Origin of the sequence: Pseudomonas sp. R-28-1W-6 (assembly GCF_009799925.1) — a bacterium.
Lineage (GTDB): Bacteria > Pseudomonadota > Gammaproteobacteria > Pseudomonadales > Pseudomonadaceae > Aquipseudomonas.
On the sequence record NZ_WELK01000004.1, the window covers coordinates 336,234 to 392,038 of the forward strand.

A 55,805-nucleotide genomic window follows, 5' to 3' on the forward strand; every position below is an offset into this window, starting at 1 on the left:
CTATGCTTGAGCCCATTCAGTGTGGAGGTGAAGCATGGCAAAGGTGGCGTTTATCGGGCTGGGCGTGATGGGCTTCCCCATGGCCGGGCATCTGGCGCGGGCAGGGCATGAGGTCTGCGTGTACAACCGCTCGCCGGCCAAGGCCGAGCTGTGGCTTACCGAGTTCGCCGGCCAGTCGGCGCCGACCCCGCGCGAGGCGGCGCAGGGGGCCGAGTTGGTAATGAGCTGCGTGGGCAACGACGATGACCTGCGCAGCGTGCTGCTCGGGGCCGATGGCGCCTTCGCCGGCATGGCGCCGGGCAGCGTGCTGGTCGACCACACCACGGCTTCGGCCAATGTCGCCCGCGAACTGGCGGTGCTGGCGGCCGAGCGTGAGCTGGGCTTTCTCGATGCGCCGGTCTCCGGCGGCCAGGCCGGCGCGCAGAACGGCGCGCTGACGGTGATGGTCGGCGGTGAGGCGGTGTTCTACGAGCGTGCGGCGCCGGTGATCGACAGCTACGCCAAGATGGTCAAGCTGATGGGGCCGGTCGGCAGCGGCCAGCTGACCAAGATGGTCAACCAGATCTGCATCGGTGGCCTGGTCCAGGGGCTGGCCGAAGCCCTGCACTTCGCCCAGTGCGCCGGCCTCGACGGGCATGCGGCGATGGAGGTGATCAGCAAGGGCGCAGCGCAATCCTGGCAGCTGGAAAACCGCCACCAGAGCATGCTGGCGGGCAAGTTCGACTTCGGTTTCGCCGTCGACTGGATGCGCAAGGACCTGTCGATCCTGCTGGACGAGGCGCGGCGCAATGGCGCGCAACTGCCGGTGACCGCCCTGGTCGACCAGTTCTACGCCGATGTCCAGGCCCTGGGCGGCGGGCGCTGGGACACCTCCAGCCTGTTGGCGCGGCTCAAGCAGGCGCCGAGAAGCTGATCGGGAACGGAAGATGAAGTCCGCCGCGCCGAGCAGGCACAGGCCGGCCCGCAGCGGGTCGAGTTTCCATCGGCGGGCAAGCCTGATCAGCCGATAGCGCTGCCGCTGGCGGCGCGATGTCTGCTGTGTTTTTCGGGCGCCGGGGATAAAATTGACCCACTGTCGTATTGATCCGTCCGCTGTGGGTTTATTGCCATGAAATGCCGTGCTGGCTGCGGTGCCTGCTGTATCGCCCCCTCCATCAGTTCGCCGATTCCCGGTATGCCGCAGGGCAAGGCGGCGGGCGAGCGCTGTATCCATCTGACGCTCGACCACCTGTGCGCGATCTTCGCCCGGCCGGATCGGCCGGCGGTGTGTGCCGCCTTTGCCGCCGACCCGGCGGTGTGCGGCGCCAGTCGCGAAGAGGCCATTCGCCTGCTCGGCTGGTGGGAGCAGGCCACCGCCTCGTGATTTTTCGCCGGTCGGCGCCCTTGCCGGCCAGCTCGTCTGTACTAAGGAGCACTGATGCTTGGATTAACCCGTGTGGCTGCGCTGTGCGGCCTGGCTGTGCTGGCGCTGGCTGGTGTGGCGCAGGCCGAGGACTGGCAGCTGGCCAAGGAGGCGGACGGTATCCGCATCTACCTGAGCGCGGTCGAGGGCTCCCGGTACAAGGCCTATCGCGGGGTGACCACCATCAAGAGCGATGTCGCCACCTTGCGCGGCCTGCAGGAGGATGTTCAGGGTTCCTGCCCGTGGATCCATGCCTGTGCCGAGCAGAGCCTGCTCAAGCACCAGGGCCGGGAGAGCTGGGTCTATACCCGATTCGACATGCCGTGGCCGGTAACCGCGCGTGACTCGATCCTGCATGTGGTCACGGAAGAGGGCGCCGATGGCAGCCTGACGCGCAAGCTCGAAGGCCTGCCGCAGTACCTGCCGGTGGCCAAGGACCATGTGCGGGTGGACAGCCTGCAGGGCTTCTGGCGTTTCGTGCCGAAGGGTGTCGGCGAGGTCGAGGTGACCTATCAGGTGCATACCGAGCCCGGCGGCAGCGTGCCTTCCTGGCTGGCCAACAGTTTCGTGGTGGATGCGCCGTTCAATACCCTGAATGGCCTGCGCAGCCTGGCGGAAAAGCGCTGAGTCAATCAATCCGGAAATAAAAAAGGCTGCCCGAGGGCAGCCTTTTTTTCGCGCGCAACTGTTACTTGCGTTCGTCCAGGGCGACGAAGTCGCGCTGCGGGTAGCCGGTGTACAGCTGGCGCGGGCGGCCGATCTTGTACGGGCTGGAGAGCATTTCCTTCCAGTGCGAGATCCAGCCGACGGTACGCGCCAGGGCGAAGATCACGGTGAACATGCTGGTCGGAATGCCGATGGCTTTGAGGATGATCCCCGAGTAGAAGTCGACGTTCGGGTACAGGTTGCGTTCCTTGAAGTACGGATCGGTCAGGGCGATCTCTTCCAGGCGCATGGCCAGTTCCAGTTGCGGGTCGTTCTTGATGCCCAGCTCAGCCAGCACTTCGTCGCAGGTCTTCTTCATCACGGTGGCGCGCGGGTCACGGTTCTTGTACACGCGGTGACCGAAGCCCATCAGCTTGAACGGATCGTTCTTGTCCTTGGCCTTGGCGATGAACTTGTCGATGTTCTCGACGCTGCCGATCTCGTCCAGCATGCTCAGCACGGCTTCGTTGGCGCCGCCGTGGGCCGGGCCCCAGAGAGCGGCGATACCGGCGGCGATGCAGGCGAACGGGTTGGCACCCGAGGAGCCGGCCAGGCGCACGGTGGAAGTGGAGGCGTTCTGCTCATGGTCGGCGTGCAGGACGAAGATGCGGTCCATTGCTTTGGCCAGCACCGGGCTGATCGGTTTGATCTCGCACGGGGTGTTGAACATCATGTGCAGGAAGTTTTCCGCGTAGTTCAGGTCGTTACGCGGGTACATCATCGGCTGGCCCATGGAGTACTTGTAGGCCATGGCGGCGATGGTCGGCATCTTGGCGACCAGGCGCATGGCCGAGACTTCACGGTGGTGCTGGTCGTTGATGTCCAGGGAGTCGTGGTAGAAGGCGGAGAGGGCGCCGACTACGCCACACATGATGGCCATCGGGTGGGCATCGCGGCGGAAGCCGTTGAGGAAGCTCTTCAGCTGCTCGTGCACCATGGTGTGGTTCTTGATGGTGCTGACGAACTTGGCCTTTTCCTCTGCGGTCGGCAGTTCGCCGTTCAGCAGCAGGTAGCAGGTTTCCAGGTAGTCGGACTTCTCGGCCAGCTGCTCGATGGGGTAGCCGCGGTGCAGCAGAATGCCGGCGTCGCCGTCGATGTAGGTGATCTTCGACTCGCAAGAGGCGGTCGACATAAAGCCAGGATCAAATGTGAAGCGACCCGTGGCGGTTAAGCCCCGTACGTCAACTACATCGGGACCAACGGTGCCGGTCAGAACGGGCAGCTCTACGGGGGCATTGCCCTCGATGATCAACTGCGCTTTTTTGTCAGCCATGTGCGGCCTCCTGTTTATGCTTGAAATCATCAGACAGCCCCCCACGCAGGGCCCGCAACACTATAGAGACATAAATTCGAATGTCAATTTGGCCTAAGCCAGATGGCAGACGGCTTCCAGCCGTGTTTCGAGTGCTCGGAAGTGCTGCTAATACGTCATTTATTAAGGCTGCGCAATCCGCTTTTAGCGAGGGTCTTTACGTTGTCATTAGTTACCTAACTGTCTATACTCTGCGACCGGCCGTCAGGGGCTTTAGGGCCTGCGTTTTGGCGGCTGGCACTCCCTTGGTGAGGGGTACCTGACCAGTGCACTTCCCGACAACTTGCCCTGTTTGTTAGGGGCCTCTAGTGTGAAAAAAGCCGTGAATAGCCAACGACCTGTAAACCTAGATCTCAGGACCATCAAACTCCCGATCACCGCTTATACGTCCATTCTGCACCGCATTTCCGGTGTCATCCTCTTCGTCGGTCTTGCCGTGCTGCTGTATGCACTCGACAAGTCGCTGGCCTCCGAGGAAGGCTTTGCAGAAGTCAAGGCGTGTCTGACCAGTCCGCTGGCCAAGCTGATTGTCTGGGGTTTGCTGTCCGCTCTGCTGTATCACCTGGTGGCCGGTGTACGCCATCTGATCATGGACATGGGTGTCGGCGAGTCGCTGGAAGGCGGCAAGCTGGGCTCCAAAATCGTCATCGTCGTCTCCGTGGTGGTGATCCTGCTGGCAGGGGTGTGGATATGGTAACCAACGTAACGAACTTCTCCCGTTCGGGCCTCTATGACTGGATGGCTCAGCGTGTGTCCGCGGTCGTGCTCGCGGCTTACTTCCTGTTTCTGATCGGCTTCCTCGTGGTGAATCCGGGCCTTGGCTATGCCGAATGGCACGGCCTGTTTGCCCATACTGCGATGCGCATCTTCAGCTTGCTGGCCCTGGTGGCCCTCGGCGTGCACGCCTGGGTCGGCATGTGGACCATTTCCACCGACTACCTGACGCCGATGGCGCTGGGCCGGTGGGCGACTGTCGTGCGTTTCCTCTTCCAGGCGTTCTGCGGCATTGCCATGTTCGCGTTCTTCGTCTGGGGCGTGCAGATTCTCTGGGGTGTCTGATCAATGGCTATTCGTACTCTTTCTTATGACGCCATCATCGTTGGTGGTGGCGGCGCCGGCATGCGTGCCGCACTGCAGTTGGCCCAAGGCGGCCACAAGACTGCCGTAGTAACCAAGGTCTTCCCGACCCGTTCGCACACCGTTTCCGCCCAGGGCGGCATCACCTGTGCCATCGCGTCCAACGACCCGAACGACGATTGGCGCTGGCACATGTACGACACCGTCAAGGGCTCCGACTACATCGGTGACCAGGACGCGATCGAATACATGTGTTCCGTCGGCCCGGAGGCCGTGTTCGAACTCGAGCACATGGGCCTGCCGTTCTCCCGTACCGAACAGGGCCGCATCTATCAGCGTCCGTTCGGTGGCCAGTCCAAGGACTTCGGCAAGGGTGGCCAGGCTGCCCGTACCTGCGCCGCCGCCGACCGTACCGGTCACGCGCTGCTGCACACCCTGTACCAAGCCAACCTGAAAGCCGGCACCTCGTTCCTCAACGAGTGGTACGCCGTGGATCTGGTGAAGAACCAGGACGGCGCCGTAGTCGGCATCATCGCCATCTGCATCGAGACTGGCGAAACCGTCTACATCCGCTCCAAGGCCGTGGTTCTGGCCACCGGCGGTGCCGGTCGCATCTACTCGTCGACCACCAACGCCCTGATCAACACCGGTGACGGCGTGGGCATGGCCCTGCGTGCCGGGGTGCCGGTGCAGGACATCGAGATGTGGCAGTTCCACCCGACCGGTATTGCCGGTGCCGGCGTGCTGGTGACCGAAGGTTGCCGTGGCGAAGGTGGCTACCTGATCAACAAGCACGGCGAGCGCTTCATGGAGCGCTATGCGCCCAACGCCAAAGACCTGGCCGGCCGCGACGTAGTCGCCCGCTCCATGGTCAAGGAAGTCATCGCCGGCAACGGCTGTGGCCCGGATGGTGACCACGTGCTGCTGAAGCTCGACCACCTCGGCGAAGACGTGCTGCACAGCCGTCTGCCCGGCATCTGCGAACTGTCGAAGACCTTCGCCCATGTCGACCCGGTGGTTGCTCCGGTACCTGTGATTCCGACCTGCCACTACATGATGGGTGGCGTGGCCACCAACATCCATGGCCAGGCCATGACCCAGGATGCCAGCGGCAATGACGTGATCATCGAAGGCCTGTTCGCCGTGGGCGAAGTGGCTTGTGTATCGGTACACGGCGCCAACCGTCTGGGCGGCAACTCGCTGCTCGACCTGGTGGTATTCGGCCGTGCGGCTGGTCTGCACCTGGAAAAAGCCCTGAAAGAAGGCATCGAAGTTCGCGGCGCCAGCGAGACCGACATCGAGCAGTCGCTCAAGCGTCTGTCCGGCGTCAACGAGCGCAGCAGCGGCGAAGACGTGGCTCCGCTGCGTAAGGAACTGCAAGCCTGCATGCAGAACTACTTCGGTGTGTTCCGTACCGGCGAATACATGAAGAAGGGCATTGCCCAACTGGCCGACCTGCGTGAGCGCATCGCGACCGTCAAGATCGCGGACAAGAGCCAGGCATTCAACACTGCGCGTATCGAAGCACTGGAACTGCAAAACCTTCTCGAAGTGGCCGAGGCTACTGCGATCGCTGCGGACACTCGTACCGAGTCCCGTGGCGCGCATGCCCGCGAAGACTTCGAAGATCGCGATGACACCAACTGGCTGTGCCACTCCCTGTACTTCCCAGGCGAGAAGCGTGTGGCCAAGCGGGCTGTCAACTTCGCGCCGAAGACTGTTCCGGCGTTTGAACCCAAGATCCGTACTTACTAAGGGTGGCCGATATGTCGTTAGCCAAAACTTTGCAAGTCAGCGTTTACCGCTACAACCCGGAGAAAGACGCCGCACCGTTCATGCAGGAATTCACCGTCGAAATCGACGGTAAAGACCTGATGGTGCTGGACGTGCTGGCCCTGATCAAGGAGCAGGACGAAGGCTTCTCCTACCGTCGCTCGTGCCGCGAAGGCGTGTGCGGTTCCGACGGCATGAACATCAGCGGCAAGAACGGCCTGGCCTGCATCACCCCGATCTCCACCGTGGTGAAGAACAACAAGCTGGTGATCCGTCCGCTGCCGGGTCTTCCGGTCATTCGTGACCTGGTCGTCGATATGAGCATCTTCTACAAGCAATACGAGAAGGTGCAGCCTTTCCTGCAGAACGACACGCCTGCCCCGGCGATCGAGCGTCTGCAGTCGCCGGAAGAGCGCGAGAAACTGGACGGTCTGTACGAGTGCATCCTGTGCGCGTGCTGCTCCACCAGCTGCCCGTCCTTCTGGTGGAACCCGGACAAGTTCCTCGGTCCCGCTGCACTGCTGCAGGCCTACCGTTTCCTGGCCGACAGCCGTGATACCAAGACCGCAGAGCGTCTGGCCTCGCTGGACGATCCGTTCAGCGTGTTCCGTTGCCGCGGCATCATGAACTGCGTGAACGTTTGCCCGAAAGGTCTCAACCCGACCAAGGCAATCGGCCACGTACGCAACATGCTGCTGCAAAGCGGTACCTGATTCAGTTTTACCCGTGACACCTGCGGCGCCGGGGTAACTCCGGTGCCGCAGTAAACCAGAACCGCCAGCTCACAAAGCCACGGTTCTTACTTGAAAAGAAATTGACGACCAGCAGGGGCATCCGGGCTGGTGCCCGGACTATCTGCGGGATCCGTAGTGGCTTACCCGTCGCTGCTTCAGGACTTCAAGTCACAATTACGGCCTCCACGCCGGTGGTGTCCCCTTACCGAGGGTGACCAAGCATGCAAGAAAGCGTGATGCAGCGCATGTGGGACAGTGCCCACCTATCCGGTGGTAACGCTGCCTATGTGGAAGAGCTCTATGAGCTCTACCTGCACGATCCCAACGCTGTGCCAGAAGAGTGGCGCACCTATTTCCAGAAATTGCCGACTGACGGCAATGCCGCCACCGACGTTTCGCACTCGACAGTCCGCGATCATTTCGTGCTGCTGGCCAAGAACCAGCGTCGCGCCCAACCGGTGTCCGCCGGTAGCGTGAGCAGCGAGCACGAGAAGAAGCAGGTTGAAGTCCTGCGTCTGATTCAGGCATACCGCATGCGTGGCCATCAGGCTGCGACGCTCGACCCGCTGGGTCTGTGGAAGCGTCCGGCTCCGGCTGACCTGGCGATCAACCACTATGGTCTGACCAACTCCGACCTCGATACCACTTTCCGCACCGGTGAGCTTTACATCGGCAAGGAAGAGGCGACTCTACGGGAAATCTTTGAGGCGCTGCAGCAGACATATTGCCGCACCATTGGCGCCGAGTTCACCCATATCGTCGATTCCGAGCAGCGCAAGTGGTTCCAGCAGCGCCTGGAAAGCGTGCGCGGCCGTCCGGCATTCTCCGTGGAAGTGCAGGGTCACCTGCTTGAGCGCCTGACCGCTGCCGAAGGCCTGGAAAAATACCTGGGCACCAAGTACCCGGGCACCAAGCGTTTCGGCCTGGAAGGCGGCGAGAGCCTGATTCCGCTGCTGGACGAGATCATTCAGCGCTCCGGCTCCTACGGCACCAAGGAAATCGTCATCGGCATGGCCCACCGCGGCCGTCTCAACGTGCTGGTCAACACCTTCGGCAAGAACCCGCGCGACCTGTTCGACGAGTTCGAAGGCAAGAAGGTCGATGGCCTGTCCTCCGGTGACGTGAAGTACCACCAGGGTTTCTCCTCCAACGTCATGACCCCGGGCGGCGAAGTCCACCTGGCGCTGGCGTTCAACCCTTCGCACCTGGAGATCGTCTCCCCGGTGGTCGAGGGTTCGGTGCGTGCCCGCCAGGATCGCCGCAGCGACCCGAACGGCGACAGCGTACTGCCGATTTCCATCCACGGTGACGCGGCATTCGCCGGTCAGGGCGTGGTCATGGAAACCTTCCAGATGTCGCAGACCCGCGGCTACAAGACTGGCGGCACCATCCACCTGGTGATCAACAACCAGGTCGGCTTCACCACCAGCCGTCCGGAAGACTCGCGCTCCACCGAGTACTGCACCGATGTGGCGAAGATGATCCAGGCGCCGATCTTCCATGTGAATGGCGATGATCCGGAAGCCGTGCTGTTCGTCACCCAGCTGGCCGTCGACTACCGCATGCAGTTCAAGCGTGACGTGGTCATCGACCTGGTCTGCTACCGTCGTCGCGGCCACAACGAGGCCGACGAGCCGAGTGGCACCCAGCCGCTGATGTACCAGCAGATCGCCAAGCAGCGCACCACCCGTGAGCTGTATGCCGACAGCCTGATCCAGGCCGCGCGTCTGGATGCCGAGCGGGTGCAGGCCAAGATCGACGAGTACCGCAATGCTTTGGACAACGGCCAGCACGTGGTCAAGAGCCTGGTCAAGGAACCGAACAAGGAACTGTTCGTCGATTGGCGTCCGTACCTGGGTCATGCCTGGACCGCTCGTCACGACACCCGTTGCGAGCTGAAGACCCTGCAGGATCTGGCCGGCAAGCTGCTGCACCTGCCGGAAGGCCTGGTCCTGCAACGCCAGGTGGCCAAGGTGCTGGAAGACCGGGTCAAGATGACCGCCGGTGCCATGCCGATCAACTGGGGCTACGCCGAGAACCTGGCCTACGCCACCTTGCTGCATGAAGGTCACCCGGTGCGCATCACCGGTCAGGACGTCGGCCGCGGCACCTTCTCGCACCGCCACGCGGCGCTGCACAACCAGAAGGACGCGACCACCTACCTGCCGCTGCAGAACCTGTTCGAAGGTCAGCCGCGCTTCCAGCTGTACGACTCCTTCCTCTCGGAAGAAGCGGTGCTGGCCTTCGAATACGGCTACTCGACCACCGTGCCCAACGCGCTGGTGATCTGGGAAGCCCAGTTCGGCGACTTCGCCAACGGTGCCCAGGTGGTATTCGACCAGTTCATCTCCAGTGGCGAGCACAAGTGGGGCCGTCTGTGCGGTCTGACCATGCTGCTGCCGCACGGTTATGAAGGGCAGGGCCCGGAGCACAGCTCCGCGCGTCTGGAGCGTTACCTGCAACTGTGCGCCGAGCACAACATGCAGGTGGCGGTGCCGACCACCCCGGCGCAGATCTACCATCTGCTGCGTCGCCAGGTGATCCGTCCGCTGCGCAAGCCATTGGTCGTATTGACGCCCAAGTCCCTGTTGCGGCATCCATTGGCGATCTCGACCCTGGAAGAGCTGGCCGACGGTTCGTTCCAGACCGTGATCCCCGAGGTCGATCCGATCGATCCGAAGAAAGTCGAACGCCTGATCCTGTGCAGCGGCAAGGTCTACTACGACCTGCTGGCCAAGCGGCGTGCCGAAGGTCGCGAAGACATCGCCATCGTGCGCATCGAGCAGCTCTATCCGTTCCCGGAAGAGGACCTGACCGAAGCCCTGGCGCCGTACAAGTACCTCAAGCACATCGTCTGGTGTCAGGAAGAGCCGATGAACCAGGGCGCCTGGTATTGCAGCCAGCACCACATGCGTCGCGTCGCATCCGCGCACAAGAAGGCCCTGTTCCTCGAGTACGCCGGTCGCGACGCTTCCGCAGCCCCGGCTTGTGGCTACGCTTCGATGCACGCCGAGCAGCAGGAAAAACTGCTGCAGGACGCTTTTAACGTTTAACGCCGTCGCGTACGAGGGGCTGCACGGGCAGCCCCTCATCGATGAAACCGAATTAAGGAAACACACAGAATGGCTATCGAGATCAAAGCCCCAACCTTCCCGGAGTCGGTTGCCGACGGCACCGTTGCCACCTGGCACAAGAAGCCGGGCGACGCCGTCAAGCGTGATGAGCTGATCGTCGACATCGAAACCGACAAGGTGGTGATGGAAGTCCTCGCCGAAGCCGACGGCGTGCTCGCCGAAATCGTCAAGAACGAAGGCGACACCGTGCTGTCCGGCGAACTGCTGGGCACGCTGGGTGCCGCTGGCGCCGCCGTTGCAGCCGCTCCGGCTGCTGCCCCGGTTGCCGCCGCCGCCGCTGCCGCCGCTCCGGCCGCCGCCGAGGATTACGCGATCCTGTCGCCAGCCGCACGCAAGATCGCCGAAGAAGGTGGTATCGATCCGAACAGCATCGCCGGCACCGGCAAGGGCGGTCGCGTGACCAAGGAAGACGCCGTGGCTGCCGTCGCCGCCAAGAAAGCCGCCCCGGCAGTTGCTGCCAAGCCGGCCGCTCCGGCTGGCGATGCGCCGGTGTTCGCCGTTGGCGACCGCGTCGAGAAGCGCGTGCCGATGACCCGCCTGCGTGCCAAGGTCGCCGAGCGCCTAGTCGAGGCCCAGTCCACCATGGCCATGCTGACCACCTTCAACGAAGTGGACATGCACGAAGTCATGGCCCTGCGTTCGAAGTACAAGGACCTGTTCGAGAAGACCCACAACGGCGTGCGCCTGGGCTTCATGTCGTTCTTCGTCAAGGCTGCCGTCGAGGCGCTGAAGCGCTTCCCGGCGGTCAACGCCTCGATCGACGGCAACGACATCGTCTACCACGGCTACCAGGACATCGGCGTGGCCGTATCCAGCGACCGTGGCCTGGTGGTACCGGTCCTGCGCAACGCCGAGCTGATGAGCCTGGCCGAAGTCGAGAACGGCATCGCCACCTTCGGTAAGAAGGCGCGCGACGGCAAGCTGTCGATCGAAGAGATGACCGGCGGCACCTTCACCATCACCAACGGTGGTACCTTCGGTTCGATGATGTCGACCCCGATCGTCAACCCGCCGCAAGCCGCCATCCTCGGCATGCACAACATCATTCAGCGTCCGGTGGCGATCAACGGTCAGGTGGTCATCCGCCCGATGATGTACCTGGCACTGTCCTACGATCACCGTCTGATCGACGGCAAGGAAGCGGTCAGCTTCCTGGTGACCATCAAGAACCTGCTGGAAGACCCGGCTCGTCTGCTGCTGGACATCTGATCCCTGCGCACGCGGCGGTCCTCACAAGGGACCGCCCGGTTTTATCCGAGAAGGAATGAGTTATGACCCAGAAATTCGACGTGGTAGTGATTGGCGCTGGCCCAGGGGGCTACGTGGCCGCCATCAAGGCCGCGCAGCTTGGTCTGAAGACCGCCTGCATCGAGAAGTATCAGGACAAGGACGGCAAGGTCGCGCTCGGCGGCACCTGCCTGAACGTCGGCTGCATTCCGTCCAAGGCGCTGCTGGACAGCTCCTACAAGTACCACGAGGCCCACGAGGGCTTCAAAGTCCATGGCATCGAAGCCAAGGGCGTGACCATCGACGTGCCGGCCATGGTCGCGCGCAAGAACACCATCATCAAGAACCTGACCGGCGGCGTCGCCGGCCTGTTCAAGTCCAACGGCGTCACCCTGCTGGAAGGCCACGGCAAGCTGCTGGCCGGCAAGAAGGTTGAAGTCACCGGTACCGACGGCTCCGTGCAGATCGTCGAAGCCGAGAACGTGATCCTCGCCTCCGGTTCGCGTCCGGTCGACATCCCGCCGGCCCCGGTCGACCAGGATGTGATCGTCGACTCCACCGGCGCCCTGGAATTCCAGGCCGTGCCGAAGAAGCTGGGCGTGATCGGCGCCGGCGTGATCGGCCTGGAACTGGGCTCGGTCTGGGCCCGCCTGGGCGCCGAAGTCACCGTGCTGGAGGCCATGGACAAGTTCCTCGCCGCCGCCGACGAGCAGATCTCCAAGGAAGCCCTGAAAATCCTCGGCAAGCAGGGTCTGGACATCCGCCTGGGTGCCCGCGTGACCGGCAGCGAAGTGAAGAAGAAGCAGGTGACTGTGACCTTCACCGACGCCAACGGCGAGCAGAAGCTGACCTTCGACAAGCTGATCGTCGCGGTCGGCCGTCGCCCGGTCACCACCAACCTGCTGGCCGCCGACAGCGGCGTGACCCTCGACGAGCGCGGCTTCATCTTCGTCGACGACTACTGCGCCACCAGCGTACCGGGCGTCTACGCCATCGGTGACGTGGTGCGCGGCGCGATGCTGGCGCACAAGGCCTCGGAAGAGGGCGTGATGGTCGCCGAGCGCATCAAGGGCCACAAGGCGCAGATGAACTACGACCTGGTGCCGTCAGTGATCTACACCCACCCGGAAATCGCCTGGGTCGGCAAGACCGAGCAGCAACTGAAAGGCGAGGGCGTTGAAATCAACGTCGGTACCTTCCCGTTCGCCGCTAGCGGTCGCGCCATGGCCGCCAACGACACCGCCGGTCTGGTCAAGGTCATCGCCGATGCCAAGACCGACCGCGTGCTGGGCGTGCATGTGATCGGCCCAAGCGCTGCCGAACTGGTGCAGCAGGGCGCGATCGGCATGGAGTTCGGCACCAGCGCCGAAGACCTCGGCATGATGGTGTTCTCGCACCCGACCCTGTCCGAAGCCCTGCACGAAGCGGCCTTGGCGGTGAATGGCCATGCCATCCACATCGCCAACCGCAAGAAGCGCTAAGCGACGTTAGACAATGCAACGCCTGGCCTCGGTCGGGCGTTCAATCGCAGGAAAACCAAGGCGGGCGGCCCGCGGCAGACCTACACGGCCTGGCGCAGGAATGTCCGCCTGGACTGCTAACCAGAGCAGTCAAAGGTGGCGCGGCGCCTTCGAGCGCAGCGTCGAATGCGCAATACCTAAACGAAGAACGGTAGATAAGCATGAATCTTCACGAGTATCAGGGTAAGCAGCTGTTCGCTGAGTACGGCCTGCCGGTTTCCACTGGCTTCGCCGTGGACACCCCGGAAGACGCGGCTGCGGCCTGCGACAAGATCGGTGGCAGCGAGTGGGTTGTCAAAGCCCAGGTGCACGCCGGTGGCCGCGGTAAAGCGGGCGGCGTCAAGCTGGTCAAGAACAAGGAAGACGCCAAGGCGTTTGCCGCCCAGTGGCTGGGCAAGCGTCTGGTGACCTACCAGACTGACGCCAATGGCCAGCCGGTCAGCAAGATCCTGGTCGAGTCGTGCACCGACATCGACAAGGAGCTGTACCTCGGCGCAGTCGTCGACCGTTCCAGCCGCCGCATCGTGTTCATGGCTTCCACCGAAGGTGGCGTGGACATCGAGAAAGTCGCCCACGACACTCCCGAGAAGATCCTCAAGGCCACCATCGACCCGCTGGTTGGCGCGCAGCCCTACCAGGGCCGCGAGCTGGCTTTCCAGCTGGGCCTGAAGGGCGACCAGATCAAGCAGTTCACCCACATCTTCGTCGGCCTGGCCAAGCTGTTCCAGGACTACGACCTGGCACTGCTGGAAGTGAACCCGCTGGTGATCAAGAAAGACGGCAACCTGCACTGCCTGGACGCCAAGATCAACATCGACAGCAACGCCATGTACCGCCAGCCCAAGCTGCGCGCCATGCATGACCCGTCGCAGGACGATCCGCGCGAAGCCCACGCGGCCAAGTTCGAACTGAACTACGTCGCCCTGGAAGGCAACATCGGCTGCATGGTCAACGGTGCCGGCCTGGCCATGGGGACCATGGACATCGTCAACCTGCACGGCGGTAAACCGGCCAACTTCCTCGACGTAGGTGGCGGCGCGACCAAAGAGCGCGTGACCGAAGCGTTCAAGATCATCCTGTCCGACAGCAACGTCGCGGCCGTACTGGTCAACATCTTCGGCGGCATCGTGCGTTGCGACATGATTGCCGAAGGCATCATCGGCGCCGTGAAGGAAGTCGGCGTGAAGATTCCGGTCGTGGTTCGTCTGGAAGGCAACAACGCTGAACTGGGCGCCAAGGTCCTGGCCGAAAGCGGCCTGAACATCATCGCGGCAACCAGCCTGACCGACGCTGCCGAGCAAGTCGTCAAAGCTGCGGAGGGCAAGTAATGAGCGTCCTGATCAATAAAGACACCAAAGTCATCTGCCAGGGCTTCACCGGCTCGCAGGGCACTTTCCACTCCGAACAAGCCATCGCCTACGGCACCAAGATGGTTGGCGGCGTGACTCCGGGCAAGGGCGGTACCACTCACCTGGGCCTGCCGGTGTTCAACACCGTCAAGGAAGCCGTAGAAGCCACCGGCGCCACCGCATCGGTGATCTACGTTCCGGCTCCGTTCTGCAAGGACTCGATCCTGGAAGCAGCCTTCGGCGGCATCAAGCTGATCGTCTGCATCACCGAAGGCATCGCGACCATCGACATGCTGGAAGCCAAGGTCAAGTGCGACGAGCTGGGCGTGACCCTGATCGGCCCGAACTGCCCGGGCGTGATCACTCCCGGCGAGTGCAAGATCGGCATCATGCCCGGTCACATCCACCTGCCAGGCAAGGTCGGCATCGTGTCGCGTTCCGGCACCCTGACCTATGAAGCCGTGAAGCAGACCACTGACGCCGGTTTCGGTCAGTCCACCTGCGTGGGCATCGGCGGTGACCCGATCCCGGGCTCCAACTTCATCGACATCCTGAAGCTGTTCCAGGAAGACCCGAAGACCGAGGCTATCGTGATGATCGGCGAGATCGGCGGTTCGGCTGAAGAAGAAGCCGCTGCCTACATCAAGGCCAACGTGACCAAGCCGGTGGTGTCCTACATCGCTGGCGTCACCGCGCCGCCCGGCAAGCGCATGGGCCACGCCGGCGCCATCATCTCCGGTGGCAAGGGCACTGCGGACGAGAAGTTCGCCGCCCTGCAGGACGCCGGTGTGAAAACCGTGCGTTCGCTGGCCGACATCGGCAAGGCCCTGGCCGAGCTGACCGGTTGGGAAGTCAAGAAGGCCTGAGGCTGACTTGATCGGAAAAAGGCCACCTTCGGGTGGCCTTTTTCTTTTCTGCCTATGCAGTCAGGAAATTGTGTCGAGGCGACAAAATGTTGCGTCCGATCGACAGCTCGACCGCTGCCCACCGCGTGGCCTGGGGAAAATCGTTAGGCTAGCAACTATATGCCTGACAAGGCCCCACAAGGGCTGCTCGCGGGCTCCGGTGATTGGCCTTGAAGCGGGTCGATGACGTTTCCCAATCCAGGGGAAACCTGCTGTTTTCCGATGAATTCCTGCCAGTGGTACGCCCTCCTATGACTCGTTTGAAAAGCCTTGACCTCATGGCCCTCGGCTTCATGACCTTCGCCCTGTTCCTCGGCGCCGGCAACATCATCTTCCCGCCCAGCGCCGGCATGGCCGCCGGGGAAAGCGTGTGGTCCGCCGCCATCGGCTTCCTGATCACCGGGGTCGGCTTGCCGCTGCTCACCGTGGTCGCCCTGGCCCGCGTCGGTGGCGGCATGCAGGCGCTCACCGCGCCGCTCGGGCGCAAGGCCGGCACCGCGCTGGCGGTGGCCGTGTACCTGGCCATCGGCCCGCTGTTCGCCACCCCGCGTACCGCGGTGGTGTCGTTCGAGATGGGCGTAGCGCCGTTCACCGGCAATGATGGCGCGCCGCTGCTGATCTACACCCTGGCGTATTTCGCCGCCGTGCTGTTCCTCGCGCTGAATCCGGGCAAGCTGGTCGACAGCATCGGCAAGTTCATCACCCCGGTGCTGCTGGCCGGCCTCCTGGTGCTCGGCGGTGCGGCGCTGCTGGCGCCGGCCGGCGCGATCGGCGAGACCAGCGAGAGCTACCGGGCCATGCCGTTCGTGCAGGGCTTCCTGCAGGGCTACCTGACCATGGATACCCTCGGCGCGCTGGTGTTCGGCATCGTCATCGCCACCGCCATTCGTGGTCGCGGGGTCAGCGACAGCCGCCTGGTGACGCGCTACTCGGTGATCGCCGGGCTGATTGCCGCGGCCGGGCTGTCGCTGGTCTACCTGTCGCTGTTCTACCTTGGCGCCACCAGCCAGGGCATCGCCGGCGATGCGCAGAATGGCGTGCAGATCCTCACCGCCTATGTGCAGTACACCTTCGGCACACCGGGCAGCCTGCTGCTGGCCCTGGTGATCACCCTGGCCTGCCTGACCACCGCGGTGGGCCTGCTGACCGCCTGCGGCGAATACTTCAGCGAGCTGCTGCCGGTGTCCTACCGCAAGGTGGTGCTGGCCTTCGGCCTGTTCAGCCTGCTGGTGTCCAACCAGGGCCTGACCCAGCTGATCAGCGTGTCGGTGCCGGTGCTGGTCGGTCTGTATCCGCTGGCCATCGTGCTGGTCGGCCTGAGCCTGCTTGGCCGCTTCTGGTGCGCGGCGCCGCGGGTGTTCGTCCCGGTGATGCTGGTGACCTTGCTGTTCGGCCTGGCCGATGCCTTTAACGCCGCCGGTTTCAAGGCCCTGGTGCCGCAGTTCCTCGGCCATCTGCCGCTGGCGGCGCAAGGGCTGGGCTGGGTGGTACCGGTGGCGGTGACCCTGTTGCTTGCCGCGGTGGCGGATCGGTTGCGCGGTGAGGCGCAACCGGAAGCCTGCTGACCCCTCTGCGACGCGCCTTCTGGCGCGTCGCTGCTATTCTTTGGCACTTGTGCCGCCCATCTGCGCCCGATCACCGATTGCTGCCTGGGTGGCACTGCCGGACAATCCCGTCATGTCTTCCGTGCAGCCCGCCACCATGTCGCAATCCGTGTTCTTCGCCCACGCCAACGGCTTTCCCTCGGCCACCTACGGCAAGCTGTTCGCCGCCCTGGCTCCCGACTACCGGGTGCAGCACCTGGAGCAGCACGCTCATGACCCGCGCTTCCCGGTGGACGACAACTGGCAGAACCTGGTCGATGAGCTGATCGCGCACCTTGAAGCCCAGCAAGAACCGGTCTGGGGTGTCGGCCATTCCCTCGGCGGGGTGCTCCACTACCATGCCGCGCTGCGCCGGCCCGAGCTGTATCGCGGCGTGGTGATGCTCGACTCGCCCTTGCTGACCCGTGTCGACCAACTGGTGATCCGCGCGGCCAAGCGTTTCGGCTTTATCGACCGGATCACCCCAGCGGGGAGAACCGTGGGCCGCCGCGAGGCGTTCGAGGATGTCGCCGAGGCGCGCCGCTACTTCGCCGGCAAGAGCCTGTTCAGCCGCTTCGATCCGCAATGCCTGGATGACTATGTGCAGCACGGCCTGCGCCCCGACGACAACGGCCTGCGCCTGCGCTTCGACCCGGCCACCGAGATCAGCATCTACCGCAGCGTGCCGCACACCAGCCCGGGCCGCCCGCAGCAGTTGCAGGTGCCGCTGGCCTTGGTGCGCGGCCGGCAGAGCAGGGTGGTGCTGGCGCACCACGCGCGCCTGGTCAACCGGGTGCCCAAGGGCGAATACCACAACCTGCCGGGTGGGCACATGTTCCCCCTGGAGCGCCCGCAGGACACCGCGCGCCTGCTGCGCGAACTGTTCGCTCGCTGGCAGGGCCAGGACATGGAGCGCAGCGCATGAGCTTCAGCGTCGAGGAAACCCGCTTCAGCCTGCCGCACGTGGAACTGGCCGCGCACCTGTTCGGCCCCGAGGACGGCATCCCGGTAATCGCCCTGCATGGCTGGCTGGACAACGCCATGACCTATGCGCGCCTGGCGCCCAAGCTGCAGGGGCTGCGCATCGTCGCCCTGGACTTCGCCGGCCACGGCCACTCCGGGCATTACGCGGCCAACTCCAGCTACAGCATGTGGGAGTACCTGGAGGACGTGCTGCTGGTGGCCGAGCAGCTTGGCTGGCAGCGCTTCAGCCTGATGGGCCATTCCCTCGGCGGCATCATCTCGACCCTGCTGGCCGCCGCCGTGCCGGAGCGCGTCGAGCGCCTGGCGCTGATCGACGGCCTGATTCCCTTCACCGGCGAGGCCGATGGCGCGGCCAAGCGCCTGGGCGATGCATTGCGCGCGCGCCTGGCCGTGCGCGACAAGCGCAAGCCGGTGTACCCGAATCAGGAGCGTGCGGTGCAGGCGCGCATGCAGGGCGTGGTCGCGGTCAGTCGCGAGGCGGCCGAGCTGCTCGCCCAGCGGGGCCTGGAGCCGGTGCAGGGCGGCTACACCTGGCGCACCGATATCCGCCTGACCCTGCCGTCGGTGATGCGCCTGACCTTCGCCCATGTCGAGCAGTTCGTGGGCAGCGTGCAGTGCCCGGTCAGCCTGGTGCTGGCCGAAGGCGGGCAGATGGCGGTCGAACCGCGGATCGCCCAGCTGCTCGCGGGGCGGCATTTCGAGGTGCACACCTTGCCGGGCGGGCACCACCTGCATCTCAACGACGAGGCCGGCGCCCAGCAGGTTGCAGACTGTTTCAATCGATTCTTCGCGCACGCTTGACTTGCCCCTGACAACTGCCGAGGCTGGCCGGACTGTTACCGGAGCCTCGCATGATCGACCTCTACACCGCTGCGACACCCAATGGCCACAAGGTCTCCATCGCCCTCGAGGAGATGGGGCTGCCCTACAGGGTGCACGCACTGTCCTTCGACAAGAAGGAGCAGAAGACTCCCGAGTTTCTGCGCATCAATCCCAACGGGCGCATCCCGGCCATAGTCGACGACGGCTTTGCCGTGTTCGAGTCCGGTGCCATCCTGCTCTATCTGGCCGAGAAGACCGGCCAGCTGCTGCCAACCGATGCCAAGGGCCGCTCGCGGGTGATCCAGTGGCTGATGTTCCAGATGGGCGGGGTGGGGCCGATGCAGGGCCAGGCCAACGTGTTCTTCCGCTATTTCCCGGAGAAGCTGCAGGGCGCCATCGACCGCTACCAGCACGAGACCCGGCGCCTCTACGCAGTGCTCGATACGCGCCTGGGCGAGGCCGAATACCTGGCCGGCGACTACAGCATTGCCGATATCGCCACCTTTCCCTGGGTACGGGTGCATGACTGGGCCGGGGTCTCGGTGGATGGCCTTCCGCACCTGCAGCGCTGGCTGGCGGCCATCGACGCCCGCCCGGCGGTGCAGCGCGGCCTGCAGGTGCCGACGCGGCCCACGGACGAAGACGCGCTGGTGAAGACCGCGCAGACCATGCTGACACGCTGAGGATCGGATGCTTTCCAGACTGTGTTTTTGCCTGTTGCTCGCCAGCGCCCCGGCGCTGGCCGCGGACCTGCCCGGCAGCCAGGATCTCGAGGTGCTCGCGCGCTTTCCGCGCAGCGAAATCGTCGACTACCGGGATGTTGCCACCCTCGAACGCCGCTATCCGCTCGGTGCGGTGCAGCGCATCAGCAGCCAGTTGCGCCTGGAGGGCGAAGTGCTCGCCGAGGGCCGCCTGCGCGCGCTGACCTATCGGCTGCCGGATGAACACGCGCCGCGCGAGGCGCTGAACGCCGCCCGCCAGGCGCTGCTGGGGCAGGGCGCCCACCTGCTGTACTGGTGCGAGGGGCGCGAGTGCGGCTCCAGCAGCCTGTGGGCCAACGCCATCTTCGCCAACGCCAAGCTGTACGGCCCGGAGGAGCGGCAGAGCTACATGCTGCTGCACCTGGCGGCGCCGCAGCAGGACAGCCTGCTGGCCCTGTACGGCATCACCCGCGGCAACCGCCGGGCCTACCTGCATGTGGAGCAGCTGGACGCCAACACTTCGCTGGCCGAGCTGCTGCCCGGTGCGACCACGCTGCTGCGTCAGCTGCGCGAACAGGGCCAGCTGGCCCTGCCACACCTTGGGGCGCCGGATGCGGCCTGGAGCGAATTGCTGGCCCGCACCCTGAACCTCGACAGCACCTTGCGGGTCAGTTTGTCTGGCGCCAATGCCCCGGCCTGGCGGGCCGCTCTGGAGGAGCAGGGGGTACGCGCAACCCGCCTGGAACTGGGTGCGCCGAGCGGCACCGGCCTGCTGCTGCAACAATTACGCTGAATGCTGGGCAAACGGGCCACACTTGCTGGCCCATCGGGATTTTTTTGCAGGACCTTTGCAATGCTGAACAATGATCGCCTGTTGGTGCAGATTCTCCTGCTGGTGCTGCTGGGCGCCTGTGCCTGGGTGCTGGCACCGTTCTTCTCGGCGCTGTTCTGGGCCGCCGTGCTGGCGTTTGCCAGCTGGCCGCTGATGCGCCTGCTGACGCGCACGCTCAAGGGGCGGGAAAACACTGCCGCAGCAATACTCACCGGCTGCTGGATGATCCTGGTGGCGGTGCCGCTGGTCTGGCTGGGCTTCAACCTGGCCGACCATATCCGTGACGCCACCGAGCTGTTCAAGGGCTTCCAGGTCGATGGCCTGCCGGACCCGCCGGGCTGGCTGGGCCAATTGCCGCTGGTGGGCGAGCGCCTGGTCGGGCTGTGGAATCGCATCGACGAGGAAGGAGTGGCCCTGTTTGCCGCCATCCGTCCTTACCTGGGCCAGGTCGGCAACTGGTTGCTGGCGCGCAGCGCACAGATCGGTGGCGGCATGCTCGAACTGGCGCTGAGCCTGGTGCTGGTGTTCTTCTTCTACCGCGACGGGCCGCGCATGGCGGCTTTCGTGAAAAGCATGCTGCAGCGCCTGATCGGCGATCGCGCCGGGCACTATCAGGAGCTGGTCGCCGGCACGGTGCAGCGGGTGGTCAACGGGGTGATCGGCACCGCTGCGGCCCAGGGGCTGCTGGCTCTGATCGGCTTCTATATTGCCGGGGTGCCGGGCGCCCTGGTGCTGGGCATCGTCACCTTCATCCTCAGCCTGATTCCCATGGGCCCGCCGCTGGTCTGGGTGCCGGCCACGGCCTGGCTGGTCAGCCAGGGCGAATATGGCTTCGCCGTGTTCCTCGGCATCTGGGGCATGTTCGTCATCAGCGGCGTGGACAACGTGCTCAAGCCCTACCTGATCAGCCGCGGCGGCAACCTGCCGCTGGTGGTGGTGCTGCTCGGCGTGTTCGGCGGCATCCTGGCCTTCGGCTTCATGGGCCTGTTCCTCGGCCCGACCCTGCTGGCAGTGGCCTTCAGCCTGCTCGGTGACTGGGTCAACAGCGTGCCGAAGGAGTCGGTGCAGGCTGTTTCCATGGTCAGCGAGGAGCAGCGCGACTGAGCCCGACGCGTGCTCGTCCGGCCACGCCTGGCAGCGCCGTGGGCCTGTTCGATCCGCTTGGCATCCTGCGCAATTTCTTGCCAGTCGCCTTGGTCGCCCCCCCCGGCCAATGGTAGCCTTGCCCGGCTTTTCGGCTGCCCTGGCAGCCCAAGCCGGGCGCCGCAAGGTGCCTCGCCTCAGGCCGCGGAACGCTCCACCAGAGAGCGGCCGCGGACGCAGGGAAGAACCAACACAACATAACGGACAATCTGCGAGTCATCTCATGAAAAAATCTGCAGGCATCGCTGTAGGCGTCATCGTGGTCCTGGGTGCATTGGGCACGGCCGGGGCCTGGTATACCGGCAAGCAACTGCCCTCCGTGCTGGAAGCCTCGATCAAGCAGGCCAACGAGGAAATGGCCAAGGCCCTGCCGGCCGTGGGCATCAATGTCTCGATCGAGCTGCTGTCGCTGGATCGCGAATTCTTCAGCAGCAATGCGCGCTACCGCATCAAGTTCTCCGGCCCGCAGGACGGCGAGTTGCCGAGCAACCTGGAGTGGGTGGTCAACGACCGCATCGAGCATGGCCCGTTCCCGCTGTCGCGCCTGAAGGCCTTCAAGCTGATGCCGGTGATGGCCAGCAGCAACTATGCCCTGGAGCAGAGCCCGGAGCTGGAAAAGTGGTTTGCCGCAACCAATGGCGTATCGCCGCTCAATGGCCAGGTCAGCCTGGGTTACGACCGCTCCGTCAGTGGCACCCTGGAGCTGGAACCGCTGCAGCTGCCGCTGGATGAAAGCACCCACCTCAGCTTCAGCGGCCTGACCCTCGACCTCGACAGCAGCGCCGATGGCCGCGCTGTCAGCGGCCGTGGCCAGATGGACAGCCTGAAAGTCACCTCCAGCCTCAGCGACGCGCCGATGAGCATCGAGTTCAAGGACCTCAGCCTGGACAGCGACCTGAGCAAGGGCAGCAGCGAGTTCTACCTGGGCAGCAACGAAGTGCGCCTGAAGACCATCGCGCTGTCGTTCGGCAGCGACAACAAGCCGCTGTTGCTGAAGGATGTGGTGCAGCGCGACGAGACCTCGGAAAACGGCGACTTCCTCGCCGCCCGTTACAGCTACGACGTCGGCATGATCAGCTATGACGGTCGCGACATCGCCAGCTCGCAGATGGTCTGGAGCCTGAAGAACCTCGACAGCAAGGCCCTGCAATCGATGGTCGCGCTGTACGGCGACCTGATGCAGGCCGACTGGCAGTACCAGAAGACCAGCAGCGCCAGCGGCATGCCGGAGCTTTCCGCCGAGCAGGAAGCCAAGCTCAAGGCCGATCTGCAGCAGCTGCTGGCCGGCAAGCCGGGCCTGGCCCTGGAGAAACTGGCCTTCAAGACCGCCAATGGCGAGAGCAGCTTCAAGCTGGCCCTGGATATCGGCAAGCCGGCATCCCTCGACCTGCCGGCGCCGGAGCTGGCCAAGCAGCTGATCAGTCAGCTCGATGCCAAGCTGGTGGTTTCCAAGCCGATGATCGGTGACGTGGTCAGCGCCCAGGCGGCGATTTCCGGCGAAACCGACCAGGAGGCCATCGCCGGTCAGGCGCAGATGATGACCGAGATGGCCAGCGGCATGCTGCTGGCCACCGAACTGGCGACCCAGCAGGGCAATGACATCGTCTCCAGCCTGCACTACGCCAACGACCAGGTGGACTTCAACGGCAAGAAGATGACCGTCGAGGAGTTCGTCGGCATGGCCCTGGCCATGGGCGGCGGCCTGGGTGGCGGTCTGGGCGCTCCGGCGCTGGACGACGAGGCCCCGGCGCTGCTGGAGGAAGACGACGCCTACGAAGGCGACGCCGAACAGCAGTAATAGCTCAGGCGGCCGCGGGGTGACCCGCGGCGCCGGTGGCAACGGCCAACCCATCCGCGTCAGCGGGTCGGTTGGCCGTTTTGTTTGGCGCGGCCGCAATTGCAAGCTCTGGGCTGGATCGAGGCACAACGCGCTGCAGCCCAGCGAGCCCAGCCCGCGGCTGTTGCGCCCGCTAGCTCAGGCGGACAGATCCAGCAGGCCGGCGCTGCTCTGGTACCGCTTGAGCCGCTTGGCGATCAGCCGGGGCGTTATCTTCCTCGCTGCCGTCCTGGCTCCGGGGCGCTCGGGCAGCAATTCAGGGCATGCCCCGGTACAGGCGCCATGGGCCTCGGGACAGGGGCGGGTATCGGCACCAGGTCTGCCCTGTAACGGTTCGGCTGCAAAGCCCCCGGCTGCGTTCCCCAGGCCGGGGCCGGGCGCTTCTTTACGCATTCTTTATGCCCCGCCGAAGGTCCGCCACTCGTCCCTTTACGCCCTCCCTGCCGACAATTCGCTCAAGGCGGTAACCACCGCAACCAGGAGCACAGACATGAGCATTCTCGACGGGGTGTCCTTAGGCCTAGCCGCGGGACTTTTTATTTATCTGCTGGTCGCGCTGCTGCGCGCCGAGCGTAGCTAGGGGGCGTCATGCAAGTCCAAGACTACTGGCTGATCCTGGCCTTCTTCGTGCTGGTGCTGCTGCCGGCGCCGTTTCTCGGGCGCTACTTCTACCGCGCGATGGAAGGGCAGAAGACTCTGCTGAGCCCGATCTTCCAGCCCATCGAGCGCCTCTGTTACCGCCTGGCCGGCATCGACAGCCAGGCCGAGCAGGACTGGAAGACCTACAGCCTGGCGCTGCTGGCCTTCACCCTGGCCAGCCTGCTGGCGCTGTTCGCCATCCTCATGCTGCAAGGCGTGCTGCCGCTCAACCCGCAAGGGATGGCCGGCCTGGAGTGGACCCTGGCGTTCAACACCGCGGTGAGCTTCGTCACCAACACCAACTGGCAGGCCTACAGCGGCGAGGCGGCGCTCAGCTACTTCAGCCAGATGGTCGGCCTGACGGTACAAAACTTCGTCAGCCCGGCGGTCGGCCTGGCCGTGCTGGTGGTGTTCTGCCGCGGCATCGCCCGCCGTTCGAGCAACAGCGTCGGCAACTTCTGGGTCGATCTGACCCGCGCCACCCTCTACGGCCTGCTGCCGCTGTGCCTGGTGCTGGCGCTGCTGCTGGTCTGGCAGGGGGTTCCGCAAACCTTCCTCGAGTACGTCACCGCGCACACCCTGTCGGGTGCTGATCAGGTCGTACCGCTCGGCCCGGCGGCCAGCCAGATCGCCATCAAGCAGCTCGGCACCAACGGTGGCGGCTTCTTCGGCGTCAACTCGGCGCACCCGTTCGAGAACCCCACGGCCTGGAGCAACCTGTTCGAGGTGGCATCGATCATCCTGATCCCGGTGGCCCTGCTGTTCACCTTCGGCCACTACGTCAAGGACCTGCGCCAGAGTCGCGCGCTGCTGGCCAGCATGCTGATCCTGTTCGTCGCAGGCCTCGCCATGACCCTGTGGGCCGAATACCAGCCGAACCCGGCCCTGGCCGCACTGCCGATCGAGCAGGTCGGTTCGCTGGAAGGCAAGGAAAGCCGCTTCGGCACCGCCGCCTCGGCCCTCTGGGCGGTGACCACCACGGCCGCCTCCAATGGCTCGGTCAACGCCATGCACGACAGCTTCAGCGCCATCGGCGGGATGCTGCCGATGTTCAACATGATGCTCGGCGAGATCATCTTCGGCGGTGTCGGCGCCGGCCTGTACGGCATGCTGCTGTTCGTCCTGATCGCGGTGTTCCTCGCCGGCCTGATGATCGGCCGCACCCCGGAATACCTCGGCAAGAAGCTGGAAGCCAAGGAAGTCCGCCTGCTGGTCGCCACCCTGCTGGTGATGCCGGTCGGTGTGCTGGTGCTCGGCGCCCTGGCCGCCAGCCTGTCGGTCCCGGCGGCCTCGGTGAGCAATCCCGGTGCCCACGGTTTCAGCCAGATCCTCTACGCCTACACCTCGGGTAGCGCCAACAACGGCTCGGCCTTCGCTGGCTTCGGCGCCAACACGCCGTATCACAACCTGATGCTCGGCCTGGCCATGCTGATCGGCCGCTTCGGCTACATCCTGCCGATCCTCGCCATCGCCGGCAGCCTGGCGGCGAAGAAGCGCGCACCGCTGGGCAGCAACAGCTTCCCGACCCACGGCCCGCTGTTCGTCACCCTGCTGACCTTGACCATCCTGCTGGTCGGTGGCCTGACCTTCCTGCCGGCACTGGCCCTGGGCCCGATCGCCGAGCACCTGACCCTGTTCCAGGGCTTCTAAGGGAGAACCATGATGAACGCCCGTACCCAACCTGAAAGCAAGGCGCTGAAAAGCGCCAAGCACCAGCCGAAAACCGCCTTCGCCGTGTTGTGGCAACCCGCACTGCGCCAGGCTTTCGTCAAGCTCGATCCGCGCCAGTTGCAACGCGCGCCGGTGATGCTGGTGGTCGAACTGACGGCCATTCTCACCACCGTGCTGTGCTTCATCCCCAACCCGGCCGTTTCGGTCGGCCTGGCCGTGCAGATCGCCCTGTGGCTGTGGTTCACCGTGCTGTTCGCCAACTTCGCCGAGGCCCTCGCCGAGGGCCGTGGCAAGGCCCGCGCCGACAGCCTCAAGGCTGGTAGTCAGGGCCTCACCGCCCGCCGTCAGGCCCTGCCGGGGCAGTACCAGGCGGTGGCCGCCAGCAGCCTGCGTCGAGGCGACATCGTGCGGGTCGAGGCCGGCGAGCTGATTCCCGGCGACGGCGAGGTCATCGAAGGCATCGCCGCGGTCAACGAAGCGGCCATCACCGGCGAATCCGCACCGGTGATCCGCGAGTCCGGTGGCGACCGTTCGGCCGTGACCAGCAACACCCGCGTGGTGTCCGACTGGCTGCTGGTCAAGATCACCGCCAACCCGGGCGAGTCGACCCTGGACCGGATGATCGCCCTGGTCGAAGGCGCCAAGCGGCAGAAGACCCCCAACGAAGTGGCGCTGGACATCCTGCTGATCGGCCTGACCCTGATCTTCCTGCTGGTGGTGGCGACCCTGCAGCCGTTCGCCCGCTATGCCGGTGGCGACCTGCCGCTGGTGTATCTGGTGGCACTGCTGGTGACCCTGATCCCGACCACCATCGGCGGCCTGCTCTCGGCCATCGGCATCGCCGGCATGGACCGCCTGGTGCGCCTCAACGTGATCGCCAAGTCCGGCCGTGCGGTGGAAGCCGCCGGGGACGTGCACGTGCTGCTGCTGGACAAGACCGGCACCATCACCTTCGGCAACCGGCGCTGCAGCGCGATGATCAAGGCGCCGGGGGTGTCCGCCAAGGATCTGACGGAAGCGGCCCTGCTGGCCTCGCTGGCCGATGACACCGCCGAAGGCAAGTCGATCGTCGAGTACCTGCGGGCCTTGAGCCCGATGCAGGAGCCGCAGCGCAGCGCGATCAAGTCGATTGCCTTCAGCGCCGAGACCCGCCTGTCCGGTGCCGACTGGAATGGCCACAGCTACCGCAAGGGTGCGGTGGATGCGGTGCTCGATTACCTCAACCTGAGTCGCGACGAGGTGCCGACCGCGCTGGCCCGCGAGATCGAGAAGATCGCCCAGAGCGGTGGCACGCCCTTGCTGGTGGCCGGCGATGGTCGCCTGCTGGGCGCCATCCATCTCAAGGACGTGGTCAAGCCGGGCATCCGTGAGCGTTTCGCCGAGCTGCGCGCCATGGGCATCCGCACCGTGATGGTCACCGGCGACAACCCGCTGACCGCCGCCGCCATCGCCGCCGAAGCCGGCGTCGATGACCTGATCGCCGAAGCCACGCCGGAGAAGAAACTGCAACGCATCCGTTCCGAGCAGGCCGAAGGCAAGATGGTTGCCATGTGCGGTGACGGGGCCAACGACGCGCCGGCGCTGGCCCAGGCCGACGTCGGCCTGGCGATGAACGACGGTACCCAGGCCGCCCGCGAGGCCGCCAACCTGGTCGATCTGGACAGCGACCCGACCAAGCTGCTCGACGTGGTGCAGGTGGGCAAGGAGCTGCTGGTGACCCGTGGCGCGCTGACCACCTTCTCGGTGGCCAACGACGTGGCCAAGTACTTCGCCATCCTGCCGGCGCTGTTCGCCGGCATCTACCCGCAGCTCGGCGCGCTCAACCTGATGCAGCTGCACAGCCCGCAGAGCGCGATTCTCTCGGCCATCGTGTTCAACGCGCTGATCATCGTCGCCCTGATTCCTCTGGCCCTGCGCGGGGTACGGGTGCAGGCGCTGGATGCCGCCAGCCTGTTGCGGCGCAACCTGCTGATCTACGGCCTGGGCGGCCTGCTGGCGCCCTTTGTCGGGATCAAGCTGATCGATGTGCTGCTGGTGGCCGTCGGGCTGGTGTGAAGCTGCTCCCCCTCTCCCAAGGGGAGAGGGGACTCGTCAACGAATTCGGAGAGTCATCATGTTCAAGCAAATCCGCCCAGCCCTCAGCGTGCTGGCGTTCATGACCCTGGTCACCGGTGTCGCCTATCCGCTGGCCGTCACCGCCATTGCCCAGCTGGCGTTCCCCGAGCAGGCCAATGGCAGCCTGATCACCGATGCTCAAGGCGAGGTACGCGGCAGCCGCCTGCTGGCGCAGAACTTCGAGGGTACCCAGTGGTTCCAGCCGCGCCCGTCGGCGGCCGGCTTCGCCACCGTGTCCAGCGGCGCGAGCAACCTGGCACCGAGCAACCCGGCACTGGCCGAACGCATCGCCAAGGACGCCCAGCGTCTGTCGGGCGAAGGGCAGGGGCCGGTGCCGATGCAGCTGGTCACCACCTCGGCCAGCGGCCTCGACCCGCACCTGTCGCCGGCCGCGGCGCGCTTCCAGATCGCCCGCATCGCCGAAGCGCGCGGTATTTCGGCGGGCAGTCTGGAGCGCTTGGTGGAGCAGCACGTGGAACAGCCGCTGGTGGGGCCGACCGTGGTCAACGTGCTGGCGCTCAACCTGGCCCTGGCCGACAATCGCGCCATTGCCCAAGCCGAGTAAGTTCATGAGTGATGCCGCCCGCGCCGATGCCCTGCTGGCCGACATGCCCCGCGAGGGGCGCGGCCGGCTGAAAGTCTTTCTCGGTGCGGCGCCCGGCGTGGGCAAGACCTTCGCCATGCTGCAGGCGGCGCAGGCGCAATTGCGCCAGGGCGTCGACCTGCGTGCCGGGGTGGTCGAGACCCACGGCCGCGCGGAAACCGAGGCGATGCTCGCCGGTCTGCCGCAGCAGCCTCTGCGCCGCCTGGAATACCGCGGCGTGCTGATGAACGAGATGGATCTCGACGGCATCCTGGCCCAGCCGCCCAAGCTGGTGCTGGTGGATGAGCTGGCCCACAGCAACGCGCCGGGCAGTCGGCACAGCAAGCGCTGGCAGGACGTGCAGGAACTGCTCGACGCCGGCATCGACGTCTATACCACGGTCAACGTGCAGCACCTGGAGGCGCTGAATGATCAGGTGCGCGACATCACCGGCGTGCAGGTACGCGAGACCCTGCCGGACTGGGTGCTGCAGGAAGCCGACGAGATCCTGCTGATCGACCTGCCGCCGCGCGAGCTGCTGGAGCGCCTGCGCGAAGGCAAGGTGTACGTGCCGGAGCAGGCGCGCGCGGCCATCGATGCCTTCTTCAGCCAGACCAACCTCACCGCCCTGCGCGAGTTGGCCATGCAGACCGCCGCCGCGCGGGTCGACGCCGATCTCAACCGCCGTTACCGCCTGCAGGGCCAGGAGGCGCCGAGCGTGCGCGGGCGGCTGCTGCTCGGCATCGACGGCGATGCCCAGGCCGAACGCCTGGTGCGGCATGCCAGCCGGGTGGCCGAGCGCCGGCATCTGCCCTGGTCGGTGGTGCATGTGGATACCGGCGGCGAGCGCGACGAGCAGCGCCTGAGCAACCTGCAGGCGGCCCAGCAACTGGCCGAACGCCTGGGTGGCGAGGTGGTCAGCCTGCGCGGCGGGGAAGTGGCCCGCACCCTGATTGAACACGCCCGCGAACGCCGCGCCAGCCTGATCCTGGTCGGCCGCAGCCGTCAGCGCCTGCGCCGCCGCTGGTTCGGCCGCGGCCTGGCCGAACGCTTGTTGGCCAGGGGCAAGGGCCTGGAGATAAGCGTGCTGGATGGCGAGGCGGACCAGGCCCTGCCGATGCCGCGCACGCGCCAACCACTGGCCTGGCGCGACTACCTGCTGGCCTTGCTGGCTACTGCCGGCGCGACGGCCATTGCCCTGGGGTTGTCCCGGGTGCTGGAGCTGCCGAACATCTCCCTGATCTTCCTCGCCGCCGTGCTGGTGGTGGCGGTGCGCAGCAGCCTGGGCCCGGCCCTGGCCTGCGCCGGGCTGTCGTTCCTGGCCTACAACTTCCTGTTCATTCCGCCGACCTTCACCCTGCTCATCGAGCGCCAGCAGGATGTGCTGACCCTGCTGTTCTTCCTGCTGATGGCCGGGCTGACCGGCAATCTGGCCAGCCGCCAGCGCCGCCAGTTGCAGGCCCTGCGCCAGACCCAGGCGGAAACCACGGCGCTGCTGGAACTGTCGCGCAAGCTGACCGCCGCCACCGACCGCCAGGCCGTGCTGGCGGCGGCGCTGCAGCAGTTCGCCCTGTGGCACGAGGTGGAGGTCAGCCTGCTGGCGCGCAGCACGGACGGCGTGTGGAAGGTCGAGGCCGGCGTGCAGCGCCTGCTCGCCGAACAGGAGCGCGCCGCCGCCGACTGGTCCTGGCAGCACGGCCAGCCGGCCGGCCTGGGCACCGGCACCCTGCCGGGCGGGCGCTGGTGGTGGTGGCCTTTGTCCGGCGAGGAGGGGCCGCTGGCCCTGCTCGGCGTCAGCCCCAGGGATGGCCGGCCGCTGCCGCCGGAGCAGCGCCGCCTGATTGCCGCCCTCGGCCAGCCGCTGGCCCAGGCCCTGGAGCGCGCGCAACTGGCCGAGGATCTGGAAGCCGCACGCCTGCACGGGCAGACCGAGGAGCTGCGCAGTGCGCTGCTGGCCTCGGTGTCCCATGACCTGCGCACGCCGCTGACCGCCATGCGCGGCTCGATCGACAGCCTGCTGGCCCTCGGCGAGCAGATCCCCCTGGCCGACCGCCGCGAGTTGCTCGAAGGCACCCGCGACGAGGCCGAACGCCTCGACCGCTATATCCAGAACCTGCTGGACATGACCCGCCTCGGCCATGGCGGCCTGAAGCTGGCGCGCGACTGGGTGGCGCCGGCCGACATAGTCGCCAGCGCCGTGCAACGCCTGCGTCCGGTGCTGGCACCGCTGCGGGTCGAGGTGGTGATCCCCGGCGAGCTGCCGCTGCTGTATGTGCATGCGGCGCTGATCGAACAGGCGCTGGTCAATGTGCTGGAGAACGCCGCGCGCTTCTCGCCGAGCCAGGGCCGCCTGCGCGTGGCCGTGGAGGCGGATGGCGCCGAGCTGCGCTTCGCCGTCAGCGACCAGGGCCCGGGGATTCCCGAGCACGAACGGGAGAAGATCTTCGACATGTTCTACACCGCGGCGCGCGGCGATCGTGGCGGCCAGGGCACCGGCCTGGGCCTGGCGATCTGCCAGGGCATGCTCGGCGCCCACGGCGGGCGGGTCACGGTGGGCGAGGGCCTGGAAGGCCGCGGCGCAACCCTGACCCTGCACTTGCCGCTGCACCCGCAACCCTTGCCGGAAGATGAATCCGCATGATGAGCAATCCCCCGACCATCCTGGTGATCGACGACGAAGCGCAGATCCGCAAGTTCCTGCGCATCAGCCTCAATGCCCAGGGCTACAAGGTGCTGGAAGGCGCCAATGGCGGCGAGGGCCTGGCCCAGGCTGCCCTGGGCAAGCCGGACCTGGTGGTGCTCGACCTCGGCCTGCCGGACCTGGATGGCCAGCAGGTGCTGCGCGAACTGCGCGAGTGGTCGCAGGTGCCGGTGCTGGTGCTCTCGGTGCGCGCCGGCGAAGGCGAGAAGGTGCTGGCCCTGGACGGCGGCGCCAACGACTACGTGACCAAGCCGTTCGGCATCCAGGAGTTCCTCGCCAGGGTGCGGGTGCTGCTGCGCCAGGCCGGCAACGGCGAACAGGCACAGGCGGTGGTCCATAGCGGACCGCTGAGCCTGGACTTCGCCTACCGCCGGGTGAGCCTGAACGGCGCGGAAGTCGCACTGACGCGAAAGGAATACGCGGTGCTGGCCATGCTCGCCCGCCATCTGGGCCGGGTGGTGACCCAGCAGCAGCTGCTCAAGGACATCTGGGGCCCGACCCATGTCGAGGACAGCCACTACCTGCGCGTGGTGGTCGGTCATCTGCGGCAGAAGCTCGGTGACGACCCCGCCGCGCCGCGTTTCATCGTCACCGAGGCGGGTGTGGGTTACCGCCTGCTGGAGCTGTAAGGACCCGGCGCAGTGCAGGTCCTGCCAGGCCTGCACCCTGCGCCGTAGAAGGTGGCTACGGCGGGAGGCTAGGGGTGCTCGCGTTCGTAGCGGTCCAGGGTGTCGCTGGCGATCTGCCGGCCGAGCATGATCAGCTCCGGCGCCTTGTGGAACTCGAAGAAGCGGCACACGCGCTTGGGGATGTTGATCAGGATGTCCGGCGGGTAGCCGGCGATCTTGTACTGGGTCAGCGAGGACTGCATGACTTCGAAGCTCTGGTTGACCAGTTCCAGCAGCGAGGCCGGGCCGACAGTGCTCAGCACATGGGAGCTGCTGGCCGACTTGGGCGCGGCCTCTGCCGCGGTCTTGCGGCGGGGCGCGGGCGGTTCCAGCCAGGGGTTGGCCTCCACCAGCAGCTCGCCTTCCTCCTCCTCGTCGACTTCGCGCTTGAGAAAGGGCAGGCGCGAGCTGAGCGAGCCCATCAGCTGGTCGACGCGGTTCTTGAATACCGCCGGGCGCTCGATCACCGGCAACTGGTACTGGTTCTGGTTCTGCGAGTTGAGGTTGACCGCGATGATCAGGTCGCAGTGGCTGGCCACCACCGGCACGATCGGCAGCGGATTGAGCAGGCCTCCGTCGACCAGCATGCGGTTGCCCTGGGTGACCGGGGTGAACAGGCTGGGAATCGCCGCGGAGGCGCGCATGGCCTTGTGCAGGCAGCCTTCCTGGAACCAGATCTCCTGCTGGTTGGTCAGGTCGGTGGCCACCGCCGTGTAGGGGATCGCCAGGTCTTCGATGTCGATCTCGCCGATGAGGTCGTGGATCTTGCCGAAGACCTTCTCGCCGCGGATCGCGCCAAGCCGGAAGCTCACATCGAGCAGGCGCAGCACGTCGAGGTAGTCCAGGCTCTCGGTCCACTCGCGGTATTCGCGCAGCTTGCCGGCGGCGTAGATGCCACCGACCACCGCGCCCATGGAGCAGCCGGCGACGCAGCCGATTTCATAACCGCGGGCTTCCAGCTCTTCGATCACGCCGATGTGCGCGTACCCGCGCGCGCCGCCGGAACCCAGTACCAGTGCGACTTTCTTGCTCATTGCCAATCCCCATACGCATACCCTGAACATACCTGCGCCGCAGCGTGGCGCCAAGGCCGCATTTGCTAGACTCTTGCCTGGCGGTTCGCCATCCTGGCGCCCGCCGAAGATTTGCGGCACCCTGCGCCGGATTTCGGCCGCGCCCTGTGCCCGGGAGCGCCTGTGAAGTGGCGCATATGGCGCCACGCGACTGCCGCAACCTGCGGCAGCATACGGATTGCTCAGGCACTTTTTTGCGCTGCAGTACTCCATAAGACACTTGTCGTTCAGGAGCATCATCCATGAAGAAACTCACTTTGCTGGCGCTGCTGGTCGTGTTGGTCAGCGGCTGCGCCGGGGCAAACAAGACCGCCTACCGTGACAGCTGCGCCAACCAGCTGGATGCCGCCTGGCGCGAACTGGATCTGGCCAAGGCCGAAGGCTTTGCCGGCACGGTCAGCTACTCCAAGGCCCTGTCGCTGCTGACCGGAGCCAAGACCCAGCAGCAGTTCGAGGCCTTCGAGGGCTGTGCGGCCAAGGCGCAGAAGGCCCGCTTCTACATCCGCGAGTCGCGTGCCGGGCGTTGAGGTGGAGAACTGAATGCTGCTCGATTTCAGCAGTCTGAGCGCACTGGAGGCCTATCGCTGGCTCGCGGCCACGGTCACGCCGCGGCCGATTGCCTGGGTTTCCAGCCTGTCCCGGGACGGCGTCAGCAACCTGGCGCCGTTCAGCTTCTTCCAGGTGATCAGCGACGACCCGCCGAGCCTGATGATCAATGTCGGCTCGCGCGACGACGGCAGTCTCAAGGACACCCTGCGCAATGTGCAGGACACCGGCGAACTGGTGATCCAGCTGGTGTCCTTCGCCCAGGCCGAGGCGATGAATGCCAGTGCCGCACAGCTGCCCCACGGCGTCAGCGAGTTCGAGCGCTGCGCCATCGCCAGCACGCCGTCGCAGCGAGTGCGCCCGCCGCGGGTGGCCGCGGCGCCGGTGGCCTTCGAATGCCGCCTGCTGGAGGTGCAGCCGTTCCCGCGGGCCACACCCAACTGCCACCTGATCTTCGTCGAGGTGCTGCTGGCACATATCGATGACGCCGTGCTCGGCGAGCAGGGGCGCATCGATCCGCAGCGCCTGGACCTGGTCGGCCGCCTGGGCGGCAGCCAGTATTGCCGCACCCGCGAGCTGTTCAGCCTGCAGCGGCCGGGCTAGCCCTCAGCCGAGCGATCGAGTCGGCGCAGCAGGTACTTCTCCAGTTCCACCAGGGCGCAGGTCAGCAGCGCCAGCACCAGGCAGGCCGCCCAGGCCTGCGGGGGCAGTGCCGTACTGGCGAACAGGTCCTGCAGCAACGGCCAGTGGGTGAAGCCCAGTTGCAGGCCCGCCAGCAGCAGCACCATGGCCCAGATCATCGGGTTGCCGCGCACCGCAAAGCTGGCCGGTGCGGCCAGGCTGCGGCTGCTGAACAGGTAGCCGATCTCGCAGGCGACGATCGCATTGACTGCCAGGGTCCGGCTGCTGTCCAGGCTCCAGCCCAGGTGCTGGCTGTAGAGGAAGCTGCCGAGACAGGCGGCGGTCATCAGCAGCGCGATGAACAGCGAGCGCCAGAGCAGCAGGGCGGTCAGCAAGGGCGTTGCCGGGTCTCTTGGCGGGCGGCGCATCACGTTGGGTTCGGCCGGCTCGAAGGCCAGGGCCAGGGCCAGGGTTACCGCGCTGATCATGTTGACCCAGAGAATCTGCAGGGGGGTGATTGGCAGCGTCAGGCCGAGCACGATGGCCGCCAGCAGCACCAGGGCCTCGCCGGCATTGGTCGGCAGGATGAACAGGATGGTCTTGCGCAGGTTGTCGTAGACCGTGCGACCTTCCCGCACGGCCCGGGTGATGGTGGCGAAGTTGTCATCGGCCAGGACCATTTCCGCCGCTTCCTTGGCCGCCTCCGTGCCCTTGATGCCCATGGCGATGCCGATGTCGGCGCGCTTCAGGGCCGGCGCATCATTGACCCCGTCGCCGGTCATGGCCACCCGGGCGCCGCAGGCCTGCAGGCGTTCCACCAGGCGCAGCTTGTGCGCCGGGCTGGTGCGGGCGAACACGCTGGTATGTGGCAGCAGGGCGTCCAGTTCGGCGTCAGCGAGCTGGTCCAGCTGGTTGCCGGTCAGTGGCTCGCCGCTCAGGCCGAGGCGTTGGGCGATGGCTGTGGCGGTGCCGGCATGGTCACCGGTGATCATCTTCACCGCGATGCCGGCGGCATGGCATTCGGCTACCGCGGCAATGGCTTCCTCGCGCGGCGGATCGAGCATGCCGACCAGGCCAAGCAGGATGAAGTCGCCCTCCAGATCCGCATAGCTGAGGGCCGGCTGCGGCGCCTGCAGGGGGCGCATGGCCAGGCCGAGCATGCGCAGGCCCTGGCTGGCGCCCTGTTCCAGCGCCTGGTGCCAGTGGCGTGGATTCAGCGGTTCGGGGTTGCCGTCACGCCACTGCTGGTTGCAGGCCTGCAGCAGCCGTTCCGGTGCCCCGACCAGGTAGATCAGGCCGTGCCCGCCATGGTCGTGGTGCAGGCTGGCGGTGCAGCGCAACTCGGCGCTGAAGGGGACGGCATCCTGGCGTGGCAAATGTTGGCGCTCATGCTCCGGGTGCAGGCCAAGCTTGCCCGCCAGGGTCAGCAAGGCGGCTTCGGTGGGGTCGCCGCTGATCTGCCAGGCCTGCTCGGCCTGGCTCAGGCTGGCGTTGTTGACCAGCAGCCCGGCGCGGGCCAGGGCGCGCAGATCATCGGCCTCGGCCAGGGCGCAGAGCTGCCCGTCATCGCAGAGCACGCTGCCATGCGGCGCATAGCCGACCCCTTCCACCTGATAACGGTGGGCGGTGGTGAACACCTGCTGCACGGTCATTTCATTGCGGGTCAGGGTGCCGGTCTTGTCCGAGCAGATCACCGAGACCGCGCCGAGGCTTTCCACCGCCGGCAGGCGGCGGATGATCGCCCGGTGCCTGGCCATCCGCTGCACGCCCAGCGCCAGCGTGATCGTCAGCACCGCCGGCAGGCCCTCGGGAATCGCCGCGACGGCCAGGCCGACGGCGGCCAGGAGCATCTCCGTGCTGCTGTAGCCGCGCAGGCCGACGCCAAAGGCGAAGGTCAGGAGGGCCAGGGCGAGAATGATCAGGGTCAGCAGGCGCGCGAAGCGGGCCATGTCGGCCAGCAGCGGGGTCTGCAGGCTGACCACCGAATCCAGCAGGTGGCTGATGCGTCCCAGCTCGGTCTGCTCGCCGGTGGCAACCACCACGGCGCTGGCATTGCCGGCACTGACCAGGGTGCCGGAGTAGGCCATGTTGCAGCGATCGCCCAGGCAGGCCGTGCTGGCGACAGGGGCGGTGTGCTTGTCCACCGGTAGCGATTCGCCGGTCAGCGCCGCTTCCTCGATGCGCAGTTCGCGGGCTTGGAGCAGGCGCATGTCGGCCGGCACGCGATCGCCGGCTTCCAGCAGCACCAGGTCGCCGGGGACCAGTTGTTCGGCGGGCAGCGTCTGCACGCTGCCGTCGCGGCGCACCCGGCAATCCAGGGTGAGCAACTGCTGGATGGCCAGCATCGCCTGTTGCGCCTTGCCCTCCTGGATGAAGCCGATCAGCGCGTTGATCAGCACCACGCCGAGGATCACCGCACTGTCCAGCCAGTGGCCGAGCGCCAGGGTGACCAGGGTGGCGCCCAGCAGCACGTAGATCAGCACGTTGTGGAACTGCAGGGCCAGGCGCTTGAGCGCCCCGGGACCCTGGCGCCGGGGCAACAGGTTGGGGCCATGGCGCACGAGCCGGGCCGTGGCTTGCGTGCGGCTCAGCCCCTCGGCGCCGACCTGCAGCTCGCGCAGGATCTGCTCGGCGCTCCGGGCGTGCCAGTCCGGCGGTGTGGGCGTTTGCATGGCGTGCATCCTTTCCGGGTTAGCGGCCAAGGGTAGGTGCTGCTGGCGGCGCCCGCGTTGGCCTGGATCAAGACTGCCGCCACAAGTTAGTGAGCAAAAATTACCATGGCCTATGCCGGGGCCTGGCGGCACAGTAGCATCGTGCGCCTGACAAGAAGGAGTGGCGCATGCGCACCAAGCTGGATGCCGTACTGCAGGCGGTGAACGAGATCGTGCTGGGCAAGGAACCGCAGGTACGCCTGGCCCTGACCTGCCTGCTGGCCCGCGGGCACCTGCTGATCGAGGACTTGCCGGGGATGGGCAAGACCACCCTGAGCCAGGCCCTGGCGCGCATCCTCGGCCTCAGCTATCAGCGCATCCAGTTCACTTCCGACCTGCTGCCCGGCGACATCCTCGGCACCTCGGTGTTCGACAAGAACAGCGGGCAGTTCACCTTCCACCCGGGGCCGATCTTCGCCGAGCTGGTGCTGGCCGACGAGATCAACCGCGCCACGCCGAAGAGCCAGAGCGCGCTGCTGGAGGCCATGGAGGAGGGCCAGGTGACCATCGAGGGCGCCACCCGGCCGCTGCCGGAACCCTTCTTCGTCATCGCCACGCAGAACCCGGTCAGTTCCGGCGGCACCTTCGCCTTGCCGGAATCGCAGCTGGACCGCTTCCTCATGCGCCTGTCCCTCGGCTACCCGGCCAAGGCCGCGGAAAAGGCCCTGCTGCTCGGCGAGACCCGCCGCGAGCTGCTGCCCAGGCTGCAACCCCTGCTCAACCATGCCGAACTGGCGGCGATCCAGGCCCTGATCCCCCAGGTGCGCGCCAGCGATGCGCTGGTCGACTATGTGCTGCGCCTGGTCGAGGCGACCCGCAGCGAGCCGCAGTTCGCCTGGGGCCTGTCGCCACGCGCCAGCCTGGCGCTGCTGGCCGCCGCGCGGGCCTGGGCCTTCCTGGCCAACCGCGACTACGTGATCCCGGAAGACGTGCAGGCGGTGCTGCCCTCGGTGGTCGGCCATCGCCTGCGCGAGCGCGCCGACCCCAGCGGCCACGGCGGTGGCTCGCTGGTGCAGTGGCTGTTGCGCGAGGTGCCGGCGGTTTGACCCTGCGCGAACGGGGCCGGGCCCGCTGGCGGCGCTGGATCGCCCGGCGCATTCCGCCGGCGGCCCAGGTGCAGCTCAACCAGCGGCGCATCTTCATCATGCCCAGCCGGGTCGGCGGCGCCTTCGGCCTGGCCCTGTTGCTGATGCTGCTGGCGGCGATCAACTACGAGAACAGCCTGGCCTATGGCCTGACCTTCATGCTGGCGGCGCTGTTCATCGTCGCCATCCTGCACACCTACCGTAATTTTTCCGGCCTGCTGCTCAAGGCCGGGGTCAGCGGTGCGGTGTTCGTCGGCGAGCAGGCGCGTTTTCGCGTGCGCCTGGAGAGCGTCGAGCACGCCCACCAGGCGGTGGCCCTGGGCTGGCCGCCGGCCGAGTTGCAGACCCTGGACATCCCGCCCCAGGGCCAGCGCGAATGCGAGCTGAGCCTGCCGGCCGAGCGCCGGGGCTGGCTGCACCCGCCGCGCATGCGGGTGGAAAGCCGCTTCCCGCTGGGCATCCTGGTGGCCTGGAGCTGGGTCGACCTGGATCAGGCGGTGCTGGTCTATCCGCGGCCGCTGCCGGGGGACCTGCCGCTGGCGGCCGGCCGTGGCCGCGAGGAGGACGACGAGGGCGTGCGCGCCAGCGGGCGCGGCGCCGACGACTACCAGGGCTTGAAAAGTTACCAGCCCGGCGACTCCAGGCGGCGCCTGCACTGGAAGGCCTATTCCCGTGGCCAGGGCCTGCTGGTCAAGGACTTTGCCGCGCTGGCCGGGCGTGACCTGTGGCTGGATTTCCTGGCCATCGGTGGCGACCCCGAGGCGCGCCTGGCACTGCTGTGCCACTGGGTGCTGCAGCTGGACGGCCGCCAGCAGGCCTATGGCCTGCGCCTGCCCGGCACGGAGCTGGCGCCGAACCAGGGCGATGCGCACCGCGAAGCCTGCCTGCGCGCCCTGGCGCTGTACGGGGTGGCGGCATGAGTGCTATCCAGCCGATCCCGCGCATTGCCCTGAGCTGGCTGCTGGTGGCCCAGGTGCTGGTGATCCTGCCGCACCTGCTGCACCTGCCGCCGTGGATCATCGGCCTGTGGCTGCTGTGTGCCGGCTGGCGCATCCAGGTATACCGCATGCGTGCCAATTACCCGGGCAGGCTGGTGCGGGTCGCGCTGCTGATCGGCACCGCCGCCGGCGTGTGGCTGTCGCGCGGCAGCCTGATCGGCCTGGATGCCGGGGTGCTGCTGCTGGTGGCGACCTTCATCCTCAAGCTGCTGGAGATGCGCAGCAAGCGCGATGCCCTGGTGCTGATCTTCCTCGGCTTCTTCGTGGTGGTCACCGCCTACCTGTTCGATGACAGCCTGCTGGCCGCGCTGTACAGCCTGCTGCCGGTCACCGCCTTGCTGGCGGCACTGATTGGCCTGCAGCACAGCGGCCTGGCCGTGCAGCCGCGAGCCACCCTGAAACTGGCGCTCGGCCTGCAGCTGCAGGCCTTGCCGCTGATGCTGCTGCTGTTCGTGTTTTTCCCGCGCCTGGGGCCGCTGTGGAGCCTGCCCAGCCCGAACAAGGGCTTCACCGGCCTGTCCGACAGCATGGCGCCGGCCGATATCGCCGAGCTCAGCCGTTCCGATGCCCTGGCGTTTCGCGCCAGCTTCAGCGGGGCGGTGCCGCCGCGCGGCGATCTGTACTGGCGGGCCCTGACCCTGGAGGACTTCGACGGCCGGCGCTGGTCGCAGTCGCCCGCGGCGCGCTTGCCGAACCCGGCCGAGTGGCGCCGGCAGGGCGCGGCGCTGGACTACAGCATCGTCATGCAGCCCAGCGGCAAGCCCTGGCTGTTTGCCCTGGATGTCGGCCAGAGCGACCTGCCCGGGGTGCGGCAGATGGGCGATTTCCGCCTGGAGAACGGGCAGCCGGTGCGGCAGAACCTGCTCTACCGGGTGCAGTCCTGGCCACAGGCGGTGCGCCAGCCCGAGCTGCCGCCGGCCGTGGCGCGGCGCACCCTGCAGCTGCCGGCCGGCGGCGACCCGCGTAGCCGGGCCTGGGCCGCGCAACTGCAGCGTCAGCACCCGCAACCGCAGGCCCTGGTCGGGGCGCTGCTGGAGCATTTCAACCGCGAACCCTATGGCTACACCCTCAAGCCGCCGCCGGTGGGGCAGGACAGCATCGACGAGTTTCTCTTCCGCACGCGCCAGGGTTTCTGCGCCCACTACGCCGGGGCGATGGTCTTCGTCCTGCGGGCGGCGGGGATTCCGGCCCGGGTGGTGGCCGGCTACCAGGGCGGCGAACTGAACCCGGCCGGCAACTACCTGTCGGTGCGCCAGTTCGATGCCCATGCCTGGGTCGAATACTGGCAGGCCGGCAAGGGCTGGGTCAGCGTCGATCCGACCTTCCAGGTGGCGCCCGAGCGCATCGAGCTGGGCCTGGAACAGGCGGTGGCCGGCGAGCAGAGCTTCCTCGAGGAGTCGCCGCTGTCGCTGCTGCGCTACCGGAATATCGGCTGGCTCAACCAGTTGCGCCTGAGCTGGGACAACCTCAACTATGGCTGGCAGCGCTGGGTGCTCGGCTACCGCGGCGAACAGCAGCTGCGCCTGCTGCAACGCTGGTTCGGCAGCCTCGACTGGCAGAACCTGGCGCTGGCCCTGGTCGGCGGTGGCGGCGGGGTGCTGGCCCTGGTGGCGCTGTGGCTGTTCAAGCCCTGGCGCCGCGAGCGAGACCCGCAGCAACGCCTGTTGCAGCGCTTCGATCGCCTGCTGGCGCGCCAGGGCGTGCGACGCGAGCGCGGCGAGGGCGTGCGCGCCTTTGCCGGTCGGGCGGCGCAGGCCCTGCCGGCCCAGGCGCGGGAAATTCTTGAGTTCGCCGAGGCCTTCGAGGCGCAGCGCTATGCCGGCCGGGAAGGTGCCCCGCAGCAGTTGCGCCAGGCCTTGCAGCGCCTGCGCCGGGCACTGCCCTGGCGCCGCGTAGCGAGTCGATGAACGGCGGCGTACGCATTTGTCTAGTTGAATGGCTGGCCACGGGCCACACTGAGTGGATGGTTAGCGCAGCGGTAAGCGATTGCAGGGAGACAAGCGGTGTCGGTAATGCTGAACGATTTGCAGGCCCAGGTCCTCGCCTTGGAGGTACGCCTGTATGCCTGCTGCGCCCGGCTGCAGGCACAGACCGATGCGGAGGCGCTGCACGACCTGCGCATCGCCTTGCGCAAGCTGCGTAGCCTGCTGCGCCCGTTGCGCCGCCAGGCGCCCTGCGCGCAGCTGGAGCAGGCCGCCGCGGCGCTGGGCCGGCTCAGCGGGCCGTGGCGCGATCTCGAGGTGCTGGCCGGCGAACTGCGCCAGCAGGGCCACCCGCTGCTGGCCCGGCGCCGCCAGGCGCCGCTGCTGCAGGGTTACCGGGACGTGCTCGGCAGTGAGGCGCTGCAGCAGCTGTTCGAGGCTCTCGACGACTGGCCGGCGAGCTGCCGCGAGATGGCGCAGGCCGGCCAGTGGCGCGGCGGCGGCAAGCGCATTCGCCGTCACCTGCGCGCCCAGGCCCGGCGTCTGGCCGAGGCGCTGCGCGATCCGGCGCATGACCGGCACCGCCTGCGCCTGCTGATCAAGCGCCTGCGCTACGGCGCCGAGGCCTATCCGCAGTATGCCGAGCTACCGGCCCAGGCCATCGCCGCCCTGCGCGGCGCGCAAAGCGCCCTGGGCGATTGGCATGACCACCTGCAGTGGCTGGCGCGGCTGCCGGCCGAGCCCGACCTGGCGCCCTGTGCCGCCGACTGGCAGCGGCGCCTGGAACGGGCCGAGGTGCAGGCCGACGTGGCGCTGCAGGCCTTGCTCGGCTACTTCCCCGTTGCGCCGAATGGCTGCTGATTTCTGCGCATAATTGTCGCCGGAGCCCCTCCCGCAGCGGGGGGCTTTTCTCCTAAGCTGCAGGGCAGACAACTGGAGACCGCTGCATGACCTTTGCCGAACTGATTCAGGCGGTGCACAACCGCCCGCAACACGTCGTAGTTCCGCCGCTCTGGGGCCAGGGTCGGGCCACCTTCGGCGGCCTGGTCGCGGCCATGCTGTTCGAGGCCATGCGGGTCAAGGTGCCGGCCGGGCGCCCGGTGCGTTCGCTGTCGATCACCTTTGTCGGGCCGTTGCTGATGGGCGAGCCGGCGGCCTTCGAGAGCGAAGTGCTGCGCGAAGGCAAGGCGGTCAGCCAGATGCTCGGCCGGGTGGTGCAGGCTGGCCAGGTCGTGGCGCTGATGCAGGGCAGCTTCGGCGCCTCGCGCGAGTCGGTGATCGACGTGCCGGCCGTGCCGGCGCCGGCGATGAAGCCGCTCGAGAAATGCCATGAGCTGCCCTATGTGGCCGGCGTCACCCCGGAATTCACCCGCTTCCTGGCCATGCGCTGGGGCCTCGGCGGCATGCCCTTCAGCGGCAACACCTCGCGGGAAATGGGCGGCTGGGTGCGCCTGCGAAGCGATGTGGCCTATGACAAGGTCACTGAGGCGCATCTGCTGGCCCTGGTCGATGCCTGGCCGCCGATCCCGCTGTCCCATCTGCGAGCGCCGGCCCCCGGCAGTTCGCTGACCTGGACCATCGAGTTCGTCCAGCCGGTGGCCAAGCTGACCACCCACGACTGGTGCCTGTACCGCGCCGAGATCGAGCACGCCCGCGACGGCTACGGGCACATTGCCGCCGGCCTGTGGAGCCCCGGCGGCGAGCTGCTGGCGCTGAGCCGGCAGACCGTCACGGTATTCGCCTGATCAGTCGGCCAGGCTCGGCAGGTTGAAGAAGGCCCGGGCGCTGGCGGTGGTGTGCGCCGCCAGCGTTGCCTGGCTTTCGCCGCGCTGCAGGGCCACTTCGCGCAGGACCTCGCCGAGAAAGGCCGGCTCGTTGTGCCCGCTCTTGGGTTTGGGCCGCAGGCTGCGCGGCAGCAGGTAGGGCGCGTCGCTCTCCAGCATCAGCCGTCCGGCCGGGATCTCGCGCACCAGCGCCTGCAGGTGGGTGCCGCGGCGCTCGTCGCAGATCCAGCCGGTGATGCCGATATGCAGGTCGAGGTCCAGGTAGCCGTACAGCGTGGCTTTCTCGCCGGTGAAGCAGTGCACCACCGCGGCCGGCAGGCGATCGCGGAACTCGCGCAGGATGGCGGTCAGCCGCTCGCCGGCCTCGCGCTCATGGAGGAACACCGGCCGTTGCAGCTCCACCGCCAGGGCCAGCTGTTCTTCCAGGGCCTTTTCCTGTTGCGGGCGCGGGGAGAAGTCGCGGTTGAAGTCCAGTCCGCATTCGCCCACCGCGCGCACCGGCGCCTGGCTCAGCAAGGCGCGCAACTGGCGGGCGCTGTCGCCGTTCCACTGGCTGGCATCGTGGGGGTGCACGCCGGCGGTGCTGAACAGGCGCTGGCCGCTGGCGTCCAGCTCGCTGCAGAAGGCCAGGGCCTGTTCGCTTTCCGCCAGGCTGGTGCCGGTCAGCACCAGCTGGCAGACGCCGGCCTCGCGTGCTCGGGCGAGTACCGCGTCACGCTGGCGGGCCAGGCTGGGATGGGTCAGATTGACGCCGATGTCGATGAGTTGCATGGTGCTACCTCCGGGCTGCGCCGGGCAGCATAACAGAGCTGCTTTGCTCGATAATAAAGTCAATAATTACATTGGGTTAGCTATGGTATTTCAAGTCGGTTACCAGCTTCGGCTAGCGCCACACGGTTGTCTGTGACAATCTCCGCGCCCCCGTGGCCCGGAACTCGCTGGCTCGCGGGAACTCTCAGTCGGCCCGGCGCCCCTCGCGCCAGGCTCAACCCGGAGGCCGGATGATCCGCGCGCTACTGTGCCTGCTCTGCCTGACCCTGCTGCCGTTGGCGGCCCAGGCGCGCCTGGCCGGGCCGCCGGAAGCCTGGCACGCCGAGCGGGCCGTGCGCGACCTGGCCGAGATCCGCAAGAGCGGCGAGCTGCGGGTGCTGGTGAATCAGAGCCGGCACAGCTCCGGGGAGATCAAGGGGCAGGTGATCGGCGTCGAGTATCACCGCCTGCGGGCCTTCGAGCAGTACCTCACGCGCAATGCCCGCGATGGCCGCAGCCTGCGCCTGAAAATCATCCCCAAGAGCAAGGAACAGCTGCTCGCCGCGTTGCACAAAGGCGAGGGCGACCTGGTGGCACCGGGCGAGCTGCTCGAGGCCCATACCGGTTCGAGCATCAGCGCCAGCGCGGCGATCCGCAGCAATGTCCCCCTGGTGATCGTCGGCAACCGCGGCAACCGGCATTACCGCAAGCTCGAGGACATGGCCGGGCGCACCCTGACCCTGCCGGTGGGCAGCGCCGCCGGCGAAGCCCTGAAGGCCGTCAACCGGCGCTTGGCCGAGCGCAGGCAGCCGCCGATCCAGATCGAGTGGGCCGATTCCAGCCTGGCCGTCGAGGACGTGCTGGAGATGGTCCAGGCCGGTATCTATCCCTGGACTGCGGTGGAGCAGCCGATTGCCGAACGCTGGCTCAAGGTCATGCCGCGCCTGCGCATCGAGCGGCATCTGGTGGTCGGCCAGGACAGCGACATGAGCTGGTTCGTGCGCCGCGATGCGCCGATGCTGCGCGCCAGCATTGACCGTTTCCTCGCCGACTACCGCGCGCCGGCCGACCAGGATGCGGCGTTCCAGCGGGTCTACCGGCGCCTGTACAAGGTGCGCAACCCCTTGGCCCGCACCGATCGCCAGCGCCTGGAAAAGGTGCGCCAGGTGCTGCAGAAGCATGCCCGCCAGCAGGACCTGGACTGGCTGCAACTGGCCGCCGTGGCCTACAAGGAGTCCACCCTCAATCCCGCCGCGCGGGGAGCCTCCGGGGCGACCGGGCTGATGCAGGTGACGCCTGCCGCCGCGCGCAGCGTAGGGGTCGGCAATATCCATGGGCTGGACAGCAATGTGCAGGCGGCGGCCCGCTACATGGCGCGGATTCGCCGCGAGTTCTTCGCCAGCCGGCAGATCGCCGAGGAAGAGCGCATGGCCTTCGTCCTGGCGGCCTACAACATGGGCCCGCAGCGGGTGCAAGGCCTGCGCGCGGAGGCCAGGCGGCGCGGCCTGAACCCCAACCGCTGGTTCTTCCAGGTGGAGCGCATCGCCATGGAGCAGGTGGGCATGGGCGTGGTCACCTATGTCAACAGCGTGAACAAGTACTACCTGGCCTACGACCGGGAACGTGATCTGCTGGAACCGCAGGGAAGTGCCGTGAGTGCGCGAGACTGATCGATTAAATAGATGTTTAATAGCGTAAATTTACACTTTTAAAATCGATAAACTAGTCTAATCTATCTCTCAACACGCAATCACTCTCACTCCCCACCCGACAGGATGTACGCCATGAATGCACTGATCAAAACCGCTCTCTCCACCCAGGCCGGCTACGGCATCACCCTGCTGCGGGTCGTCACCGGCCTGACCTTTGCCGCCCATGGCGCGCAGAAACTGTTCGGCTGGTTTGGCGGCTATGGCCTGGCCGGCGTCGCCCAGTGGATGGAAAGCATCGGCATCACCCCCGGCTACCTGATGGCGGCCCTGGCCGGCAGTGCCGAGTTCTTCGGTGGCCTGGCCCTGGTCATCGGCCTGCTGGTGCGTCCGGCGGCGGCGGCCCTGCTGGTCGTGTCGCTGGTGGCGATGTTCAGCGTGCACTGGGTCAATGGCTTCTTCATCACCGCCAACGGCTACGAATATGCCCTGATGCTCGGGGTGATCAGCCTGGCGCTGATCCTCGAAGGCGCCGGCAAGCTGTCCCTGGATCGCCGCATCGCCGGCTGAATGCCCTGGCAATCCATGAACGAGGCCCGCTGATGCGGGCCTCGTGCGTTGTGGCGGTCCGCTTCCTCTCGCTCAAGGCGTCTGCGCGCGGGCGGCGGCCAGTTCCTCGACGGCTGCCAGGCGCAGGCGTTCCTGGGGTGCGAAGCGTTCTTCGGCCAGGCTGGCGATGGCCGCCGCCTTGTCGCTCTGGCTGAGGCCGTGGTTGCTCTCGATGCGGGCCTTCTCCTGGCGATACTGGTCGAGGCGCTGGGCCCACTGCTGGCGCCGCTGGTCGAGGGCCTCCAGGCGCGCGGTGGCCTCGGCACCGACCAGCTGCAGGCGCAACTGCTGGATCTGCGCCGGGCTGGCGCCTTCGGCCTGCAGGGCGGCGGTCTGGGTACGCAGTTCGTTCTGCAGCTGCGGCACGATCAGTTCCTGCAGTTGCTCCGGCAGGCTGCTGCGCAGCTGGTCGAGGGCCGCCGCCTTCTGCGTGTCGCTCAGGCTCGGGTCGTGGCGGATGCTCAGGCGTTGCAGGGTGAACTGGTTGTAGGCCTCTTCGTTGGCGAAGAATACCTGGTGCACCTCGGCGCTGAAGATCGCGGCGCGCAGGGCCTGCACGGCCTGCTCGCGCTGGCGCATGGCGTCCAGGCTGGCCAGTTGCGGCAGGTCGCGCTCCAGGCTGAGCAGTTGCTCCTTGTACTGCAGGTACTGGGCGAGCAGCGCCAGGGCCTGTCCTTCGGCGGGTTGTGCAAGCTGGCTGCGGATGTAGGCCTGCAGGCGCTGGATGCTCCGGGCCAGCGACTCTTCGCCGAGGGTGCTCAGGAAGTAGTCGAAGATGCGCCGGATATCCTCGCTGATCAGCAGATTGCCGGCGCTGTCGAGGCGGAACCGGCCATCCACCGCGGTACCGGCCAGTGAGCCTGGCAGGGCGGCGGGGCTGGCGCTGGATACGGGGCCGGCGGCCGCGGCGGCACTGTTCGGCGGTGACGGGTGCTGGTCGCTGGCGGGTTGATTGTCCGGCGGCGCCAGGGGGGCGGCGCTCGGCTGGGCATCGAGGGGGTTGAGCTGGAACGTCAGGGCCACGCTGGCGCCGATCAACAGCGGCAGGGCCAGAAGCAGTTTTCGATTCACGGCGATACTCGTAGCGGGCAACCGTAGGGGGCCCGCAGGCCCCGGCAGGTGGATTACAGACCGGCGTTTTTCAGGCGGTTGGCGTGCTGGCGGTAGACGGTGACCGGATCGGTCTCGAACAGGCTGGTGAGGCCGAAGGTCTGGTTGACCTCGTCGAGGTGGTTCATCCGGTAGTTGTCGCGGATCACCTTGCCCATGTGCGAGCTGCAGGTGCCGACCAGGCCGTCGTTGGCCTCGTCGAAGGTCAGCGCGGAGGCGCCCATCAGCAGGTCGCTGATATCGAAGAGGTTGGTCAGCGGGCTGCTGCCGCTCCAGGAGTAGTAGCTGACGCCGTTGACCTTGTAGGCGCCTTCGCCGCAGGCACTGGTCGGGATGGCCTGGGGGTACTTGGCATTGAAGGCCGCCGCGCCTTCGCTGTTCAGCGACTCCAGGGCGCCCAGGGCGTTCTGCGGGCTGGTGCTGGAGCTGCCGGAGAGGAAGTTGATCAGCGCGCCGAGGCCGTTGACGATGCCGGCGACGATGGCCTCGCCGGCCGAACCGGGTGGGATCTGGCGAATGAAGTCGGCGGTATCGGAGCCCTTGTGCGGTGCGCCGACGCTGGTGGCCGAGGCGATCAGGTCCGGGCGCACGGCGGCGACGTAGCGAATGGTCGGGCCGCCGTGGCTGTGGCCGATCAGGTTGACCTTGCCTTTGCCGCTGATGGCGGCGATCTCTTCGACCTGCTCCAGCAGTTCTTCGCCGCGCAGCTCGGAGGTGTTCAGCTGGCTGACTTCGGTGATGTAGACGCTGGCGCCATCGGAGCGCAGGGCCGAGGGAATGCCGTACCAGTAGTCGATGCCGAGGATGCTGTCGAAGCCCAGCATGCCGTGGGCCAGGACCACCGGATACTTGGTCTGGGTGTAGCCGGTGGAGCCGAACAGGCCGGCCTCGGCCTGGCCGCAGAGGAGGATTCCGCTGCCGAGGCAGAGGGCGAGCAGAGTCTTCTTATTATTCATTGGATGCTCTCGATGGGTGGGTTGGGCGTTGTCCATGCGTTCGGCCAGCACTGCCCATCCCGGGCAGGCACGGCGGCCTGCCCTGAGAGGGCAGGAAATGTGCCAAACAGGTGATTTTTAGAGCGAAGGCTCTAAACGGCCGTTTACAAAATCAGGCTACTATTTCGCGTCTTTTCTGCGGCTCGGCGAGGTGTTACCTGGGGAAACGCGCAGGGGGCAATCCCTGGTCCCAGGCCCTAGGGCCGCAGCAACCAGTCGCCGAGCACCTGGTAGTCCTGCCCCGTAGCTTGTTGCCGGGAGCCCAGCAGGGCAAAGCGGGTGACCCGCCAGGTGAAGGTGCGGGCTTCGCTGTTTGCCGGCAGCCGGCTATGCCGGGCCAGCGTCAGGTGCGGGTGGTAGGGGCGGGTATCGGCTGCCACGCCGGCTTCGCTCAGGGCCTGCAGCAGGCCTTGTTGCAGCGCCAGCAGCTCATCCGGCACCTGGCGCGGGGTCAGCAGCACCAGGCCACCGCGGCGGCAGCGCAACTGGTCGAGGCACAGGGTGAAGGGCCGGCCGCGCAGGTTGGCGGCGATGCCGGTGAGCAGTGCCAGGTTGCTGCCGGGCTGGGTGCCGAGGAAGACCAGGGTCAGGTGCAGGTCGTCGGGCGCAACCATGCGCCCCGACAGGGCCAGGCCGCCGCGCCAGCTTGCCAGGCGCTGGCGCAGCGCGCCCGGCAGGGTCAGGGCGAAGAACAGGCGTCCATTCGCCTCGGTTTGCCTCGACACATCCGCCTCCTGGCCTGCAACCGGCTTGACAGGGCGGTGCCGGCATTTTTAGGATGACCGCCATGGCGCCGATTTAAGAGCAACTTGCGGGGCGCCGCCCGGTTGGGCGAATACCGCTAAAGCGCTGGCCGGTGTCGCCTCCCACCGCAGTCCGGCGGGATTACGAGGCTGAGACTGCATCCATGAATTGCCCGCGCCCCCATTTGTATTTTTCCTCCCTGCCGCGCACTGCGGTCAACCGCCATCCGCATGTGCTGCTGGTCGGTACTCATCAGCCGCGCCTGCTCAAGAGCCTCGAAGGCTGGCCCAAGCACTGGCCGGGGGCGCGCAACTTCCTGATCCGTTTCGCTGCTCCGCGCGCCGAGGCGCTGGCCCAGTTGCCCAGCAATGGCTTCGATCTGGTGGTGGTTGGCGGCGAAGCACAGCCGGTCGATGCCGAGCTGATCGAGCAGTTGGTGCGGGTCGCCCGCCAGGGCCTGATCAGCCTGCGCTGAGCCGCAAGCGGCTGCTGAGCCCGATTGGCCAGCCTTCGGCTGTTACCGCGTTGCAACGCAGCATGGCCGAGGCGCAGCAGACTTTGAACCGGTTCTAAGGGTAGTCGATGGCGGTGATGTAGAAGGTCTGCTCGCCGCCCGGCGCCTGCACCCGCACTTCGGCGTCGAGGGCCTTGCCCACCAGGGCCCGAGCCAGGGGCGAGTCGATGCTGATCAGGCCGAGCCGCAGGTCCAGCTCGTCGGGGCCGACGATGCGATAGCGGGTTTCCCTGCCGTCCTCGTCCTCCAGGGTCACCCAGGCGCCGAAATACACCTTGTGCGGATCGGCCGGGTGGCTGTCGACCACCTTCAGGCTTTCCAGGCGCTTGGTGAGAAAGCGCACGCGGCTGTCGATTTCGCGCAGCATCTTCTTGCCGTAGGTGTATTCGGCATTTTCCGAGCGATCGCCCTGGGCGGCGGCCTCGCTGACCGACTGGGTCACCTGCGGGCGGCGTACATGCCAGAGCTCGTGCAGTTCGGCGCGCAGGCGGGCCTCGCCTTCGGGGGTGATCAGCGGGGTGCCGGCGGAGCGGGGCGGACGATAACGGCTCATGGTGCTCGGGTATCGGAAAGAAGGCGCGAGTTTACCAAGCTCAGGCCTCGCGCAGCACGGCCAGCGGGCTGGCGTTCAGGGCGCGGCGGGTGCCGAGCATGCCGGCGCCCCCCACCAGCAACGCGCCGATCAGCGGCAGCAGCAACAGCCAGGGGTGCGGCTGCCACGGCAGGTCGAGGGCAAAGCGGTACAGTAAAAAGCTCACCAGCTCGCAGCCGATGGCCGCCAGCACGCCACTGGCGGCGCCGAGCAGGCCGAACTCGCTGCGCCGCGCGGCCAGCAGCAGGCGTCGCTCGGCGCCGAGGGCGCGCAACAGTGCGCCTTGGCGGATGCGCTCATCCAGGGTCGCCTGCAGGCCGGCGAAGAGCACGGTCAGGCCGGCGGCCAGGACGAACAGCAGCACGTACTCCACGGCCAGGGTGACCTGGGCGAGGATGCTGCGCAGCTGGGCCAGCAGGGCCTCGACCTGCAGCAGGGTGACCGCCGGGAAAGCCCGCGCCAGCTCGACCAGCTGGCGCTCGCTATTGGGCGGCAGGTAGAAGCTGGTCAGGTAGGTCGCCGGCAGGTCCTGCAGGGTTCCGGGCGCGAAGATCATGTAGAAGTTCGGCTGGAAGCTGTCCCACTGCACCTTGCGCAGGCTGCTGACCCTGGCCTGGCGCTGCAGGCCGCCGACGCTGAAGGTCAGCACGTCGTCCAGCTGCAGGTGCAGGCTCTCGGCCAGTTCGGCCTCCACCGAGACCCCGGGCAGCGCGTCGCTCGGCTGCGCTTGCCACCACTGGCCGGCCTGCAGCTCATTGCCCGCCGGCAACTCGCTGGACCAGGTCAGGCTGAGGTCGCGGCGCACCGCTCGGTCGCCGGCGCTGTCCTTGCTGACGATCCGTTTCACCGGCTCGCCATTGATCAGGGTCAGGCGCCCGGCGACGATGGGGTAGAGCGGTGCCGGCTGTGGCGACAAGGCGGCGAGGCGGGCGGCGAAGGCCTGCTGCTCGGCCGGAAGGATATTCAGGGCGAAGTGGTTGGGGGCCTGTGCCGGCAGCTGGTCCTGCCAGGTGTCGAGCAGTTCGCCCCGCAGCAGGGCGATCAGGGCCATGGCCAGGAGGATCAGGCCGAACGCCAGGGCCTGCCCGGCGGCGGCCAGCGGGTGGCGCAGCAGTTGGCCCAGGCCCAGGCGCCAGGGCAGCGAGGCGCGGGCCAGCAGGTGGCGCAGGCTGCGCAGCCCGAGCAGCAGCAGGCCGCCAAGCAGCAGGGTGGCGAGCAGGCCGCCGCCGAGCAGGGCCAGGGTCAGCGCCAGGTCCAGGCTCAGCCGCCACATGATCAGGCCCAGGGCCAGCAGGGCGGCGCCGTAGACCAGCCAGGAGCTGGGCGGTACCGGCAGCAGGTCGCGGCGCAGTACCCGCAGCGGCGGTACGCGGCCCAGTGCGGCCAGCGGCGGCAGGGCGAAACCGGCCAGGGCCACCAGGCCGGTGGCGACCCCGGCCAGCGCCGGCCAGAGGTTGCCGGGAGGCACGCCGGCGGGGAGCAGGCCGTGCAGCAGCTTGAACAGGATCAGCTGGCCCGCCCAGCCCAGCAGGGCGCCGAGCACGCTGGCCAGCAGGCCGAGCATGGCCAGCTGCAGGGCGAACAGGCTCAGCGCCTCGCGGCGCGAGAGGCCCAGGCAGCGCAGCAGGGCGCTGTTGTCGAAGCGGCGGGCGGCGAAGCGTGCCGCCGAAAGCGCCACCGCCACACCGGAGAGCAGCACGGCGGCCAGGCTGGCCAGGTTGAGGTAGCGCTCGGCGCGGCCGAGGGCGCCGCCGATCTGGCGGTTGCCGGAGCGGGCGTCTTCCAGGCGCTGGTGCGCGGCCAGGGTCGGCTTGACACTGCTGCGGTAGCGGCTCAGGGCCTGGCTGTCGCCGCGCCACAGCTCGCGGTAGCGCACCCGGCTGCCGGGCTGGACCACGCCGGTGGCCGCCAGGTCATCGAGGTGCATGAGCACGCGCGGGGTCAGGCTGTAGAAGTCGCCCGCGCGATCCGGTTCGTAGGTCAGGACCCGGGTCAGGCGCAGCTGCAGGTTGCCGACTTCGATCGACTGGCCGATCCGCAGGTCGAGCGCGGCGAACAGGCGTGCTTCGGCCCAGGCCTCGCCGGGGCCGGGACCGCTGCCGGGTTGCTCGGCCTGGTAGGGGGCGGGCGCGCTCTTCAGCTCACCGCGCAGGGGATAGCCGCTGCCGGCCGCCTTGACGCTGGCCAGCTGGATGCCGGCGTCGGTGGCGATCACGCTGCTGAATTCGACCACTTGGACGTGCTCCAGGCCCTGCTGGCGGCCGCTGGCGAGCTGCTCGGCGCTGGCCGGTGAGCTGCCGGACAGGACCAGGTCGGCGCCGAGGAATTCGGTGGCGCGCAGCAGCATGGCGGCGTTCAGCCGCGCACTGAAATAGCCGATGGCGGTGCTGGCGGCCACGGCCACCAGCAGGGCGAAGAACAGCACGCGCAGTTCGCCGGCGCGGGCGTCCCGGCGCAGCTGGCGGGTTGCCAGGGAGAGTCGGCGGGTTAGCGGCAGGGCGCGCATCAGGGCTCCAGGTTGTCGACCCGCAGGCCGCCTTCCAGACGAATCAGGCGGCGGCAGCGGTGGGCCAGGCGCTCGTCATGGGTGACCAGGACCAGGGTGGTGCCGCGTTCCTGGTTCAGCTCGAACAGCAGGTCGCTGATCCGCTCGCCGGTATGGCTGTCGAGGTTGCCGGTGGGTTCGTCGGCGAACAGCACCGCCGGCTCGGCGGCGAAGGCGCGGGCGATGGCGACGCGTTGCTGCTCGCCACCGGAAAGCTGGCGCGGGGTATGGTTCAGGCGCTGGCCGAGGCCGACCCGCTCGAGCAGCCCGCGGGCCCGTTCGCGGGCGTCGCGGCGGCCGTCCAGCTCCAGCGGCAGCATGACGTTTTCCAGGGCGTTGAGGTTGTCGAGCAACTGGAAGGACTGGAACACGAAGCCGACGTGTTCGGCGCGCACGCGGGCGCGCTGGTCCTCGTCGAGGGCGGTGAGGGTGTGCCCGGCCAGCTGCACTTCGCCGCTGCTGGGCAGGTCCAGGCCGGCCAGCAGGCCGAGCAGGGTGGATTTGCCCGAGCCGGAGCTGCCGACTATGGCCAGGCTGTCGCCGGCGCCGAGCTCGAAACTGAGGTCGTGGAGGATGCTCAGCGCGCCTTCCGTGCTGGGAACCACTTTGCTAAGGTGCCGCGCAGTAAGAATGCTTGCGCTCATGGAGAGTCCGATGCGTGCGTGGTGGGTAAGCGGTGCCGTGGCACTACTGATGTGGGCTCAGGGCGCGCTGGCCGGCAACGTGCTGGTCGTCGGCGATAGTATCAGCGCCGCTTTTGGCCTGGATACCCGCGTGGGTTGGGTCGCCCTGCTGGAAAAGCGCCTGGTCGAGGGTGGTTACAGCCAGCCGGTGATCAATGCCTCGATCAGTGGCGACACCAGTGCCGGCGGCCTGGCGCGGCTGCCCGCGCTGCTTGCGCAGCATCGCCCGGAGCTGGTGATCATCGAGCTGGGCGGCAACGATGGCCTGCGCGGCCAGGCACCGGCGCAATTGCAACAGAATCTTGCGGCGATGATCGATCGCTCCCGCGAGGCCGGCGCCAAGGTCCTGCTGCTCGGCATGCAGTTGCCGCCGAACTACGGCCAGCGCTACACCCGCGCCTTCGCCGAGGTCTATGTCCAGCTGGCGGAGCAGAAGCAGGTGCCCCTGGTGCCGTTCTTCCTGCAGGGGGTCGGCGGGGTGGCCGGCATGGTCCAGGACGACGGCATCCATCCGACCCAGGCGGCCCAGCCACGGTTGTTGGATAACGTCTGGCCAATCTTGCAAGCCATGCTCTGAGCCTTCCCCGCCTGCAGCCTTTCGGCTATCTTGGCGACCCGCTTTCGGAGCACCCCATGCCGCGCCTCGCCTGGTCCCTGCATGCCTACCAACTGATCGTGCCGGACGAACAGCTCGACCTGTTCGCCTGCCGCGAGGCGCGCGTGCACCTGGTCGCCCGGCAGCTGGAACTGCACGGCTTCGCCGACCGCACGCTGTGCGGCGGCCTGCTCCCGGCCTTGCCGGTGATGCGGGCGGTGGAGCAGGCCAGTTTGCGCGACAAGCGCCTGTGCCAGGCCTGCAAGGCCGTGCTGCAGGCTCAGCGGCGCGGCGAGCGGTCCGTCTGGCCGGACGCCTGAGCCCTCCCTACGGGCGCGGTGTCGGTGTACAATTCCGAGTCTATCAATCAGCCATTCAAGCCAAGGATTTCCGGATGTTGTCGCGCGTTCCAGCCGTCGCCCGCTCCCTGACTCTCGCCAGCCTCTGCGCGGCGGGGCCCGTAGCAGCCCTGGAGCTGCCTCTTCCCGCTCCCGGTGACGACATCGTCGGCCAGGTGCAGGTGATCAAGGCCAAGTACGAAGACACCTTCGCCGATATCGGTGTGGCCAACGACCTGGGTTACCTGGAAATGGTGGTGGCCAACCCGGGCGTCGACCCGTGGCTGCCGGGCGAGGGCGCCGAAATCGTCCTGCCGACCCGCTTCATCCTGCCGCCCGGCCCGCGCGAGGGCATCGTGATCAACCTCGCCGAGTACCGCATGTATTACTTCCCGAAGGGGCAGAATGTGGTGCACACCTTCCCCCTGGGGATCGGTCGCGAAGGCTGGGGCTCGCCCATCGCGCACACCACCATCACCGGCAAGACACCGAATCCGGGCTGGTCGCCGCCCGCTTCGATCCGCGCCGAGCATGCCGCCGACGGCGATCCGCTGCCGACCTATGTGCCGCCGGGGCCGAACAATCCGCTGGGGCCGTTCAAGTTCACCCTGGGCACCCCAGGCTACCTGATTCATGGTTCGAACAAGAAGTTCGGCATCGGCATGCGGGTCAGCCATGGCTGCTTCCGCATGCTCAACCACAACGTGCTGGAACTGGCCAAGATGGCGCCGGTGGGCACTTCGGTGCGTATCGTCAACGAGCCCTACAAGTTCGGCGTGAGCAACGGCAAGGTCTATCTCGAGGCCCATGCGCCGCTGGACGATCATGGCGAGCCTTCGGTGGTCGACAAGCACACGGCCGTGATCAATGCCCTGCTCAAGCGTGACGAGATGGCCGGCCAGATGCATCTGGACTGGGAAGTGGTACGCGAAGTGGTGGCGGCCGAGGACGGCATGCCCATCGAGATCGCCGAGCCGCAGCCGGGCGCCGTGGCCAGCACCGGCGCTCCGGTGGAGCTGTGATGCGCGGCTGAACCGGCTGCAAACAACCCGTCCGGCGCGCTGCGCTCGACGGGTTTTTAGTGCCTGTAAAAACTGCAGGCAATAAAAAAGCCGACCTGAAACCAGGTCGGCTTCTAAAGCCTTGGCAAGTATTACTTGCGGCTGGCTTTTTCCAGCATACGCAGAGCGCGCTCGTTGGCTTCGTCAGCGGTCAGCTGAGCCTTCTGAGCAGCGGCCAGAGCGTCGTCGGCCTTGCGGTAAGCTTCGTCAGCACGAGCTTGAGCGCGGGCAGCGGCGTCTTCGGTAGCGGTCAGACGGGCTTCGGTTTCTTTGGACATGCTGCTGCAACCGGTAGCCAGAACTGCTGCCAGAGTCAGAGCAGAGAATTTCAGAACGTTGTTCATCGTGTTCCCCTTAAGGTGGACTTTCCATAAAAGCAACTTCCCAACACTGGGAAATTAGCCGGGCTACATAGTACCCATTACGTGTAGTAAGTAAACTGACGTTGCGCAAGCGTGGCGCTTTTTTTTCATCTGAGCCCCACGCAGATTATTTTTTGTTTAAAAAACATACAGATCTGACGATTAGCGGCGACTCGCCCGCGACACAAAGGTGTGCGTCGGCGTGGCTGGCAGGCGGCCGGCCTGATAGCATCCGGGCTGGCTTTCGGGGTGGATGTTGCCCCGCGATACTTCAAGGATGTGGGTATGTCGAAACTTGTTAAATGGGCCGTGTTGGGCATTCTGGCAATTGCGCTACTTATCAAGGCGTCGCTGTGGGTGTCCGTGCGCTCGATCATGGACGATGCCGTCGAGCAACTATCGCCGTTCATGAACGTGAGTTATTCGGGGATTACCTCCTCGTTCGATGGCCGTGTCGGGGTCAGCGGGATCAAGGTGCAGGTGCCGCTGTTGAATGATCAGTTCCGCATCGAACATGCCGAGCTGAAGTTCAAGGGGCTGATGGACTTGCTGCGCTTCAAGGAACGCCTGGCCGAAGGCAAGTTTCCCGAGCAGATGGCCGTCAACATCAAGGGCTTGCAGCTGGACGTGCACGGGCCGCTCATGGCGCAGTTGAGCGAGCAACCAGACGAGTCGTCCCTGTATGACGCCTGGTCGCAAGTGGCCTGCGGCAGCACCCGCGTGATCGGCCCGGATGACTTGCTGGAGATGGGCTACCGGACCCTGGAGACGGATGCGCAGTTTTCCTACCTGTATCAGCCTGGCGCGCAGAACCTGACTTTCAACCTGACCGCCGATACGCGTGACATGGGCGAGTATCGCGTCAGCTTCGCCCTGGCCAACATGTCGGAAAAACCCGGTGATCTGCGGGTCAACCCGCCACGCCTGGCCGGGGTGACGGTGGAACTCAACGACAACCAGTATCTGCGCAAAGTGCAGGGCTACTGTGCCGGCAAGCTCGGCCAAGATGCGCCAGCCTACCTGCAGACTTCGCTGGAACAGCTCGACCGTTCGCTGCGCGCGCAGCGCATCGCGCTCGCCCCGCAGTTGCTCGAAGCACTG

At 66.8% G+C, this 55,805-nt stretch carries 50 protein-coding genes (1 of these 50 only partly in view); 39 read left to right on the forward strand and 11 right to left on the reverse strand.

Features of this window, described 5'->3' with window-relative positions:
• Positions 1-34: 34 nt before the first annotated feature.
• The 3 genes from F3I62_RS11365 to F3I62_RS11375 all read left to right on the forward strand — a co-directional run bounded on the left by F3I62_RS11365 (position 35) and on the right by F3I62_RS11375 (position 2,029).
• Positions 35-913, forward strand: coding sequence for an NAD(P)-dependent oxidoreductase (locus F3I62_RS11365; RefSeq protein WP_160489744.1), 879 nt, complete (start codon positions 35-37; stop codon positions 911-913).
• 195 nt (positions 914-1,108) lie between these two features.
• Complete coding sequence (locus F3I62_RS11370) at positions 1,109-1,363, forward strand: YkgJ family cysteine cluster protein (protein WP_160489745.1); 255 nt, start codon at positions 1,109-1,111, stop codon at positions 1,361-1,363.
• Between the two features lie 54 nt (positions 1,364-1,417).
• Positions 1,418-2,029 carry an START domain-containing protein gene (locus F3I62_RS11375; protein ID WP_160489746.1) on the forward strand — a complete coding sequence of 204 codons (612 nt, stop codon included), beginning with the start codon at positions 1,418-1,420 and terminating at the stop codon, positions 2,027-2,029.
• 61 nt (positions 2,030-2,090) lie between these two features.
• On the opposite strand, the gene gltA is transcribed toward F3I62_RS11375, so the two are convergent.
• A complete protein-coding gene (gene gltA, locus F3I62_RS11380; protein WP_160081072.1) occupies positions 2,091-3,380 on the reverse strand; it encodes a citrate synthase in 1,290 nt (429 codons plus the stop codon).
• 349 nt (positions 3,381-3,729) lie between these two features.
• Between gltA and sdhC the strand changes: the two genes are divergently transcribed.
• The 22 genes from sdhC (at position 3,730) to F3I62_RS11490 (ending at position 31,378) form a co-directional block, all read left to right on the forward strand.
• Positions 3,730-4,116 carry a succinate dehydrogenase, cytochrome b556 subunit gene (gene sdhC / locus F3I62_RS11385; RefSeq protein WP_178091828.1) on the forward strand — a complete coding sequence of 129 codons (387 nt, stop codon included), beginning with the start codon at positions 3,730-3,732 and terminating at the stop codon, positions 4,114-4,116.
• A complete protein-coding gene (sdhD, locus tag F3I62_RS11390; RefSeq protein ID WP_160489747.1) occupies positions 4,110-4,478 on the forward strand; it encodes a succinate dehydrogenase, hydrophobic membrane anchor protein in 369 nt (122 codons plus the stop codon). The genes sdhC and sdhD overlap by 7 nt, the downstream gene beginning before the upstream one ends.
• A 3-nt stretch (positions 4,479-4,481) precedes the next feature.
• Complete coding sequence (sdhA, locus tag F3I62_RS11395) at positions 4,482-6,251, forward strand: succinate dehydrogenase flavoprotein subunit (RefSeq protein WP_160489748.1); 1,770 nt, start codon at positions 4,482-4,484, stop codon at positions 6,249-6,251.
• 11 nt (positions 6,252-6,262) lie between these two features.
• Positions 6,263-6,982 carry a succinate dehydrogenase iron-sulfur subunit gene (locus F3I62_RS11400; RefSeq protein ID WP_160489749.1) on the forward strand — a complete coding sequence of 240 codons (720 nt, stop codon included), beginning with the start codon at positions 6,263-6,265 and terminating at the stop codon, positions 6,980-6,982.
• Positions 6,983-7,224: 242 nt separating this feature from the next.
• Positions 7,225-10,056, forward strand: coding sequence for a 2-oxoglutarate dehydrogenase E1 component (locus F3I62_RS11405; RefSeq protein WP_160489750.1), 2,832 nt, complete (start codon positions 7,225-7,227; stop codon positions 10,054-10,056).
• A 69-nt stretch (positions 10,057-10,125) separates the two neighbouring features.
• The gene (odhB, locus tag F3I62_RS11410) at positions 10,126-11,346 is read left to right on the forward strand and encodes a 2-oxoglutarate dehydrogenase complex dihydrolipoyllysine-residue succinyltransferase (protein WP_160489751.1); all 1,221 of its coding nucleotides are present in this window, start codon (positions 10,126-10,128) and stop codon (positions 11,344-11,346) included.
• Between the two features lie 62 nt (positions 11,347-11,408).
• The gene (gene lpdA / locus F3I62_RS11415; RefSeq protein WP_160489752.1) at positions 11,409-12,845 is read left to right on the forward strand and encodes a dihydrolipoyl dehydrogenase; all 1,437 of its coding nucleotides are present in this window, start codon (positions 11,409-11,411) and stop codon (positions 12,843-12,845) included.
• A gap of 200 nt (positions 12,846-13,045) precedes the next feature.
• Positions 13,046-14,212, forward strand: a complete 1,167-nt coding sequence (gene sucC, locus F3I62_RS11420; protein ID WP_160489753.1) for an ADP-forming succinate--CoA ligase subunit beta — start codon at positions 13,046-13,048, stop codon at positions 14,210-14,212.
• Entirely contained in the window at positions 14,212-15,099 is an 888-nt protein-coding gene (gene sucD, locus F3I62_RS11425; RefSeq protein WP_160489754.1) for a succinate--CoA ligase subunit alpha, read from the forward strand. The genes sucC and sucD overlap by 1 nt, the downstream gene beginning before the upstream one ends.
• Before the next feature lie 290 nt (positions 15,100-15,389).
• Positions 15,390-16,703: a branched-chain amino acid transport system II carrier protein gene (brnQ, locus tag F3I62_RS11430; protein ID WP_160489755.1), complete on the forward strand. Its 1,314-nt coding sequence runs from the start codon at positions 15,390-15,392 to the stop codon at positions 16,701-16,703.
• A gap of 136 nt (positions 16,704-16,839) precedes the next feature.
• Positions 16,840-17,646, forward strand: a complete 807-nt coding sequence (locus F3I62_RS11435) for an alpha/beta fold hydrolase (protein WP_160489830.1) — start codon at positions 16,840-16,842, stop codon at positions 17,644-17,646.
• Positions 17,643-18,506 (forward strand): alpha/beta fold hydrolase, encoded by an 864-nt coding sequence (locus F3I62_RS11440; protein WP_160489756.1) that lies wholly within the window; start codon positions 17,643-17,645, stop codon positions 18,504-18,506. Before F3I62_RS11435 ends, F3I62_RS11440 begins: the two co-directional genes overlap by 4 nt.
• A gap of 50 nt (positions 18,507-18,556) precedes the next feature.
• A complete protein-coding gene (locus tag F3I62_RS11445; RefSeq protein WP_160489757.1) occupies positions 18,557-19,210 on the forward strand; it encodes a glutathione S-transferase family protein in 654 nt (217 codons plus the stop codon).
• Between the two features lie 7 nt (positions 19,211-19,217).
• Positions 19,218-20,021 carry a DUF4892 domain-containing protein gene (locus F3I62_RS11450; protein ID WP_160489758.1) on the forward strand — a complete coding sequence of 268 codons (804 nt, stop codon included), beginning with the start codon at positions 19,218-19,220 and terminating at the stop codon, positions 20,019-20,021.
• 60 nt (positions 20,022-20,081) lie between these two features.
• Complete coding sequence (locus tag F3I62_RS11455) at positions 20,082-21,164, forward strand: AI-2E family transporter (protein WP_160489759.1); 1,083 nt, start codon at positions 20,082-20,084, stop codon at positions 21,162-21,164.
• Between the two features lie 262 nt (positions 21,165-21,426).
• Complete coding sequence (locus F3I62_RS11460) at positions 21,427-23,001, forward strand: YdgA family protein (RefSeq protein WP_160489760.1); 1,575 nt, start codon at positions 21,427-21,429, stop codon at positions 22,999-23,001.
• A gap of 529 nt (positions 23,002-23,530) precedes the next feature.
• The gene (gene kdpF / locus F3I62_RS11465; RefSeq protein ID WP_160489761.1) at positions 23,531-23,620 is read left to right on the forward strand and encodes a K(+)-transporting ATPase subunit F; all 90 of its coding nucleotides are present in this window, start codon (positions 23,531-23,533) and stop codon (positions 23,618-23,620) included.
• Between the two features lie 8 nt (positions 23,621-23,628).
• Positions 23,629-25,329 carry a potassium-transporting ATPase subunit KdpA gene (gene kdpA / locus F3I62_RS11470; RefSeq protein WP_160489762.1) on the forward strand — a complete coding sequence of 567 codons (1,701 nt, stop codon included), beginning with the start codon at positions 23,629-23,631 and terminating at the stop codon, positions 25,327-25,329.
• Positions 25,330-25,341: 12 nt separating this feature from the next.
• Entirely contained in the window at positions 25,342-27,405 is a 2,064-nt protein-coding gene (gene kdpB / locus F3I62_RS11475) for a potassium-transporting ATPase subunit KdpB (protein WP_160489763.1), read from the forward strand.
• A gap of 58 nt (positions 27,406-27,463) precedes the next feature.
• Positions 27,464-28,030: a potassium-transporting ATPase subunit KdpC gene (gene kdpC / locus F3I62_RS11480; protein ID WP_160489764.1), complete on the forward strand. Its 567-nt coding sequence runs from the start codon at positions 27,464-27,466 to the stop codon at positions 28,028-28,030.
• Positions 28,031-28,034: 4 nt separating this feature from the next.
• Positions 28,035-30,689, forward strand: a complete 2,655-nt coding sequence (locus F3I62_RS11485; protein WP_160489765.1) for a sensor histidine kinase KdpD — start codon at positions 28,035-28,037, stop codon at positions 30,687-30,689.
• Positions 30,689-31,378, forward strand: a complete 690-nt coding sequence (locus F3I62_RS11490; RefSeq protein WP_160489831.1) for a response regulator — start codon at positions 30,689-30,691, stop codon at positions 31,376-31,378. The genes F3I62_RS11485 and F3I62_RS11490 overlap by 1 nt, the downstream gene beginning before the upstream one ends.
• Positions 31,379-31,446: 68 nt before the next feature.
• Here F3I62_RS11490 and F3I62_RS11495 read toward each other — a convergent pair whose 3' ends face one another.
• The gene (locus tag F3I62_RS11495; RefSeq protein ID WP_160489766.1) at positions 31,447-32,451 is read right to left on the reverse strand and encodes a patatin-like phospholipase family protein; all 1,005 of its coding nucleotides are present in this window, start codon (positions 32,449-32,451) and stop codon (positions 31,447-31,449) included.
• A gap of 281 nt (positions 32,452-32,732) precedes the next feature.
• Here F3I62_RS11495 and F3I62_RS11500 point away from each other — a divergent pair, with 281 nt between their 5' ends.
• Complete coding sequence (locus tag F3I62_RS11500; protein ID WP_160489767.1) at positions 32,733-33,017, forward strand: hypothetical protein; 285 nt, start codon at positions 32,733-32,735, stop codon at positions 33,015-33,017.
• A 13-nt stretch (positions 33,018-33,030) separates the two neighbouring features.
• Positions 33,031-33,639, forward strand: coding sequence for a flavin reductase family protein (locus tag F3I62_RS11505; protein ID WP_160489768.1), 609 nt, complete (start codon positions 33,031-33,033; stop codon positions 33,637-33,639).
• Here the strand turns inward: F3I62_RS11505 and F3I62_RS11510 are convergent.
• Complete coding sequence (locus F3I62_RS11510; protein ID WP_160489769.1) at positions 33,636-36,329, reverse strand: HAD-IC family P-type ATPase; 2,694 nt, start codon at positions 36,327-36,329, stop codon at positions 33,636-33,638. The genes F3I62_RS11505 and F3I62_RS11510 overlap by 4 nt on opposite strands.
• A 167-nt stretch (positions 36,330-36,496) precedes the next feature.
• On the opposite strand from F3I62_RS11510, the gene F3I62_RS11515 reads away from it, so the two are divergent.
• From F3I62_RS11515 to F3I62_RS11535, 5 genes are all read left to right on the forward strand, one after another.
• Positions 36,497-37,414 (forward strand): MoxR family ATPase, encoded by a 918-nt coding sequence (locus F3I62_RS11515; protein WP_160489770.1) that lies wholly within the window; start codon positions 36,497-36,499, stop codon positions 37,412-37,414.
• A 2-nt stretch (positions 37,415-37,416) separates the two neighbouring features.
• Positions 37,417-38,373: a DUF58 domain-containing protein gene (locus F3I62_RS11520; protein ID WP_256667747.1), complete on the forward strand. Its 957-nt coding sequence runs from the start codon at positions 37,417-37,419 to the stop codon at positions 38,371-38,373.
• Complete coding sequence (locus F3I62_RS11525) at positions 38,370-40,358, forward strand: DUF3488 and DUF4129 domain-containing transglutaminase family protein (RefSeq protein WP_160489771.1); 1,989 nt, start codon at positions 38,370-38,372, stop codon at positions 40,356-40,358. Before F3I62_RS11520 ends, F3I62_RS11525 begins: the two co-directional genes overlap by 4 nt.
• A gap of 96 nt (positions 40,359-40,454) precedes the next feature.
• The gene (locus tag F3I62_RS11530; RefSeq protein ID WP_160489772.1) at positions 40,455-41,234 is read left to right on the forward strand and encodes a CHAD domain-containing protein; all 780 of its coding nucleotides are present in this window, start codon (positions 40,455-40,457) and stop codon (positions 41,232-41,234) included.
• A gap of 86 nt (positions 41,235-41,320) precedes the next feature.
• The gene (locus F3I62_RS11535; protein WP_160489773.1) at positions 41,321-42,118 is read left to right on the forward strand and encodes an acyl-CoA thioesterase II; all 798 of its coding nucleotides are present in this window, start codon (positions 41,321-41,323) and stop codon (positions 42,116-42,118) included.
• Here the strand turns inward: F3I62_RS11535 and F3I62_RS11540 are convergent, their stop codons facing one another.
• Positions 42,119-42,928: a TatD family hydrolase gene (locus F3I62_RS11540; RefSeq protein ID WP_160489774.1), complete on the reverse strand. Its 810-nt coding sequence runs from the start codon at positions 42,926-42,928 to the stop codon at positions 42,119-42,121.
• A gap of 230 nt (positions 42,929-43,158) precedes the next feature.
• Between F3I62_RS11540 and F3I62_RS11545 the strand changes: the two genes are divergently transcribed.
• Both F3I62_RS11545 and F3I62_RS11550 read left to right on the forward strand, forming a co-directional pair.
• On the forward strand, positions 43,159-44,577 hold the full coding sequence (locus F3I62_RS11545) for a transglycosylase SLT domain-containing protein (protein ID WP_160489775.1): 1,419 nt from the start codon (positions 43,159-43,161) through the stop codon (positions 44,575-44,577).
• Positions 44,578-44,691: 114 nt separating this feature from the next.
• On the forward strand, positions 44,692-45,126 hold the full coding sequence (locus F3I62_RS11550; RefSeq protein ID WP_160080333.1) for a DoxX family protein: 435 nt from the start codon (positions 44,692-44,694) through the stop codon (positions 45,124-45,126).
• Between the two features lie 72 nt (positions 45,127-45,198).
• On the opposite strand, the gene F3I62_RS11555 is transcribed toward F3I62_RS11550, so the two are convergent.
• The 3 genes from F3I62_RS11555 to thpR all read right to left on the reverse strand — a co-directional run bounded on the left by F3I62_RS11555 (position 45,199) and on the right by thpR (position 47,995).
• Positions 45,199-46,236: a lipase secretion chaperone gene (locus F3I62_RS11555; protein ID WP_178122511.1), complete on the reverse strand. Its 1,038-nt coding sequence runs from the start codon at positions 46,234-46,236 to the stop codon at positions 45,199-45,201.
• A 53-nt stretch (positions 46,237-46,289) separates the two neighbouring features.
• Positions 46,290-47,231, reverse strand: a complete 942-nt coding sequence (locus F3I62_RS11560; RefSeq protein WP_160489776.1) for a triacylglycerol lipase — start codon at positions 47,229-47,231, stop codon at positions 46,290-46,292.
• Between the two features lie 236 nt (positions 47,232-47,467).
• A complete protein-coding gene (thpR, locus tag F3I62_RS11565; protein ID WP_160489777.1) occupies positions 47,468-47,995 on the reverse strand; it encodes an RNA 2',3'-cyclic phosphodiesterase in 528 nt (175 codons plus the stop codon).
• Between the two features lie 182 nt (positions 47,996-48,177).
• Between thpR and F3I62_RS11570 the strand changes: the two genes are divergently transcribed.
• Positions 48,178-48,489: a class I SAM-dependent methyltransferase gene (locus F3I62_RS11570; RefSeq protein WP_160489778.1), complete on the forward strand. Its 312-nt coding sequence runs from the start codon at positions 48,178-48,180 to the stop codon at positions 48,487-48,489.
• Positions 48,490-48,583: 94 nt separating this feature from the next.
• Here F3I62_RS11570 and greB read toward each other — a convergent pair whose 3' ends face one another.
• From greB to F3I62_RS11585, 3 genes are read right to left on the reverse strand one after another with little or no spacing between them, the layout of a single operon-like run.
• A complete protein-coding gene (gene greB / locus F3I62_RS11575; protein ID WP_160489779.1) occupies positions 48,584-49,081 on the reverse strand; it encodes a transcription elongation factor GreB in 498 nt (165 codons plus the stop codon).
• A gap of 40 nt (positions 49,082-49,121) precedes the next feature.
• A complete protein-coding gene (locus tag F3I62_RS11580; protein WP_160489780.1) occupies positions 49,122-51,626 on the reverse strand; it encodes an ABC transporter permease in 2,505 nt (834 codons plus the stop codon).
• Positions 51,626-52,309, reverse strand: a complete 684-nt coding sequence (locus F3I62_RS11585; RefSeq protein WP_160489781.1) for an ABC transporter ATP-binding protein — start codon at positions 52,307-52,309, stop codon at positions 51,626-51,628. The genes F3I62_RS11580 and F3I62_RS11585 overlap by 1 nt, the downstream gene beginning before the upstream one ends.
• Before the next feature lie 10 nt (positions 52,310-52,319).
• Between F3I62_RS11585 and F3I62_RS11590 the strand changes: the two genes are divergently transcribed.
• The 3 genes from F3I62_RS11590 to F3I62_RS11600 all read left to right on the forward strand — a co-directional run bounded on the left by F3I62_RS11590 (position 52,320) and on the right by F3I62_RS11600 (position 54,303).
• Positions 52,320-52,925 carry an arylesterase gene (locus F3I62_RS11590; RefSeq protein ID WP_160489782.1) on the forward strand — a complete coding sequence of 202 codons (606 nt, stop codon included), beginning with the start codon at positions 52,320-52,322 and terminating at the stop codon, positions 52,923-52,925.
• Between the two features lie 56 nt (positions 52,926-52,981).
• Positions 52,982-53,263, forward strand: coding sequence for a hypothetical protein (locus tag F3I62_RS11595; RefSeq protein ID WP_160489783.1), 282 nt, complete (start codon positions 52,982-52,984; stop codon positions 53,261-53,263).
• Between the two features lie 74 nt (positions 53,264-53,337).
• Positions 53,338-54,303, forward strand: a complete 966-nt coding sequence (locus F3I62_RS11600; RefSeq protein ID WP_160489784.1) for a L,D-transpeptidase family protein — start codon at positions 53,338-53,340, stop codon at positions 54,301-54,303.
• 131 nt (positions 54,304-54,434) lie between these two features.
• Here F3I62_RS11600 and F3I62_RS11605 read toward each other — a convergent pair whose 3' ends face one another.
• Positions 54,435-54,686: an Lpp/OprI family alanine-zipper lipoprotein gene (locus F3I62_RS11605; RefSeq protein ID WP_160080353.1), complete on the reverse strand. Its 252-nt coding sequence runs from the start codon at positions 54,684-54,686 to the stop codon at positions 54,435-54,437.
• Positions 54,687-54,989: 303 nt separating this feature from the next.
• On the opposite strand from F3I62_RS11605, the gene F3I62_RS11610 reads away from it, so the two are divergent.
• Positions 54,990-55,805, forward strand: the 5' portion of a protein-coding gene (locus tag F3I62_RS11610) for a hypothetical protein (RefSeq protein WP_160489785.1). It continues 450 nt past the right edge of the window; 816 of the gene's 1,266 nt are visible here — the first part of the coding sequence; it begins with the start codon at positions 54,990-54,992; the stop codon falls past the right edge of the window.

Excerpts from the sequence above, each read along its gene's own strand:
- F3I62_RS11365 (WP_160489744.1), top strand. The coding sequence starts at position 35 with ATGGCAAAGGTGGCGTTTATCGGGCTGGGCGTGATGGGCTTCCCCATG.
- F3I62_RS11370 (WP_160489745.1), top strand. The coding sequence starts at position 1,109 with ATGAAATGCCGTGCTGGCTGCGGTGCCTGCTGTATCGCCCCCTCCATC.
- F3I62_RS11375 (WP_160489746.1), top strand. The coding sequence starts at position 1,418 with ATGCTTGGATTAACCCGTGTGGCTGCGCTGTGCGGCCTGGCTGTGCTG.
- gltA (WP_160081072.1), bottom strand. The coding sequence starts at position 3,380 with ATGGCTGACAAAAAAGCGCAGTTGATCATCGAGGGCAATGCCCCCGTA.
- sdhD (WP_160489747.1), top strand. The coding sequence starts at position 4,110 with ATGGTAACCAACGTAACGAACTTCTCCCGTTCGGGCCTCTATGACTGG.
- sdhA (WP_160489748.1), top strand. The coding sequence starts at position 4,482 with ATGGCTATTCGTACTCTTTCTTATGACGCCATCATCGTTGGTGGTGGC.
- F3I62_RS11400 (WP_160489749.1), top strand. The coding sequence starts at position 6,263 with ATGTCGTTAGCCAAAACTTTGCAAGTCAGCGTTTACCGCTACAACCCG.
- F3I62_RS11405 (WP_160489750.1), top strand. The coding sequence starts at position 7,225 with ATGCAAGAAAGCGTGATGCAGCGCATGTGGGACAGTGCCCACCTATCC.
- odhB (WP_160489751.1), top strand. The coding sequence starts at position 10,126 with ATGGCTATCGAGATCAAAGCCCCAACCTTCCCGGAGTCGGTTGCCGAC.
- lpdA (WP_160489752.1), top strand. The coding sequence starts at position 11,409 with ATGACCCAGAAATTCGACGTGGTAGTGATTGGCGCTGGCCCAGGGGGC.
- sucC (WP_160489753.1), top strand. The coding sequence starts at position 13,046 with ATGAATCTTCACGAGTATCAGGGTAAGCAGCTGTTCGCTGAGTACGGC.
- sucD (WP_160489754.1), top strand. The coding sequence starts at position 14,212 with ATGAGCGTCCTGATCAATAAAGACACCAAAGTCATCTGCCAGGGCTTC.
- brnQ (WP_160489755.1), top strand. The coding sequence starts at position 15,390 with ATGACTCGTTTGAAAAGCCTTGACCTCATGGCCCTCGGCTTCATGACC.
- F3I62_RS11435 (WP_160489830.1), top strand. The coding sequence starts at position 16,840 with ATGTCGCAATCCGTGTTCTTCGCCCACGCCAACGGCTTTCCCTCGGCC.
- F3I62_RS11440 (WP_160489756.1), top strand. The coding sequence starts at position 17,643 with ATGAGCTTCAGCGTCGAGGAAACCCGCTTCAGCCTGCCGCACGTGGAA.
- F3I62_RS11445 (WP_160489757.1), top strand. The coding sequence starts at position 18,557 with ATGATCGACCTCTACACCGCTGCGACACCCAATGGCCACAAGGTCTCC.
- F3I62_RS11450 (WP_160489758.1), top strand. The coding sequence starts at position 19,218 with ATGCTTTCCAGACTGTGTTTTTGCCTGTTGCTCGCCAGCGCCCCGGCG.
- F3I62_RS11455 (WP_160489759.1), top strand. The coding sequence starts at position 20,082 with ATGCTGAACAATGATCGCCTGTTGGTGCAGATTCTCCTGCTGGTGCTG.
- F3I62_RS11460 (WP_160489760.1), top strand. The coding sequence starts at position 21,427 with ATGAAAAAATCTGCAGGCATCGCTGTAGGCGTCATCGTGGTCCTGGGT.
- kdpF (WP_160489761.1), top strand. The coding sequence starts at position 23,531 with ATGAGCATTCTCGACGGGGTGTCCTTAGGCCTAGCCGCGGGACTTTTT.
- kdpA (WP_160489762.1), top strand. The coding sequence starts at position 23,629 with ATGCAAGTCCAAGACTACTGGCTGATCCTGGCCTTCTTCGTGCTGGTG.
- kdpB (WP_160489763.1), top strand. The coding sequence starts at position 25,342 with ATGAACGCCCGTACCCAACCTGAAAGCAAGGCGCTGAAAAGCGCCAAG.
- kdpC (WP_160489764.1), top strand. The coding sequence starts at position 27,464 with ATGTTCAAGCAAATCCGCCCAGCCCTCAGCGTGCTGGCGTTCATGACC.
- F3I62_RS11485 (WP_160489765.1), top strand. The coding sequence starts at position 28,035 with ATGAGTGATGCCGCCCGCGCCGATGCCCTGCTGGCCGACATGCCCCGC.
- F3I62_RS11490 (WP_160489831.1), top strand. The coding sequence starts at position 30,689 with ATGAGCAATCCCCCGACCATCCTGGTGATCGACGACGAAGCGCAGATC.
- F3I62_RS11495 (WP_160489766.1), bottom strand. The coding sequence starts at position 32,451 with ATGAGCAAGAAAGTCGCACTGGTACTGGGTTCCGGCGGCGCGCGCGGG.
- F3I62_RS11500 (WP_160489767.1), top strand. The coding sequence starts at position 32,733 with ATGAAGAAACTCACTTTGCTGGCGCTGCTGGTCGTGTTGGTCAGCGGC.
- F3I62_RS11505 (WP_160489768.1), top strand. The coding sequence starts at position 33,031 with ATGCTGCTCGATTTCAGCAGTCTGAGCGCACTGGAGGCCTATCGCTGG.
- F3I62_RS11510 (WP_160489769.1), bottom strand. The coding sequence starts at position 36,329 with ATGCAAACGCCCACACCGCCGGACTGGCACGCCCGGAGCGCCGAGCAG.
- F3I62_RS11515 (WP_160489770.1), top strand. The coding sequence starts at position 36,497 with ATGCGCACCAAGCTGGATGCCGTACTGCAGGCGGTGAACGAGATCGTG.
- F3I62_RS11525 (WP_160489771.1), top strand. The coding sequence starts at position 38,370 with ATGAGTGCTATCCAGCCGATCCCGCGCATTGCCCTGAGCTGGCTGCTG.
- F3I62_RS11535 (WP_160489773.1), top strand. The coding sequence starts at position 41,321 with ATGACCTTTGCCGAACTGATTCAGGCGGTGCACAACCGCCCGCAACAC.
- F3I62_RS11540 (WP_160489774.1), bottom strand. The coding sequence starts at position 42,928 with ATGCAACTCATCGACATCGGCGTCAATCTGACCCATCCCAGCCTGGCC.
- F3I62_RS11545 (WP_160489775.1), top strand. The coding sequence starts at position 43,159 with ATGATCCGCGCGCTACTGTGCCTGCTCTGCCTGACCCTGCTGCCGTTG.
- F3I62_RS11550 (WP_160080333.1), top strand. The coding sequence starts at position 44,692 with ATGAATGCACTGATCAAAACCGCTCTCTCCACCCAGGCCGGCTACGGC.
- F3I62_RS11560 (WP_160489776.1), bottom strand. The coding sequence starts at position 47,231 with ATGAATAATAAGAAGACTCTGCTCGCCCTCTGCCTCGGCAGCGGAATC.
- F3I62_RS11570 (WP_160489778.1), top strand. The coding sequence starts at position 48,178 with ATGAATTGCCCGCGCCCCCATTTGTATTTTTCCTCCCTGCCGCGCACT.
- greB (WP_160489779.1), bottom strand. The coding sequence starts at position 49,081 with ATGAGCCGTTATCGTCCGCCCCGCTCCGCCGGCACCCCGCTGATCACC.
- F3I62_RS11580 (WP_160489780.1), bottom strand. The coding sequence starts at position 51,626 with ATGCGCGCCCTGCCGCTAACCCGCCGACTCTCCCTGGCAACCCGCCAG.
- F3I62_RS11585 (WP_160489781.1), bottom strand. The coding sequence starts at position 52,309 with ATGAGCGCAAGCATTCTTACTGCGCGGCACCTTAGCAAAGTGGTTCCC.
- F3I62_RS11590 (WP_160489782.1), top strand. The coding sequence starts at position 52,320 with ATGCGTGCGTGGTGGGTAAGCGGTGCCGTGGCACTACTGATGTGGGCT.
- F3I62_RS11595 (WP_160489783.1), top strand. The coding sequence starts at position 52,982 with ATGCCGCGCCTCGCCTGGTCCCTGCATGCCTACCAACTGATCGTGCCG.
- F3I62_RS11600 (WP_160489784.1), top strand. The coding sequence starts at position 53,338 with ATGTTGTCGCGCGTTCCAGCCGTCGCCCGCTCCCTGACTCTCGCCAGC.
- F3I62_RS11605 (WP_160080353.1), bottom strand. The coding sequence starts at position 54,686 with ATGAACAACGTTCTGAAATTCTCTGCTCTGACTCTGGCAGCAGTTCTG.